The sequence below is a fragment of the Streptomyces sp. NPDC043812 genome, assembly GCF_056436245.1.
Window position 1 is genome coordinate 1 of record NZ_JBWKCY010000035.1, and the last position, 57457, is coordinate 57457.

A 57457-nucleotide genomic window follows, 5' to 3' on the forward strand; every position below is an offset into this window, starting at 1 on the left:
CGCTCGTTTGCGCAGCTCAGAAGGGTAGGAGGAGGGGCGTGCCATGACTCAATCCTTTCACGGAATAGAGTCTCTACCGAACCCGGAACGGTTCAAGGAACGGATGGCCCGACCGACTGCCCTCAGTTCCCACTGCAGCCACTGTGTCGCGTGAATCATTGAATCCCTGCCGGTCGACGCCTGCGTTGCCTGCCGCTGCCGTGGAGTCGTCGTTCCCTTTGTTCGGCGGGAAATGCAGGCGTTCGACACAAAATGCCGACGTTTGCACGGGCGTGTTCCTCCTGTGCGTCATCCCAAACGTGGGACGGCGCCGCTCCGCGACCACCGTGGCCGCGGAGCTGGATCTTCAGGAGGGAACTCGGCCCTCGGCGTGCCGGGGCTGGTTGGCCTCGCGGCAGGAGGGGTTGGTACAGGGGGCGTCAGCGTAGAGCGGGACGTAAACGCCCATCTTCTGAACCGCTGGACCGTCGCCGGCAGCGGCTGCTTGCAGGACGGGCAGAGGCTCCCGGGCCGGGACGCTGCAGGGGTATGGGGCACGGTCTGCTAGCGGTGCTGTGACCGCCTAGTACTGCACCCGGCAACTGGGAAGGCGACCTCGTGATGGGAACACGCCCTTCGGCGGTCGCCACCCTCGTTGAGCGCACCAGCCGCTACACCGCCATTGTCGCGTGCTCTACCCGGAGAACGTGCGCGGTGCCACCCCCCGCTCGACGGACCTGGAGAATTTGGTCGTGGATGCGGGGATCCCCCTCATGTACATGCCTGGGCAGCAGAGGGTACGTGCCCTGCTGGATGTGGCCGGATCCTAGGCAAAGTTGTCCCGGTCGACGCTGCCAGCTCAAGATCATCGTGTAGAGAATCGACCTCATCCGTGCCACATCTGGGTAATGGCTGCCCGAACCGAATGAGGAGAACCATGGCTCTGGAAATGCGCGAGCGCTGTGAACGATGCGAAAGCACGATACTGCCGCCGGACTCGTCCGCCCGCATCTGCTCGTACGAGTGCACATTCTGCGTGCCCTGCAGCAGTGTCATGCAGGACACATGTCCCAACTGCGGCGGCGAACTCGTGGCGCGCCCCCGCCGCGCGCCAACCCCTGCCACACCTTAGCCCGGATCCACCGATCGGTGATGTTGTTGTGGGCTGCGGTTCGGTGGGGTTGGCCGACGTTGTGTTGTGCGGGACGAGGGCGTGCGGGACCTGCCGGTCTGCCGGCCTCTCCGGGTTCCTGGGTCGTAGGGACAGGGGCAGTGGAGTCAGCCGTGTCGTGGCAGTGCGGTGATGGCCGTGAGGGCGCGCGTGAACGCGTCGGCCCAGGGCCAGTGGGTGGGAAGTCGCAGCCGTAGCCGTCGGGCTGTGTGGACGAGGCGGCCCGGGACGGTGAACAGGGTGCGCTGGAGGGTGGCGGCGGTGGCCCGAGTCAGGTCGTGGCCGGCGAGGATGCCGACCGCGCGGCCGAGGTTGTGAGCCATGGCTGCCAGTGCGAGCCAGGCCGCGTTCGCGGTGAAACGCCCTGACGGAAGGTGGGCCAGCCCGGCGGATTTCAACTCGGCGATGGTCTGCTCGACCACAGCGTGTCGGCGGTGATCGGCCTCGATCTCGAGGAGATCGCCGGTGCGGTCCGTGACGAATGCATGGTGGTCGTAGGTGGTGAACAGGGCCAGCTGGGAGCCGGGGGTGGGACGGACCCGGCGCACGATCAGCCGCACGATGGCCGGTGTCTTGGTGTGCGCGAAGCAGGTGTAGGTGGTCTCGGCGACGTCCGCGCCGGAGACTTCCGGGGTGGACAGCCAGTACGGGATCGGCGTCCATGCGTCGTCGGGGATGGCGGCGATGGCGGCCTTGATCTTGGGGTCCTGGCGGACGGTGATCGAGAAGCGCACGTCCAGTTTGCGGGCGGTCAGCAGCACGGTCTGGGAGTAGAACGCGGAGTCCGCCCGGACGGTCAGCTGCCCGGATGCTCCCGCGTGGCGGGTGCGGCTGACGGTTTCGGTCAGGAAGGACTTGGCGCCGCGGGCCGCACCAGCACTCCCGCCGCGGAGGCGGGAGAAGAGGACCTGCCCGCTCTGGGCCAAGGTGGCCAGTTGCGGGTGGTAGCCGCGGGTCTTGGTATAGCCGAACGCTGCACCCTGCTTGGCCCGTCCGTAGACCGGAACGATGGTGGAGTCCAGGTCGATGGTCAAAGGGCCGGCCAGGTCAGCGGGCCCGCCGCCTGCGGCCCACAGGCGCTTGAGGAACTCGCGGGAGACCGCATCGAGCTGGCGGATGTTGTGCCAGCGGAACGACCTCAGCCAGGTGCCCACGGTGGAGGGGGCGCGGGTGGCGTTGAAGATTTCACCGGTCGCACCTGCCCGCAGCAGGGCGGTGTCGTCGATCGAGTCGCCCCCGCCCAGCACCGACCCGATGACCGTCAGCGCCTTCGCTCCGCCGTGTGCTCCGTGGGACTGCAAGTGCACGCGGCTCTCGACCAGTTCTGCCAGGCCGGTCCGCTGGGCGAGAAGAGCCGGGGCCAGCAACCCGGCGCACGGCACGAGGTTCGGCTCGTCGAAACTCACCGGAACCCGGCCCAGTTCATGAGAAGCTCGCACTCGTCAGATGCCCTCTCGACGCGGAACGATTCGGTCTCAGCAACCGGAATCATCCCAAGTCAGAGGGCATCTGTCCGTTCAAATCCACGATCCGCCAGCACCAAGAAGCGGTGGATCCGGGCTTAGAGACTGTCTTCAGTTGCGATCAGCAGGCTCGCAGGAGGCTGCCGATCCAGTTGAGTTGTCGATCCAGTCGTCGGCGCCACCCAGCAGCTCGGTCAGGACGAGTCCATCGTCATCGGCCTCTGCGGACCAGCGGTCGTAGGTCGCCTCCCACAGCGGGGCCAGTTGGGCAGCCCAACGCAGTCGGTAATGGTGGGTGAAGGTTGCCTCGCCGGGATGCTCGATGGTGAGTCGTTGGCCGAGCAGGGCTCGGCTGTGCCGCACCACGGCATCGGGCTGCAAGGCGATCCGCTGGTCGCCGATGGTGAGTACCCGGCGGCGGTCGCTGTCCTGCCAAAGCTCCGCAGGCAGGCTGCCGAGCTGTCCGGACCAGAGGAGCGTTCCCTGCGGTCCGGCCGGTTCGATTCCCACCGGAACCACTCCGTTCACCTGGAGAGACTGGGCATGAGGCGGTGCCCCGTTGAGGCCAGCCACGTGAACACGGTGCACCTTCCCGGCCTCGACCACAAATTCAATTGTCGAGCGGCATGAGCCGCTCCAAGCATCGAAGCACGTTCTCGTATTCCTCATGGCCGGTAGCGACCACAGCAGCCCGGATGTAAGGGAACGCGTCGCCCGACAGCCCTTCGCCGTACTCCTAGCGGTCCAACCTGTACGGTGCCCAGCAGAGTTGCTCGGCCAATCCACCTTCGTCGAACATGGGGCCCTTCATCAGGCGGGCTGTCAGGGCAGCGGCGAGCCCATCGCCTTCGGGGTCGGCAGTTGTTGGCGGTCTGCACTCTTTGGTGAGCTGGCAGAAGCGTCCTCGTTCGTGTTGGAAGCATGGCGGAACGGTGTGACATGCCGGGGCTCCGTCCTCCCGGCGGCTGGGCTCAAGGCCGAACATTTCCTCGGAATGGCCACAGCCCTCATCGGCTACCGCGACAGGCCGCCAGCCAGGACTCCATTCCATCGGACCACTTATCGTGTGGCACGTACCGGGATGTGTGGGTGCGCGTTCACAGCCTGCCGGACTCAAAGCGGTATGCCCTGCTGGACGGACTGTTCGCGGGTACGGACGTATACGTGATCCGTGCGGTGTGGACGACCGAGCCTGACGTCCCTGCACACTCGGGCAATTGCCAGACCTCGCCGGTAGTGGACCACCCGACCCGGAGTCCCGCACCTACTGCCACCTGGTTGCCGTCCGCAGGCCATGGCGGCGCGGGTGCATCGATGACCTGCTGCGTGCTGTCGCGGACGACGAGGTCGCAGACGTCCTCACCACCTACGTCCGAAGGGAGCGTATCCACCGTCCCTACGACGGTGGTGCCGACGTCTTCCTACCGACTCCCGCAGAACGGGTCCTGCGTGCCTTGCTGCTGACGTCCGGTCAGGCGACCAGTCGACGGAAGCAGATGCACACCGCGGCTATTCCGGCAAAGGCGAGGAAGTGCCCTGACTGGCGTTCGTAGCGTCGATGCAGGCGTGAGGGAGCTGGAGCTGGGTCCGACCTCGCGTGAGGGTGCCGGGCACTCGCGGACAGGCGTTGCACGCGGGCCCGGCGTGGCGGACGGCGGTATGTGTCATTGAGTCTCGTGTGTCATGGAGTCCTTTCGGGCGGTGCGGTTCACAGATAGGGCTTGGTGATCATTTCGATGGCGTGGCCGGCGGGGTCTGTGAAGTAGACGCCGCGGCCGCCGTGCTCGGTGTTGGTCTCGCCGGGGCGCGTCAACTGGGGATCGGCCCAGTGCTCGATGCCACCTGTCTGGAGCCGGGTGTAGGCCCGGTCGAAAAGGTCGTCGTCGACCAGGAACGCGTAGTGGTGCATCTGGATCTGGTCGACGCCGGGCAGCTCGGCGAATTGCAGAAGGACCCCTTCGTCGAGCTGAATGTTGGTGAACGGGCCCCACGACGGCGCCTCGGGGAGTTCGAACAGCTCGCGGAAGAAGCGGGCCGACTCATCGCGGTTCTTGGCGGGGATGATCGTGTGGTTGAACGTTACGGGCAAGGCCGTCTCCTGGGGTTAGGGCAACGGTTGGGGGGTGATGCGGGCGAGGGCACCGGTTTCCAGCGCCGTCCACAGTGCGCCGTCCGGGCCGAGGGTGATGCCGTGCGGCTCCGAGCCGGATGTGGGCAGGTCGTGCACCTCGATCACGCCGTCGGCGGTGATGGAGCCCACGCGGTTGCCGCCCCACTCCGTGAACCACAGGGCGCCGTTGGTGCCCGGGGTGATGGCGTGCGGTCGGCCGGCGCGGTCGGGCAGCGGGAACTCTCTGATCTCGCCTTCGGTGGTGATGCGGCCGATGTGGCCGGCAGTGATCGCGACGTACCAGATGGCGTCGTCGGGGCCGAGTGTGATGCCGACCGGTGCGGCTGCCGCGGTGGGCAGCGGGTGGACGGTGATCGTGCCGTCGGTGCCGATTCGGCCGATCGCGTTGGCCTGGTTCATGGTGAACCACATCCCGCCGTCCGGGCCTGCGGTGATCGCGGAGGGAAACGCGCCGACAGTCGGGAGCGGGAATTCGGTGACCTCACCGTTGGTCGTGATGCGGCCGATGTGGTCGGTGGTGGTCTCGGTGAACCACAGCGCCCCGTCGGGTCCGGCCGCGATGCCGAACGGCCCGCATTCCGGGGTGGGCAACGGGAACTCCGCAACGGCGCCGTCGGTGGTGATCCGGCCGATGCGGTGTGCCTGGTATTCGGTGAACCACAAGGCGCCGTCCGGCCCGGTGGTGATGATCGTCGGCCCGCAGTCCGGGTAGAGCTGGTGGTTCTCCGGTTCGTTGCCGGGCACGAGCCGCCCGATCTGGCCACTGTGGACCAGCGTGTACCACAGCGCGCCGTCCGGGCCGGTGGTGATCGCGTACGGGCCGCTGCCGGCCACGGGGAGTTCCTCGATCGGCACGTGTGTCATGTGGTCCCCAGCCCGTGGTGGGTGGCGATGCGGGCGATGTCGGCCGGGGTGCCGGTCATGATGGTGCGAACGTGTTCGGTGACCAGCTCGGCCGGCCAGTCCCACCAGGCGGCATGCAGGAGCAGGTCGATATCGGCGGCCTCGAACCGTTGCCGGATCGGGCGGGCTGGGTTGCCGCCGACGATCGTGTACGGCGGTACGTCCGCAGTGATGACCGCGCCTGCGGCGATGATGGCGCCGTCGCCGATGCGTACGCCGGGCAGGACGGCGGACTGGTGGCCGAACCAGACGTCATTGCCTACCACGGTGTCGCCCCGGCTGGGCATCCCGGTGACGACGTCGAGTGTGCGCTCGGCCCAGGTGCCACCGAACATCGTGAAGGGGAAGGTCGAGACGCCCATGGTGGGATGCTCGGCACCGGCCATCAGGAAGCGCGTACCCGTGGCGATCGCGCAGAACTTGCCGATGACCAGGCGCTCGGGGCCGTAGGCGTACAGGACGTTGCGGTGCTCGAATTCGGTCGCCCCTTCGGGATCGTCGTAGTACGTGAACTCGCCCACCTGGATGCGTGAATCGGTGACCAGGGGCTTCAACAGCACCTCGTTCGTGTTCAGGCAGCGGGTGGATGACGGAGGCGTCGGGTGTCATAAGTGTGGCTCCTTTCGGTGCGGGCCCTCAGGCCGACTGCGGCGTCGCCCACTCGACGAACTGGATGACGACGCCGTTGGGGTCGGTCACCTGGAACAGCCGCTCTCCCCAGGGCTCTTCACGCAACGGCATCGTGAGGGGGACGCCCTCCGACCGGAGCCGGTCGTGCTCGGCGTTGAGATCATCGACCGTGAAGGCGACGATCAGGCCGGCCGCGGTCTGGTCACGGAACCCTTCGGGCAGCACCTCAGCGCAGCGCCTCAGCAAGACGACGGCCACCGCCGCGTCGTCCCGCTCCAGCGAGGCGAATCCGTCGGCCGCCATCACCTCCTTGTAGCCGAGATGCGTGGTGAAGAAGGCGCACGAAGCCGTGACGTCCTCGACGGTGAGCGAGAGGGTGGACGTGGTGATCTTTGCCGGTGAAGTCATGGACGCAACGATTTTCGTTGCCCACGGTGTGATCAATGGCGAATACCGGAACGAGCGATAACCCCGCGCTTATGGACCGCCGGGCGCTCCCCTGGGCACGTCCTCGTCGAGCACGTCCTGGGCCGTCTGGACGAAGGCGCGGGTGAGGGCTGTCTCGCCTGCCGTTCGCCAGACCAGGGCCCATTCTCCGAGGGCGGCGTCCTCAATGGGCAGGAAGACGAGCTCCGGCCATCGGTAGTAGTGCGCGGCCTCGGCCTGGACCGGTGTGACGAACTCTCCGGCCGCGACGGCTGCCAGCCCTTCCTGCCAGGTGGCCACCTGCGGACCACGCCTGATCAGGCGCCCACCCGGGGTATGGGTGGGGACGAGGGCCTCGTACCAGTACTCCGGCACCGGACCTGACGGCATGAGCACCGTGCAGTCACCCAGCTCCTCCATACACACCGACGTTCGCCGGGCGAGCGGATGGGACGCGCCCACCAAGAGCACAAGTGGTCGGGCGCGCAGCACCGGCCCCACCGTCAGGTCGGGCTCGTGTACGGGGAGCCAGATGAGGGCGAGATCGACGTCACCGGACCTCAGTTGCCTGAAGGGATCGCCTATCTGTATCTCCCGGAAGCGCAGTTCGCATCCGGGGTGGCGCGCCCTGAACCGACCGGTGACATCGGTGATGTCATGGGCGAGCGCCCCCATCGTGCCGAGCGTGAGAGTGCCCTGGCTGCCGCGGGCCGCCGTGGCCGCAGATTCGAGGCCGTCGCGGATGCGTGTGTAGCCCACTTCGAGGTCGTCGCGCAGACGGGCACCGATCGGTGTGAGGACCACCCGTCTGCTGGTGCGCTCGAACAGGGTGGCGCCGATACGGCGTTCCTGCTTGGCGATGGCCTGGCTCACCCGTGCCTGTGAGATGTGCAACCGCTCGGCGGTGCGGCCGAAGTGCAGCTCCTCGGCCAGAGCCAGAAATATCTCGATGTCCCGCAGCTCCACCCTGCCGCCCCCGGTTCGCCACAGTTGACGCGACATCATAAATGCATCGGCGTCCCCGTGGGGATGACGCTCGCACCATCCATCGACGGTTGACCCTGACCTCGCGGCCCAGAACCGGACCTCGCCATCGCACTGAACAGCTCTGGCTACCCGAGCGCTGCTGCCTTGGTGCTCGGCTCAGGGCTGCCGCACCTTCGCGGAAGCGGGGCCGGCGGAGGTCTGCCTCAACCCCCTTCCAGGTTGTCCGGGCGATCATGGGAGGTCGGGCGTTCGAGGGGGCTCAGCAGATAACCGCGTCACCCTTCTGCGGCGGCACGACTCCTGCCCTGGCGTGCTGGTGTGCCACGATGGCCGCCAAGAGGCGGGATGCACTACGTGGGGCTGGGGGCGCTCATCGCGTTTGCTCTGTTGTAGCGATAAGTGGTGCGGCTGAGCTTCTCACTGAGCTCTTTCAGGGTTGCCGCTCCAGGGTGAGGACGGCGGCGGAGATTGACGACATTCGACTCGGGCTGCACCGGGCCCTGCAAAAGATCCGCCACGACTTGAGTCGTGCGACGCCGCACTCAACCGGTGCCCGTGCCGCGGACAACACGCGGTTGACAGTTTGCTGGGTGGGGGTGAGCTCACGGCCCGGTGGGGGTCTGAGGGGTGTCGCCACCCACAGTCCGGCTCCCAGGTAGGCGCGGTCGGCGAGGATCGGAACGCCCTGGCGTTCGCAGATCCGGATGATCCGGTGGGTGCGGGCTGCGGTCAGGTCGTGCGCACGGCCGGGCAGTGCGGGCGAAATCCACAGCAGCCGCCCGGCCGGATCGGTCACCACCTGCACGTTCACCCCGTGTCGTCTGTGCTTGTGGGAGTAGTCGGCCCGGCTGTCGCCGCCCCGGTCGCACTCCGCCGGGGTACCGTCGAGCAGAACGTAGTCGGGATCGGCTTCGCGTAGGGCGCGCAGCAGGCCGGGCGCGCGGTCAGCGAGCAGGCCGATGACGGCTGCGGTGTAGGCGTGTGCGGTGCCGATGGAGATGCCGAAGCCGGCCGCGAGCTGGGCGAGGGTCTCGTGCCGACGCAGGTACACCAGGGCGACCAGGGCACGCTGGTGCGGCGGGAGCTTGCAGCGGCGGTCACCCTCGCGCGTGACGATGAGCATGGTGACCCACTCGACCAGGGCATGGGGCAGGTCGAGTGCGGCAGGATAGAAGACCAACGAGGCCCCTGCGCCAGCGAGTTGAGACTTCGAACACCTCCTTCAACGGCACGGGATCCTCGTGCGTTGCGGACACCGACCCCCTCACCGGTCACCCGACGAAATGCGCGGGTACTGGGTGACGAAAGGGCGGCGCGCGGACCCTAAGGGGCTTGAGCGGCGTGGACAGCTTCGAGCCGGCCGTCCGTACGGCGCAGTCGGAGGTGCGGTCGGCTGCCCGAGATGGTCGGCTGGGCCTGACTCTGCAAGCTTGCGCGCAAGGGAGCCCAGCGTGGCAATTATCGCGATCTTCGACCAACCCGGCATGACCCAGGCCCAGTACGAACAGGTCTCCAACAAGGTGAACCGCGACCGCGGTCTGGTCAAGAAGCCCGCGGACTGGCCCGTACCCGGCCTCATCTCGCACACCTCCGCCCCCACTCCCGATGGCTGGTACGTCGCCGACGTCTGGGAATCCGAGGAGGCGTTCCGCCGGTTCAGTGAAGTCGTCCTGCCGCTGTTGCGGGAGGCCGGTGCTCCGGAGGTGGAACCGAAGATCTACCCGGTCTTCAACCTGGTGACCCCGTAGCCGTCAGTCTTCTGGTTGACGACGAGCTGAGGCATGACCCAGAGCCCCCGGCTGAGGGGGTGCCACGGCGCCCCCCTCAGCCCCGTCCTCAGGGAATGCTGTGACTCGACAAGGGGCTCGCCACTGGAGCGATCCACAGAACCACAGGTCAACGCGATTTCGTCGGTAGCCCTCACCCGACCAGACGCCACGCTCAGAGAGGTCACAGACAGCTGGCATGTAGACAATCTGTGATCAGCGGGCGGGCACCACCCGGTCAATAAGAAGAAGGCGATAGACGTGTCAGGGCTTCCCCTGGGGCCCAATCAGGTAGGTGTGAGCCGACCAACCCGGTGTGGCTGCGGCTGCCTGGCTGGCTGGCTTCCGGTTACGTTCGCGGGGGCTAAGGGAGGCTGTGATGACTGATCACCCGAATATCACTGTGTTTCAACGGGCCATGGCCGCCTTCACGGCTGGCGACCTGGAGGCGCTGGCGGAGGTATTCCACCCCGAGGTGGTGTGGCATAACCCCGGCCAGGGCCCACTGGCGGGTGACTTCCGTGGTCGTGAGGCCGCGTTCGCTCTGTTCCAACAGGAATTTCAGATGTCCGGGGGCACGTACCGTCCGCAACTCCACGATGTGCTCGCTAACGACAAGCACACGGTCGCCCTGCTCCACGCCACGGCCTCGCGTGAAGGCAAGGAGCTCGACATGGACTACGCGATCGTCTTCCACATCCGAGACGGCAGGATCACTGAGGGCTGGGACCTGTGGTCCGATCAGGAGGCCTATGACGAGTTCTGGTCGTAGCGAGGTAAGCCGACACTCAACTTCTGTGACGAGTGACGCTCCGTTATGACTCGATATCGAAAGAGAGCGATGGCGGGTGGCAGCGGGGCAAGTACGGATCTGCGAACGTCAGGGCATCCCGGCTTGCCGACCGCGCCTACCCCGGGGGCAGGGCCGTGGGTGACGACACCCCTCAGACGCCCATCCGGCCGCGGGTTGCCGCCGCCAGCAAACGGTCAACCGCGCACTCTCGGTGGCACGGGTACCGGTGGAGCGGGGCGTGGCCCGTTGAAGCCCTGACACATCTTCCGCAGTGCCCGGTGCAGCCTGAATCGAATGTCGTCAATCGCCGCGATCGTCCTCACCCTGGAGCGGCAACGCTGAAGGAGCTCACTGGATGGATCCATCCCTGGGAGCGAGCCCGGGTCCTGCGTCCTGTGCCTTGTGAGCTCGGTCAGGTGCTGACGGGGAGCGGTCTCTGCTGTTTTCAGTGTCTTCCCCTTCACCCCGTCAGGGGACGTGCTCCTTTCACTCGTGAATCCTCCTCCCCTAAAGGTGAGGGAGGCGTCACGTGCGATACCGCACAGGGTGCCGTGCCGTCCAACTACCGGCAACCAGCCTTTCGTCATGCGCCGCAGTGACGCGCCGGATCTACGACGATTGATTTCCAGCGTTCGGCGGCTGCTCGTTGCATCCGAGTCACGTACTCGAGCTGATCAGGCGTCGTCTCTGGGAACGCCCGCACTCTGCGGCGCATGGAGGACTTTCTGGTCAGCAACCATCGTGCTGTGCAAGAGGAGTTGTACGAGTTCGCGGTACCGCATCTGCAGTCCGGACGGCTCGCTCTGGACGAGACGGTGGTGGACGGATTCGAGAGCATTGGGGGCGCCCTCCTGGGAATGCTGCGCGGTGAGAACACCGGAAAGATCATCGTGCGAGACCGCACGCAAGCCCGTCCGTAACCCGCGTAGCCGACCTCACGCACGTTGGCCCCTGACAGGATTGGAATGCGCCTAGCCCGACGATCTGTCCGCTCAACAGCTCCGCCGCGAGTGGTGGGCAACTGTGTCTGCGCTCCCTGTAGGCACCCGCAACACGGGTCAGGTCGTCGCCTGAGACGTCCACGGATGATGAGGGAGTCAGGTGGGCTGGGAAGGTGGTCCAGCCCTCGGACAACTGCACCGTCCGCTTGATGGTGCTCCGCGGCGGTGGCGCGGCGGCAGCCCGACCGCGCGTGCTCAACGCCTTGCATCAGCTAGGTGCCGGCGTCGAAGGTATCGAGCGATTCGGCATGGTATCGCTCGACATCCCGCCGGAGGCGGAGCGCATCCGCGGCGACCCGCTCGGCCTCATCCTGTCCGTCTGGGTCACGCCTGCCCAGCCTGCATCCCAGCTGGCCCCCGAGCCCGAGCAGCAGGGCCGTGACCACCCTCATCACAGCGCCGGCCAGCAGCCCCTCCCGGCTCCATCGTGCAGGTTGGCCAGGGTCTTGCTCCCGCGCCTCGAGCGAGGGAGCGTCGAGCCCGTAGGCCCCGGTCAAAGTCGCGTAGGGCGCCGCGTCGTCACTACGAAGTTCCATGCCCATCCAACGCACCAGCCCGGGCATGGGCAATCGCCGGCACCTGGCGTGGGCGCAGAGAGCAACGGCGACTGGGCACCTGTCGGCGGCGGCATCGGACGGGTGCAACGCCATCACGATGTGCCGTACGTGCAGTGCACCAATGCGTCCGTCCTTGCCGAGCTCACGACCATCTTCCCGATCTACAGGTCCGTACCGGCGTTGCCCTCGTCGTTCGAAGCGTCTCGCCGTTTGGTCTCGCGCTTGGCGGGAGAACCCTTCTCGTGCCCCTCCAACAGCTCCAGGAGCGCTGCGTCTGCCTTTTTCTGGTCTTCCTTCGTCAGTTCGACAGGGACGTTGTTGTAGACGGTGTACCGGTCGGGATAGACGATGTTGGTGGTCCTCAAGGTGAACGTCAGAAGCGAGCGCCACCCCTTGCGGTGGCCAACCCTCACTTGGATTCGGACCTTGTAGTCACGGGCCTCCGGAACCAACCCAGAAAACGGTGCCTCGAACTCGATGAAGAGTTGTTGCGCTTCTCTGCCGGCCACAACGAATCCGGTCGGCAACTTCGTTTCCTCGTCCGGCCCGGGTTGGAGACGGGACGGTGAAGACTTCCACAGGAGTGGCAGACGAGAGGCCGGCTCATCGGGGAAGCTCAGCCTGAGGTCGTGCACGACTATCGGCTTGGCACCGGTGTTGTGAAAGACGAGCGGAAACCGCAGGCGAAACAGGGAGCCGCGGCAAATCGCTGCAAAGAAATGAGGCTCCCATGTCTCCAGGCGTCCCTGTCTGGCGTTGATCCACCAGAATGAGGCAACGGTGAAGACCAATGCGCTGACCGACACAATGCTCGCAGCAGAAAGCGATGAGGACGCATTCTGATCAGCAGCCGCCAGAAGCGTAAGCATAAGTTCAGTGTGCCAGCCTCAGGGTGGGCACGCTAAAACGTCGCCCATGGGGCGACGGCAGCTGGTCAGGGCGGTCTCGGCCTGCAACTGCACGTTTGCTGCCATCGCAGCTGGAGCCTGGTTCCGGGCAAAAGAACCTCAGCCTTCGGCGAGGAGGTGCCTCAGCAGCGCGTCCGAGTCGATGCGCTCGGACTCGGATCCTCTGGGCACGAGTGCCTCCGTCTCGTGCAAGAACCTCTTGATGTCCTGCGCCGTAGCTTCGAGCAACGCCGCACCGTCTGGCGGCTTGAGGACGATGTACACAGCACCGCGGTCGCGCTCGCCAGCCGGCCATACCTGAACGTCTCCCTCGCCGACCGGGCCTTTCAGGCCATCGATCAGCAGATCGCGTCCGATGATCCATTCCACCGCCTCGTCGCTTCCGTCCGCCGTGAACGCGACACGAACGGCATAAGGATCACTGGGCTCGTACCGCAGCCTCATGCACATGGACAGGGACATCTCCTGCGAGACGACAAGCTGTACAGGCAGACCCTGTATCACGGTTCTCATTGACTTCATGGATTCGCTCCTGGTGCCTCGAGCCATACGGGACGGCTGCGGCGGGACCGGTGGCGGACGGCACGAGAGGGCTCACAGGAGCTACATCTCGTGCCGTCGCCAGGTGTCCGACCGGTCGGCAGGAGCTGACGAAGCCACCGCTGACGGCCGGGGGCATCACAGGGATGCAGGCAACCTCGGTTGCCGGACGAGAGCCGCGTTCGTGTCAGCGGCCATTGCCCTGCCGGTCGTGGTTGGAGTGGCTCCCGCCGTCGCGGTCCCCACCATGACCGCCCCACGAGGAGCTGGTGCCCTGGTCCCGGCTGTGGCCGTCATCACGGTCCCAGCCGTGCTCACCGCCACGGCCCGAACGACGGTCGTCGCCCCGGTCCCAGCCGTGCTCACCGCCACGGCCCGAACGACGGTCGTCGCCCCGGTCCCAGCCGTGCTCACCGCCACGGCCCGAACGACGGTCGTCGCCCCGGTCCCAGCCGTGCTCACCGCCACGGCCCGAGCCACGGTCGTCGGCCTCGACACTGACAGACGTGCGCTGGGCATGCCCAAACGTCGACGTTGCAGCCGACGCGGCACCCCCGGCACCGACAACGGCTCCGCCTGCCACGGCCACGGAGGCGATGGCGACCCACACACGCTTCTTGAAGTTACTCACGGGTTTTCTCCTTCGGATGAGAGAGCAATCCGCCGACGCGACGGTGCTCCTGTCACTGGTGTTTTCGTGGGGCGCTGCGCGGATGCAACGGCGTTTGCCGTTCTCTGCGGCTCGGTTGGCTCTGTATCGCGTCACCGGGCGCGAGAGTCTGCTGTTCCAGCAAGGCCCAGGTTCCATACGCTGTACGGAACCACTCTTAGAGTTAACCATACGACGTATGGAAATGCTAGGGGGAAGTTCCGTCATACCAGGGGGCACGCCACGTTCGGCGGCGGGTGCGACGTCGTGGTCGGCGAAGCGCAGCAGGGTGAAGCCGTAGTGGAAGAGGGCGAACAGGGCGCGGCCGTCCCGCAGCAGCACCTCGGTGGCCGCGCGTCCGGCCGAGGTCCGGCCGAGTCTTCGGCGGGCGTGGCCCCGAGCCACCGTTCGCTGTGCACGGGGTCCGGTAGGCGCTTCCCCCACACGACCCTGTGTGGGGCTACGGGCAGTTGACAGGGCCACGGACCGCCGCTCCCGTTCGTAGGCACGCAGGAGGCCGGGAGTTCCCCAGCCCTGGAGCACTTCACGGCGAGCCGCGGCGCCGAGGTCGCACGGCGTCGCCGGCGCCGGCAGCCACCGGTGGGGCATCCATGGACGGCGTCGCCGGCGAGCCAGATCCGGCTGCGGCCGCAGGAGCCGGCGACGGCGAGTCTCGGTGCCCGTACGTCGGCGACCAGCCTCGCCCCGGCTCTGCTCGCACTGAAGCCTTGGCGCGGAGAACGGGCCCGAGGATCCGGGAGCGCCGCGCTGAGTGAGTGCTGACGATCGCGAAACCCGGCCGGTGCTCGCGTGACCGAACTTCCGGTGGCGCGGCCGCCGTGTGGTTGCGGCATCCCCGACAGGGCCGTACGGGCACCGAAGAGACGGCACCGGACGGCAACGAGAAATCCCTGACCTCGGTGCCGGCTTCGCCGCCCGCTGCGAAGCCGACACCGAGGCCGGGTGCTTCAGGCCATGACGGTGCCGGCCCAGGCGCCGCTGGTGGCCTCGCAGACCTTCATGGGGTTCCACGGCTCTCGGAACAGGACCGGCCGGCGGTCGCGGAACCGCATCTTGTTCATGTAGATCTGTGTGTAGGTGTTGCCGCCGGGGGTCAGGGCGTCGCCCTGGTCTCGTCGAAGACGGTGTCCGGGTCGCCCTCGACGACGCAGGAGCGTGCGTATGTCGCGCATCTTCAGCCCCGTGAACTGGGCAAGCAGCTGCCGCAGACAAGGGAACGGCGATGCCTTGCCCCCGAACGGTCCGGCATGCCGAGCGAGGGGCGTACGGGAACGCGAGCGCGACGTCGTCCACGAAGGGCTCGGAGACTGCCTCGGAGCCGGTGCCGGCCAGTGGCCGACGGCATCCGCGTCGGCGCGGTCGAGAAAGAGGCTGCAGAACACGGTGACTCCTCCCCGTCATAAATGACGGGGCTTCCCGTTACGCCGGGTTGGCGTTGCAGCGGACCAGCCCGGCCCGGTTCAAAATGTTGATCGCTCCGACAGTGTCGGCGTGGGCGAGGTGGCCGCAGGCGCCGCAGTGGAACTTGTCCTGTGTGGGCCGGTTCTCCTTCGCGGTGTGCCCGCATTCGGGGCAGGTGCGGGAGGTGTTGCGGGGGTCCACGGCGATGATCTTCCGTCCGGCGCTTGCAGCCTTGGCGGTGAGGATCGTGAGGAACACCCCCCATCCGGCATCAGCGATGCTGCGGTTGAGTCCGGCTTTGGCGGCGGCCCCATTGGGCAGGAACGCGCCCAGCATCTCGGGGTCGGGTTTCGGTGCGGGGGCCTTGCTCATGTTGCGGATCTTGAGGCTTTCGTGCGCGATGACGTCATACGTGCGGACCAGGGTGAGCGCGGTCTTGTGGGCGTGGTCGAGTCGTTGGCGGCGGACCTTGCCGTGCAGGGCGGCGACCTTGACGACAGCGGAACGGTGCGCTTTGGTCCGCTTGTCGCGGCGTACTCGCCCGAACTTCGCGAGGTTCTGCTGTGCGGCGGCCAGCCGGTCGGCAGCACGGCGGCCGTGACGCGGGGTGGGCACGAACTCGCCGTGGGAATCGGCGAGGAAGTTCGCTATGCCCAGGTCGATACCGACCACACTGCCGGTCGGCGGCAACGGTTCGGGCTGGTCTCGTTCGGCGGTCAGCACGACGAACCACTTCCGGCCCTCGCGCTTGACGCTGACGGTCTTGACCTTGCCGACCACCGGCCGGTGCTGGTGAGACCTTGACGTGCCCGACGCCCTGGAGCCGGACACGGGTCGCCGGGTTTTCGGGGGTCGGGTTCCAGCGGCAGCCGTCGCCGTTCTTCGGGAAGTCCACCGTGTCGAACCAGTTCACCCCGCGAAACCGGGGATAGCCCGACGCCTGCCCGACCTTGACCCTGCGGAAGAACGCCTGCATCGCCTTGTCCAGACGGCGCAGCGTCGCCTGCTGGGACGAGAACGACCACCGGCCCTGACGCTCAGGATCGAACGCCCGGATCCCCTTGAGCTGCCCGGACTGCTGCCCGTACGTGACCGAAGTCTTCGACACGTGCTGGTAGGCGTCACGGCGTTCCTGCAACGCCCCCGTTGCAGAGGGAGCAGTGATCGCGGATCATCTCACCCAGCGCGACCTCCTGGCGGCGGGTGGGCCGCATCAGAAACTTGTACGCACGCATCATGACAGCCCACCCCCTTCGTTGGAGTTCGCTTGATCGGCGATCAGGCGGCGGCAGTGCCGTCAGGCCCAGGCGACGGCGTCCTCGACGGGTACACGGGGCAGCCTCGGGAACCACGGGTCGGCACCGGGGTGACCGATGTTGACCACCAGATGCGAACGCCAGCTGGTACCGGCGAAGAACTCCTCGTCCACGCCGGCCCGGTCGAAGCCCGCCATGGGACCGGCCGCCAGCCCCGCTCCGCGCACCGCGAGCAGGAAGACCCCGGTCTGCAGTGCCGAGTTGTAGGCCGCGAGGCTCTCGCGCTTCTCCGTCTGGCCGACGAATGCCGCTCGCAGCATCTCGCCGCGGGCCGGGAAGACGGTCGGCATCTGCTCGTGGAAGTCGACGTCGTAAGCCAGGACCGCCACGGCCGGCGCACTGAGCGTCTTGGCCCTGTTTCCCTCGTCGAGATGCCGGACCAGTCGCTCCTTGCCCTCGTGGGTGCGCACGAAGAGCACACGCAGAGGCTGACCGTTGGCGGCGCTCGGCGACCAGCGGGCGAGTTCCCAGATCATGGCGAGTTCGTCGTCGGCAACGGCCACCTCGGCGAAGGTGTTCGCGGTGCGGGCCTCGGTGAACAGCACCTTTCGTCCGGCGTCGTCGAGGACATCGAGGGCCTGCGGTTCGCGCTCGGTCATGCTCATGGTTTCTCTCTTACTTCGCTTGTGCGGATGGTGTGGTGCCGGGGCGGGTTGACCGCCCCAGCACCACACGGTGGGGACGGGGTGTGCGGAGCCGGGCGGGGCACAAGGACCCGGTGCTGCCACGTGGGCCTGTGGTTCCCTGGCCGACATCATGTGTGGTGTGCTGGCCGCTTGTTCCGCTCCGCGCCCAGGCGGGCGAAGTAGGCGATCAGGGCGGGGTTGTCGACCGCCGCGGGGTTCAGGACCTCCTCGGCGGGGGCGCCCTGGAGCAGGCGCTTGACGGGGACCTCGAGCTTCTTGCCGGTCTTCGTGTGCGGGAGGGCCGGTACGGCGAGGATCTCGTCGGGGACGTGGCGGGGTGAGGCGCCGGCGCGGATCGCGTCGCGGATCCGGTCGCGCAGGGCGTCGTCGAGGGTGACGCCGGGCGCGGGGACGACGAACAGCGGCATCCAGTAGCCGCCGCCGGGTTCCTCCGCGCCGATGACGAGGGCCTCGGTGATTTCGGGGAGGTGTTCGACGATGTCGTGGATGTCGGCACTGCCCAGGCGTACGCCGTTGCGGTTGAGGGTGGCGTCGGAGCGGCCGTGGACGATCACCGAGCCGTGGGAGGTGAGGGTGATCCAGTCGCCGTGCCGCCACACGCCGGGATAGGCGCCGAAGTAGGCGTCGCGGTAGCGGCTGCCGTCGGGGTCGTTCCAGAAGTACAGCGGCATCGACGGCATGGGCCGGGTGACGACCAGTTCGCCTACCTGATCGAGGACGGGGGTGCCCGTGGCGTCGTAGGCGGCCAGCGCCACGCCCAGGCCGGGGGCGGACAGCTCCCCCGCCCAGACGGGGGTCGTGGAGGCGCTGCCGGCGAAGCCGGAGACGACGTCCGTGCCACCGCTGGTGGAGGCCAGCTGGACGCCGGCCCCCACATGGTCACGGACCCAGGGGTAGGCGGAGGCGGGCAGAGCGGAGCCGGTGCAGCCGACGACGCGGACGGCCGACAGGTCGTGCACGGCAGGTTCGATGCCCAGCTTGGCCATGGCCAGCAGGTACTGAGGACTGGTGCCGAAGACGGTGACCCTGTGACGGGCCGCCAGCTCCCACATGACGTCCGGACGCGCAAGCGGCGCCGGGCTGCCGTCATACGTACAGGTGGTCGCGCCGGTCAGCAGGGTGGAGACGACCAGGTTCCACATCATCCAGTGGGTGGTGGTGTACCACAGCAGGCGGTCCCCGGCGCCCAGATCACTCTGCAGGCCGAGCATCTTGAGGTGTTCGAGCAGGACCCCGCCGTGCCCGTGGACGATGCCCTTGGGCAGGCCGGTGGTGCCGGAGGAGAAGACGACCCACAAAGGGTGGTCGAACGGCACCGGGACGATGGTGAGGTACTCGGTGCGGGTGGCCGCGTCCTCCCAGGGAACCGTCAGCCCCGAGTCCCCCACCTCGGGCCAGGCAAGCCCCAGGTGGTCCACGAGCACCGTGGCCTTCAGCGTCGGCAGGGCGGCGGCCAGTTCGAGCGAGGCGGCACGGCGGTCGTGCGCGGTGCCGTTGAAGCGGTAGCCGTCCGCCGTGATGAGCACCGTCGGTTCGAGCTGGGCGAAGCGGTCGGCGGCGGCCTTGGGTACGTAGTCCTGGCCGCACACCGACCACACCGCCCCCAGGCTGACGGTGGCGAGGAAGGCGATGACGGCGTGGGGGGTGTTGGGCAGGTAACCCACCACCCGGTCGCCCTGTCCGACGCCCAGGTCGCGCAGGGTGGCTGCGACGGAGGCGACCCGGGCACGCAGCTGCTGGCCCGTGATCTCGTAACCGGCTCCGGTCTCGTCCAGCGCGGTGATCGCGGGAGCGTCCGGCTGCAGGTTGCGCAGCGCGTGGTGGGCGTAGTTGAGGGTGGCGCCGGGGAACCAGCGGGCGCCGGGCATGGTCTCCTCGGCCAGCACCCGCTCGTACGGTGTCGCCGCCTCGATGCCGAAGTACTCCCAGACAGCGCCCCAGAACCCTTCCAGGTCGGTGACGGACCAGCGGTACAGGGCTTGGTAGTCGGTGGGGTCGCAAACGCCGTCGGCGCCCTGGTGCAGGGCCGCCCATCGGGCGAAGTCCGCGATGCGGCTGCGGGTGGCCGTCTCCGGGCCGGGGGTGAAGAAGGGCTGCGGATACGGCGTGGGGTGCGGGGTGCTCATGGTGTGGTGCTCCTCGGCAGAGGGACGTGCCGGACATCGGCGGGACGGCGGGCCGTGTGCAGCAGGGGGGCCCAGGCGGCGGTGTCCGTGAAGTCGCCGGTGCCGGCGGGGACGGTGTCCATCACGACGCGGTCGGGGCGCAGCAGGACGGCGTCGGCCCGGCCGCGTGCCAGCCAGGCGGCCAGGGTGCCGTCGTCGCCCAGATCGTCGACGCGGACGGTGCGTGCGCCCAGTGCCGTGGCCACGGCCGTCATCTGCGCAGTGGGCGGCACAGCGGTCAGGACGGCGAAGGAGTCCCCGAGGACGTCGTCGAGGCGCACTCGCCTGCCGTCGTGCAGCACCCAGGGCTGCGGGCAGAAGGTGCCGGCCAGCACGCGGCCGGTCAGCCTGGGGCGGCGCCGTACCAGCGGGCCGGCGGTCAGGGCGGGGCTGAGGTCACGGCTCACCGCCGCGGTCACGCCGGGAAGACGGCAGGCCGCGCCCACGACAGCCCGGCGGACCGCCGCGCCGCGGTCCTGTCCGCCGGTCATGGCCCAGCCGACGGCGACCGCGAGGCGGATCACGTGGCGGGCGTGTGGCTTGCGCTCACGTTCGTAGGTGTCCAGCAGCCCCTCGTCCGCGCCCTGTTGGAGGACGCGAGCAAGTTTCCAGGTGAGGTTGCGGGCGTCGCGCATGCCTGCGCAAAGACCCTGCCCGATGAAGGGCGGGGTGAGGTGGGCAGCATCGCCCAGCAGGAAGACGCGTCCCTGGCGCCACCGGTCGGCGAGGCGGGCGCGGAAGGTGTACTGCGCCTGCCGGATCACCTCGAAGTCGTCGCCCAGGGAGGGATCGGACGGCAGGTCCGCCCAGGGGGCGACCAGCTCGCGCAGGCGCTCCCATCCGTCCGGGCCGTCCAGGGGCTGATCGTCGGGCAGCCGGAACTCCCAGCGGTAGCGGTCGTCGCCGACGCGCATGAACGTGGCAGGCCGGGTGGGGCAGCAGATCTGCTCGGCGCCTTCCCAGGTGCGCACCCGGCGGCTGGTGCGCACGTCGATGACCCGCCAGCTCTCCTGAAAGTGCAGGTCCTCCCAGGCGGCGCCGATGGCGTCGCGGGTGATGCTGCCCGCGCCGTCGCAGCCGAGGACGGCATCGGCCCACAGGTGCTCCTCCTCGTCGCTGCCGTCGCGGCGGAAGGTGACCCGGACCGGACCAGCCGAATCGTCGGGTCCGTTGGTGTCCTGGGTGACGGACACGACCTCCACCCCGCCCCGCAGCTCGCACTCGGGGCGGTTCGCCAGGGCGTCGCGCAGCAGGCGTTCCAGCTCGGGCTGGTCGAACATGCTGGTCTGCGGGAAGCCGTGACGTCCGTGCGGGGACCGCGCGAACTCGGCGATCACGCGGTGCCGGGCGTCCAGCAGCCGCAGCCCGCGTGCCGGGCGGGCGAGGGCGGCGAACTCCTCGTGGACGCCCACACTCTGCAGGATCCGGCGGATCTCGTCGTCCACGACGACCGCGCGCGGCAAGGGGTAGACGTCCTGGTGGCGTTCCATGACGACGCTGTGCACTCCGCGCCGGGCGAGCAGGAGGGCGGCCGTGACCCCGACGGGTCCCGCACCGATGATCACCACCGGTGTCCGGGATGCGGCACTCATGGGGCACCCGTCACAGAGGTCCGCTGCTCGCCGAGGTCGATCCGCCCGTCCCCGGTGGCGATCGTGGCGGTGATGAGGTCACCGTCCCGCAGGTAAAGGGGGTTCTTGGCCTGGCTCTTGAAGAACGCCTTCCACCTCACCGCGGGCGGCAGCAGCGCACTGATCTTCGCGATCGGCTTGGGCGGGGCCTTCAGGGCCGTGCCGCCGGGAGTACCGGTCAGCAGCAGGTCGCCCGGGTCGAGGGTCTGGAAACGGGCCAGCACGGTCAGCGCCTCGGCCGGGCGGACGATCATGTCGGCGAGCGTGCGGTCCTGGCGCGGTACGCCGTTGACCGACAGCCGCAGCCGCAGGTTGAGCAGGTGGGCGAAGTCCTCCGGTTCCAGCAGGGCCAGGTACGGCCCCGTCGGCGTGAAGGTCGGATAGGACTTGCTCTCGTAGAACTGGGTCTTGGTCAGCTGGACGTCGCGGGCGCTGACGTCGTTGGTCAGGACAAGGCCGGCGACGTAGCGCGGCAGGTCCTGCTCCTCGACGACGGTGCCCACGGGCAGGGCCGCGCCCATGACGAGGCCGAGTTCCACCTCGTAATCGAGGAACTTCACGTGCGCGGGGCGGACGATCTTCTCGTGCGGTCCGCTGACCGAGCCGGACGCCTTGCGGAAGAAGGTGGCCGGGATGTCGCCGGAGAAGCCCGAATCCTTGGCGTGACTGCGGTAGTTGACCATCTGGGCGACCACCCGGCAGGGGGTGGTGACCGGAGGCAGCGCCACCAGGTCGGCGACGGGCGTGCCGCTCCCGGCGGAGGCGGCGGCCTCGCGGACCGCGTCCCGGTCGGCGAGCAGCTCGGCGGTGGTGACCGCCTTGGTCTCGACGCGGACGGCGCGCTCGTCCCGGACGACCCACCAGCCGTCGGTGGTGCGCAGAACGTTGGTACTCATGAGCTCATCGCTTTCATCAGGCCCAGCAGGCGTGCGGGGTCGAGTTCGTTGTCGCCGCGCAGGGCCGTCATGACCTCGCGCAGCTTGGCGGGGGACGGGCTGGTGCCCAGGAAGTCGCGGGTGACCGGCGGGCCCCACTGGGCCAGGCCGCTCGCCGACATCGGCGCCCAGCCGGGCTCCAGGTCGCAGGAGAAGAGGTCGCCGTCGGCGAAGTGCTCCAGCATGAAGTGGTCGGGGTCGCGCCAGTAGTCGAACAGCTGGCTGCCCTGGATGTGCCGGCCGATCCCCCAACTGCGCTTGTAGCCGCGCTCGGCCAGGTACTCCCCGCCGGCGCCGATCGCGTCGAGGTCGGTGACCTGGTAGGCGGAGTGGGCGTAGCCGGTTCCGGGTCCCAGGTGCAGGGCCAGCGTGTGGTGATCCACAGCCGAGCTGCCCTGGTCGCACCGGATGAACGCCATCGTCGGCCCGCGCCCGCGCTGCCCGTCCAGGAACAGGAAGTCGGACACGATCATCCCGAGGGTGTCCAGGTACCAGTCCAGGGTGCGGGCGAACACGGGTGTCTCCAGCACCACATGGCCCAGCCGCTGGATACGGGACGGCTCACGGGGCGGGCGCTGGGTGGCGTTCGTTCGACGGTGATCGGTACCGAAGTTGAGGACCAGCGGGCGCTGCTCTGGCAGCGCGGGCAGCTGCTCGGCGCAGTGCACGACCCGCACCGGCAGGCCCGAGGGATCGAGCAGCGCGACCGACTGCCCACCGCCCGGCACGCCGATGTCCCGGACGGTACTGCCGGTGGTGCGGGCCAGCCGGTCCAGGTCGGCCCGTTCGGCCGCGCGGAACGCCGGGCCGATGAAGCGGGACGCAGGCCCCATGCGGATCACCATGCACGGCGAGCCGGCGAACGTGCCCCGCAGCCACAGCTCGTGCTCGGTGCGGGCGGCGACCGCGAAACCGAAGTCACGCGCGAAGACCTCGGCCCTGTCCAGGTCCGGCTTCTCGAACTCCAGCCAGGCCAGATCAGCCACCTTGATCACGGGATTCCGGGAACGTCCGGGGTGCTCTCCACGCAGGGCGCCCTGCTCACTGTGGAGGTCTTGGTGGGGCGTTTGGGGAGCGGCCCTGTTAACGGGGGTGTGGGACATGGTGTCCTCCAAGCAACACTGCTGTAATGAGGGAATCATCAACTTTGGCGTTACTCATCGTCAATAGGGTGGAGTCAAATAATTGATGATCTCATCACTTATGGCAGACTCATCGCGACGGTTGTTACACTCCCCGTATGCCGACGTCAGCCCCGCCAAAGAACCGCTTCGAGCGGCGCCGCGCCGAGACCCGCCAGGCACTCGTCCGCGCGGCCCGGCAGATCCTCGCGGAGACCGGGGACACCAGCGCCAGCATCCAGACGATCGCCGACCGCGCCGACGTCGGTTTCGGCTCCTTCTACAACCACTTCGAGTCGAAGACGGACCTGTTCGACGCCGCGGTGACGGACGCGCTGGAGGAGTTCGGCCAGGTCATCGACGAGCGCGCAGAGGGGATCGAGGACCCGGCCGAGCTTGTCGCGGCCGGCTTCCGGCTCACCGCCCGGATGGTCGACTCACACCCGGAACTCATGCGGATCCTGCGTGATCGCGGCCTGGCCCAGATTCACTCCGAACGCGGACTCGCCCCGAGAGCCCTGCGCGACCTGGAGCGCGGCATCACCTCGGGACGCTTCGCCTGCACCGACCCGACCACGGCGTTGTCCGCCATGGGCGGGACCCTGCTGGCCCTCGTGGCACTGAGGCTGTCCCGCCCCGACCTCGACGGCGACGAGGCCGCCTCGGACCTGGCCGAGATGGTCCTGCGCATGCTCGGCATCCCCTCGGACGAGGCCCACGAGGTCACCCGGCGTCCCCTGCCCGGCCTCACCTGACCCCCGGGTAGACCGTGGGGCGCCGGCGCCGGGAACACACCGACGCCCACTCCCCCTGCCCGGGGCGACTTCCGGAGGACCCCTCGGCAGTCGTCACGGGGCGAGGACGAGGCGGACCGGGCCGCCGTTCTTACTCCCCGGCCGGCGGACGACCTCGACCACGTCGGCGAGCGGGATACGGCCGGTGACGCAGGTGCCGGGTCGAGGCGGCCGCGCCGAGGCCGGCCGCACCAGCCCGGTGACGGACCCCGGGGTGACGCCGCAGGGGCCGCGGACCTGCTTGCCCATGCAGTTGAGGGTCAGGCCCGGCGCGGGCGGCCGGCCGCAACAAGCCCGCGCCCTGACACGACCGGCACGTCGCTGCCGGCCTCGCGTGCACGCAGGGCGGACACCAGGAGGCACAGCCGCACCCACCCCGCTGCCGTCGGGCGACCGCCGCCGGACGGGAACGAACAACGGGAAGGGGATGACGGGAACCGGAGACGACTCGGCGGCCATGCCGTCCTCGACCACGACCACCCGTGAGACCGGGCTGCTCCCGGACGCCGCGAAGCCTCGGCCGGATGCGGCCGGCCGAGGCTACGTGGTCCGCCGGGACGGCGTAACGTCGTCAGTGTGGACCTCACCGCGGACAGTCTTCTGTCCCGTGCCGCGCATGAACTCAGCCCGCGAGCGGACGAGCTGATCCACGACGTAGAGCAATGCCTGCGGCGCGAGGTCCCCGAACTGTGGGACGAACCGGACATCGCACGGATGACGGAGCAGAACGTCGCCGAGCACGTCACCGCCTTGCTCTTCGGCATCGAGCACGGCATCGAGCCGAAGCAGATCGAACCACCGACCGCCGACGCGGAGCGCGCACGCCGGCTGGCTCAGCGCAGCAAGCCGGTCACAGCGATGCTGCGCGCCTTCCGCCTCGCGCAGAGCCGCATCCTCGACCGGCTGCTCGAAGAGCTGCCCCGGCTCACCAGCGACGCCGAGCTGATCAGCGCGGCGACGCGCAGGCTGCTCGCGCTGGCGACCGAGTACGTGGACCGCACGTCGGAGACGGGTGTCCTGGCCTTCCAGGAGGAGCGGGACCACCGGGTGCAGCGGCGGCTGTCGGTGCTGAACGAGGCGAGCACACGAGTCGGAACGACCCTGGACATTGCCCGCAGCGCCCAGGAGCTGGCAGACCTGGCCACCGAGCACTTCGCCGACGCCGTCGCCGTAGACCTCCTCGACTCGGCTCCCGCAGACGGCGCCATGGCGGAGGGCACGCTCGTGGTCCGCCGGGTCGCCCGGCGGTCGGTGACGGAGGATCACCCCGAGACGACCCGCCCGGAAGAGATCCACCGGGAACTGTCGATCCCGCCGCAGCAGCTCCACGGCTACCCGGACGGATCCCCACCGGCTCGCGCCCTGGTCACCGGCCTGCCCTCACAGCACCCCCTCGGCCCGTCCGGATCAACGCTGCTGGTACCGCTGTGCGCCCACGGCACCACCCTGGGCGTCGCTCAGTTCTTCCGCCACCGCAGGCCCGGCCCGTACGAGGACGAGGATCTGCTGCTCATCCAGGAGATCGCGGCAAGGGCGGCGACAGCCATCGACAACGCCCGCCACTACACGCACGCACGCGTCACCGCCCTCACCCTCCAGCGGAGTCTGCTCCCTCAAAGTACGCCCGCGCAGTCCGCCGTGGAGGTCGCCTCCCGCTACCTGCCTGCTGCCGCCCAGCTCGGTGTCGGCGGCGACTGGTACGACGTCATCCCGCTGTCCGGCGCCCGGGTCGCACTCGTGGTGGGCGACGTGGTCGGCCACGGCATCCACGCCGCCGCCACCATGGGCCGGCTACGGACCGCCGTGCGCACCCTCGCCGACATCGACCTTCCACCCGACGAACTTCTCACCCACCTCGACGACGTCGTCATCCGGCTGGCCTCCGAAGCCTCCGCCGAAGCGGACACCGAATCCGCCGGGGACATCGGCGCGACCTGCCTGTACGCCGTATACGACCCCGTCGCCAGCCGCTGCACCCTCGCCCGCGCGGGGCATGTGCTGCCCGCTGTGGTGAACCGGGACGGAACCGTCGACTTCCTCGATCTGCCCGCCGGCCCACCGCTCGGCCTGGGCGGCCTGCCGTTCGAGACGGCGGAGGTCGACCTGCCCGAAGGCAGCCTCATCGCCCTCTACACCGACGGCCTGATCGAGGCCCTCGACCACGACATCGAGGCGGGCCTCACCCGGCTGTCCCACGCCCTCGCGCAGACCTGCGTCTCCCTGGAAGCAACCTGCGACACCATCCTCCAGGCACTGCTGCCCGCCGACCGGCCGCACGACGACGTGGCACTCCTCCTCGCCCGCACTCACACCCTCGGGGACCGTCAGGTCGCCACCTGGGACGTGGACGCCGACCCTGCCGCGGTCGCCGGCGCCAGAGCGAACGTCACCCAGCAGCTGACCACCTGGGGACTGGAGGAACTCGAATTCACCACCGAACTGGTCGTCAGCGAACTGGTCACCAACGCCATCCGCTACGGCCGGCCCCCCATCCGGCTGCGACTCATCCACGACCGCACCCTCCTGTGCGAGGTCGCGGACGCCGGCAGCACGACTCCGCACCTGCGCCGGGCCCGTGTCTTCGACGAGGGCGGGCGAGGCCTGTTCCTCGTCGCCCAATTCGCCGAACACTGGGGAACACGCCATGCCCGACACGGCAAGACGGTCTGGGCGGAGTGCACCCTGGACGCACCGGAGCTCTTCGCGGGAGCGGCCGCGCTGGACTTGGAGGGGATTCCCGAGATCGCATGAAAGCATCCCAGCCGATGTCCAGCCGCTGCCGTGACAGGCGGTGCGCTCCGGGAACATCCACTGCCACAGACAGCACGGCCGGCAAACGGTGACGCGTGACTGCACACAGCGCTTGTGCCCGCTGCCTTCGGCGTGTTCGCGCGGAGCTCGACCTTGAGCCGGACAGTTCCTGAGGCTCGGCTGCGCCGCGCGACACATCGCGCCGAGCAGGACGCGACGGAAACGGCGGGGTCTGCGGAGGTTCCCGCTGACACGTCCGCAGTCACGCGGGGCTGGTGCCAGGCCGGCGAGCCGGCCGGTGCTGTCGAAAGCGTCCAAGGACCAGGCCGCCAAGCAGGAAGGCGCAGTCGGGGCCGCAGGCCGGTCACCCACGATGTCGGCCTCCACCGCGATCGCACCACCAGCGAGCGAGAGCGGACTGTCAACACAATGAAGGACTGTCCGGCATCGCCACCCGCCACGGCAGAACGCCCGAAGCCGCCTTGCCGGGCTCCCTTTCCGCGCAGTGACCCTCTGGATCCGCAGCCTCTTCGAGCCGGGCAGAAGACACACCCCGACTCCCGTCGTGACCGTGCTTCCCGGTACTCCGGAATGACCGAGCCGAGTTGCTCCGCCAGTCTGCGCAGGCCACTCACGGAGGCCGCGTCCGGGTCTGACGCCGTGGGCGCCGGTGTCGGGGACCACCGGCGCCCACTCACCCCTGCCCGGGGTGGCTTCAGGACGGCTCCTCAGCAGTCGTCAGGGGACGAGCACGCCGGGATGCTGCGACGTGCGGCCGAGGATCGGAATGCCGCGCGGTGACCGTGCGGGGCGGAGGCGGCCTCGGGCTCCGTGGCCATGGGCTTGCTCCTTTGCGCGGAGAGAGGGAGGGGTAAAGGGCGCCGTTCGGTGCGGGAGCCGCCGCAGCGGCATTTCCGCGTTTCCGTACTGCGTACGGAACTGCTCGATGGTACCGTACGTCGTATGGAAAAGCAAAGGAAGGCCCCCCGCGGGACCAGGAAGAGGGATGTCCCGCTCACCAAGGACGGCATCTACGCCATGGCGCTGCAGCTCATCGACGCCGACGGGGTCGAGGCGCTCACCATGCGCAAACTCGCGACCGCGCTGGATGCGAATCCGATGTCGCTGTACCACCACGTCCCGAACAAGGACGCCCTGCTGCACGGCGTGGCCGCGCGCGTCGGCTCGCAGTTCCGCGAGGGGGAGCGGGAGGACATTCCCTGGCAGGGCCGCATGCGCCAACTGGCTCTGGACTTCCGCGCCTTGGCACACCGTCACCCCAAGCTGATGGAGTACTCCTTCGCGCGTGCCGACTACGTCCAGCCGGACGACCCCTTCTGGCGGGGACTCACCGACACACTGGCCGCCGCCGAACTGCCGGCCTCCGCAATCCCGCGCGTCGCTGCCTCCCTGTGCGCGGTCTTCACGGGGCTGTTGCTCAGCGAACTGACCGGAGCACTCCAGCGGTGGACCACCCTGCCTCCGGCACCATCGGGCCCCGACGGGGAACCGGCGTCCCCACCCGCGAAGGACGTGGTCGACACGATGTTCAACTATGCGCTGGACGCCACGATCGCCGGCCTGGAGAGCCAGATCGCACGAGCCCGCAAGGAGCCGTGACGGAGCGAGCGGCTGCCGTGGGCTCCGCTGATGCACGCTTGTCCGCCGCCTCGGTTGCCGCGCGCTGAGGCGGCGCAGCGGCGGACGTACGCGGGCGGCGTTCCCGCCCCTGGCGGTCACCCGGCCCGGGCGCGACCGTGCCGCGGGCGCAGGGCATGCCGCCGCTTGTCCGGTGCCCGATGCCCCCGGGCCGGCCCGATGCCCCGGCGACCGGGAAGGACCACAGTCCGGGAAGGTGCTCACCTGCGCCCACCGTCCCGGCCCGTACGCCGAGGAGATCAGCCGCACCGGGGAGCAACCGGGCAGTTGTCCGCTGTCGGCATGTTCATGCACGCCGCGCAGGTGCCGGAACGCCGTGCATGCCCCTGGGACTCATGCACAACGTCCCGCACGCGGAGCGCAGCCACCTGTGGTGTGACGCCGGCGGCGACGAGGAGCGCGGTCGCCGCCGCCTCACCCGTGGGATCCGCCCAGGTGGACGCGGCGTTCTCCTCGGCGAGGGCCCCCATCAGCGCTTCCAGCGCCCGGGCCAGGACAGGCGCCGGAACATGGTCCGCGAACACGCCTTCCTCCTGACCGCGACGCACGGTCGCGACGGCCTCTTCGCGCGCCGGTGCCAGGGTGGCTCGGATCGCCGCCTCTCCCGGATCGCGGCGCCCCAGGGAGATGAGCATGCGGTACCGGTCACCCACCGCCCATGCCGCCAGGGCCATCCGCGCCATCGCCTCCAGCGGGCCGGCACCTGGAACACGGGCCGCGGCGAACGCCTGGTGAAGCACTCGGCCCGCTTCCTGCGTCAACGCGGCGATCAGCGCCGGCCGGCTGGAGAAGTGTCCGTAGAGGGTGCGCCGCGCGACGCCGGCCGCCTGAGCGAGGGTGTCGAGACTCGCGTCGGGGTTGTCCCCCAGCGTCTGCCGAGCGGTCGCGAGAATACGTGTGCGGTTCGAGCGGGCATCACTGCGCCGCGGAGGGCGGCCCGGAACGTCGGTCGTCTGCATGACTCCCCTCTCCACTTCAGGATCATGTGTGCGCCGCTACGGAGGACGACGGGTCCGGTACCCGGCTACGAGCCGGTGGCAGCGGTTCCACGGCCCGCGGCGGAAGGAGTCGGCTCGGCGCCGTACCCGCGGCCGACCTCACCTGACCCGCAGTCAGCACGTGCCGGGCATGCAGATGCCGGAAGCCGTGGGCGCCGGTGCTCCCTCAAACACCGGCGCCCACTCACCCCTGCCCGAGGTGGCTTTGATATCCCGCTGAACAGGTGTCAGGGGACGAGGATGAGACGGATCGGGTCGCCGATCTTGTTCTCCAGCCGGTGGACGGCGTCGGCCGCGTCGGCGAGCGGGACATGGCCGGTGATGGAGGGGGCAAGGTCGAGGCGGCCGGCTGCGGTCAGCTGCACGAGCTCGGTGACGGACTCGGGGAAGCCGCCGTAGTGGCCGCGCACCTGCTTCTGCATGTAGTTGAACGTCAGGCCTTCGGTGATGGTGAGGGGCCGGGGCGTGATGCCGACCAGGATCAGGGAGCCGCCCAGGCCGAGCACGGAGGCGGCCTGCTCGCGGACAGCGGGAACGCCGGCGCAGTCGAACGCGAAATCGAGGCCTCGTCCGGCAGTGGCCGTGCGTACCTGCTCGGCGAAGTCGGGGGCGGCCGGGTCGAGTGCGACGTCCGCGCCGAAGGCCAGGGCGCGTTCCCGGGCGCTGGGCAGCGGGTCGACGGCGATGATCGGTGCGGCGCCGACCAGGCGGGCGAGACGTACGTTGTGGGCACCGACTCCGCCGACGCCCCAGACGCCGACGGACTGGGCGGGGCGTACGCCTGCGGTGGCGACGACGGCGGCGTAGGGGGTGGAGACCGCGTCGGGGATGATTGCGGCCTGGTCGAAGGGGAGGCTGTCCGGGATGGGGATGAGGGTGTCCTCACGGGCGACGGTGTACTGGGCCCAGCCGCCGTCGTAGTCGATGCCGGCGGTGAGCATCTGAGTGCAGGGGCGGCGGCGCACGCAGCCGGCGCACCGGCCGCAGGTCTTGCCGGCCTCCAGGGTGACGCGGGTGCCGACGGTCAGGCCGCGCTTGAGGTCAGGGCCGGGGGTGTGGATCACACCGGAGACCTCGTGGCCGACGGTGACCACGTCGGAGGTGGCGAACAGCGGGACGAGGGAGCCGTCGATCAGGTGGACGTCCGAGAGACAGACGCCGGCGGCCTTCACCTCGATGAGGACCTCACCCGGTCCGGGCACGGGGACGGGGACCTCTTCCACGACGAACTTCTTGCTGTCCAGGTGGAAGCGTCCGGCGAGCATGGTGTCCATGGTTGATCTGCTTTCTGCGAGCGGCACTCCCGGCGGTTCGGGCCGATGGGTGCCGTGTGGTGTCCGGTGGGCTTGTGGTGGCCGGGAGGCGTGCGGGTGACAGGACGGCCGCACGCCTCCCGGCGTCCGGGGGGTCAGGCGAAGACGTCCTGCTGGTAGCGCTCGTCGGCCTCGAGGCGGGCGAGCCACTGCTGAGCGGCCTCGTCGTCGCCGCCGGTGTGCTCGCGGTAGATCGCGGCGAGGGCCTCGCGCACGGCGGGCGCCATCCGGCGGCCGTCACCGCAGACGTAGATGTACGCGCCGTCTTCGACGGCCTGCCACACCGTGTCGGCGGCATTGGCGATGGCGTTCTGCACGAACCGGGCCGGGTGGCCGGTCACCGCGGAGTACGCGGTGTGGACCTGAGCGATCCCGGCCTGCTCCCAGTCCTGCATCTCCTGGCGGTAGAAGTAGTCGTGCTCCGGGTGGCGGCAGCCGACGAAGACCTGCGACAGGCCGGCCTGCGTGCCGTTCGCGTGCTGCCAGGCGCGCTCCTCCAGGAAGCCGCGCAGCGGCGCGATGCCGGTGCCGGGGCCGATGAGGATCAGCGGCGTGGCCGGGTCGGCCGGCGGGGCGAAGGTCGGGGACGGCACACGCACGTAGCCGTAGAAGACGTCTCCCGGCTCCAGGCCTGCGATGTAGGAGGAGCAGGTACCGCGGTACTGGCCGTCACCGGACAGGGCCGGGCCCTCCAGCAGGCCGACGGTCAGGCGCACGTGGCGCGGGTTGGCCAGCGGCGCCGAGGAGATGGAGTAGAAGCGCGGGCGGATCGGCCCCATCATCTCCAGGAAGACGGCCAGCGGCAGCTCGACCGCGGGGAAGCGCTCCAGCAGGCCCAGCACCGAGACGCGCTTGCCGAGGATCTCCTCCTGGTAGCGCTCCTCGGCATCCTCGGTGTCCGCCGTGTACGCCTCCAGCTGCGGCCGGGTCCACGGGCACTGGGTGTGCCCGGCCAGGATGCGCACCTGGCTGCGGGTGGCCACATCCTGCAGCTCCAGGAACTCGGTGAGCAGCAGACCCGCGGTGACCGGCGTGCCGACCGGCAGGTGGGTGCGGCCGCCGGCGGGCTGGTCCAGGCGGAGGACCTGGTCACGCTCCACGCCGAGGCGGGCGAGGGCGCGGTCGACCAGGGCCGGCTCGTTCTTGGCGAAGACGGCCAGGTGGTTACCGGTGTCGTAGGTGACGCCCTCGGGCAGTTCGATGGTGATGGACTTCGCGGACGGGCGCGGCGGCTCGAGGCTGAAGTCCCACAACCCGGTCGCATCAGCCACGAGTTCCTCGTTGGCGACCACCGTGAGGGGGTAGGCCTGCTCGGAGACGATCGCCGGGCGGACATCGGCCTCGGTGAGCAGCTGGACCTGGTAGCGCGGGCCGCTCGCCTCGGAGGTGTCGGCGGCGTACTCCTCGGCCAGGGTGGCCCACAGGGTGTCCATCCAGCGGGAGGCCATGCCGTCGAAGTCACCGGCGGCATCCGCGACACCGCGCTCGATGAAGGGGGTGGCGCCGGCGGCCAGCAGGCCTGCCTCGATCCGCTTGGGGAAGCCCTGGTAGGTGGCCACCCACTGGGTGTTGCCGGCGCCCAGCAGCGCGAACCGCACGTCCTTCAGCGAGCCCTCCGGAAGCCCGGCGGCGATCAGCTCGTCGAAACGCTGCGCGTTGTCCGGCGCCTTGCCGTTGTAGCTGGAGGCCACCACCACGAGCAGACCCTCGGTGGGCAGATTGTCACCCAGCTCGTCCAGGCTCGTCAGCGTGGTGCCGAAGCCGGAGCGCTCACCGCGGTCGGCGATGGTGCGCGCCAGGTCCTCACAGGAGCCCAGGCTGGAGCCGTAGGCGACAGTCAGGTTCACCCCGACACCGCTGACCGCAGCCTGCTCCCGCGTGTCGTCGGTATGCAGGTCCACTGCGCCGAACACGGTGCGCTGGTGCTCCTGACGGCGACGGACGACCAGTTCGAAGTTGCCGGGCTTGCGGGTCAGCGCCTCCTTGGCGTCCATCTTGTAGTCGGTGGTGTCGGAGAACTTGAACTTCTGCAGCACCAGCGCGAGGGCCAGACGGGCCTCGGTGAGCGCGAACTGCCGGCCGATGCAGGCACGTACGCCGTTACCGAACGGCTTGTAGGCGTGCGGGTGCTGCTTGGCCCGGTTCTCCGGCAGCCACCGGTCGATGTCGAACTCGTTGGGCCGGTCCCACGCCTTGGGGTGGGTGTGCAGCGGGCCCTCGAGGATGTTGACCCGCGTTCCCTTCTTCAGCTCGTACCGGCCGCCGATGACGGTGTCCTGCGACGGGGCCTTGCCGAATGCCGGGATGGGAGCCCACAGGCGCAGGGTCTCCTCCAGGATCCGCGGGATGACGTCCAGCTTCATGATCGTGTCGTAGTCCGGCACTGTGTCGCCGGGCAGCAGCCGGTCCACCTCGGCGTAGGCCTGGGCCAGGACGTGCGGGTTGCGCATCAGCGAGTAGGTGGCGAACGCCAGAAGGCCGCTGGTGGTCTCGTGACCGGCGATCAGGAACGTCAGCACCTGGTCACGGACGTTGTCGTCGTCCAGCACCTTGCCGGTCTCCGGGTCGGTGGCCTCGAGCATCAGGCCCAGCAGGTCGTCCTCGCCGGTGCCCTTCCCCTCGCGGCGCTCCTTGATCACGCTCTCGACCAGGTCCTGCATCTGCTGGATGTTCGCGCGGTACTTCTTGTCGTCGGCCTTGCGGAGCTTGGTCATCATCGGCAGCTCCTGCGAGCGCCGCAGCGACTCGATCAGGGACTCCAGCAGCGCGTTGAGGAAGGGGTGCAGCTCCTCCTTGTCGAAGGACTGGAACCGGTAACCGAACCCGGACAGGGCGATGGTGTCCAGCGTCAGCCGGGTGTAGTCGTCGGTGATGTTGACCGACTGACCCTCCCTGGCCTCCCACTTGCCCGCCAGGTTCTGGGCGATCTCCAGCATCTGCCCGTAGTAGCCCTTCATGGCCCGCTGGCTGAACGCCGGCATGAGGACACGGTGCGCCATGCCCCATTCCTCTTCATGCTGGTGAGCCGTGAACAGGCCCGCCCCCCCGAAGTCCCGGACATGAGCCAGCGGCGTCTTCTCGATCTGCTTGAAGAACCGCGTCTCGTCACAGACCTCGGCCACCAGGTCCGGGTCATAGACGAAGACCTGCTCGATACCGGCGATGTCCATGCCGTAGATGCCCTCGGGGAACTGCTTGGCCAGCTCACCGAAGTACTCCACCGGGTTGGTGCTGGGGATCTGCGGCGTGTGACCCAGCAGCGGGATCCCGCGCGGGGACCGAATGGGGCGAAGGCTGTTCGACGTGGTCATGGCTTGCTCCTTTGTCGGAGAGGGATGGGCAAGGGCGCCGGTCGATGCCGTGATGCATCACAGAAACATACGCCGTACGGAAAAAAACCATACGCCGTACGGAACGTCGAACGCAACCCCCGCCGCGGACGCGTTCGCCTTGTCACCGTGTGGTCGAGTTCATGTCCGTACGCCGCACGAAAACCGATACCGTACGACGTATGAAAAAGGTGAAGCGTCCCCCGCGGGGAACAAGGAGGAGAGACGTACCTCTGACCGAGGCCGGGATCTATGCCGCCGCCCTGCGACTCATCGACGCGGACGGGGTCGAGGCGCTCACCATGCGCAAACTCGCGACCGCGCTCGATGCGAACCCGATGTCGCCGTACCACCACGTGCCGAACAAGGACGCCCTGCTGCGCGGCGTGGCAAGGATGGTCGGCGCCCAGTTCCGTACCGTGATGCTGGAGGACGCCCCCTGGCAGGAGCGCATCCGCCTGCTCGCCATAGATTTCCGGACGCTGGCGCACCGCCACCCCAACCTCATGGCCTACTCGTTCAGCCAGCCGGACTTCATCCAGCCCGAAGACCCGTTCTGGGCAGCACTCATCGCGACACTGGAAGCCCCAGGGGTACCGCCCGAAGAGATCCCGCAGGTCGCCGCTCTCATGTGCGCCGTCGTCATCGGAGTCCTCATCGCCGAGCTCACCGGCGCGCTCCACCAGTGGTCGAACCTCAAGCCCACTGCCACCGCTCCCGGCGAAGACCGGTCCCCGGACACAGGCCCCGAGGAGGACCGCATGTTCCGTCTGGTGCTCGACACGATCATCACGGGCCTGGAGAGCCGGCTCGCCGCCGCTGGTGACGGCGAGGGTGTCCGCCGAGGCGTTGCGCCCGAGGCGAGCCCGGGCTGCAACGCAGAGGCACGCGCACCGGCAGGGAAAACCCAGCGGGAAACAACCCCCGCACCGGCCGGGCGGCCGATCTCTGCCCCCAGACAGCAATCAGTGCCCACCTCACGGTGGCCGGGGCCGGCCGACTGCCCGCCGTAGGCCAACCGGATGTTCCTGCTGATGCCTCAGTTCGCGCATGTGCCATGGTCTGGCGAGTCGCTCAGGGACCGAGCCCTCCGGAGTCGGCCGACGGCTGCCTTGAGGCGTCATCACCGCGCCGTACCTCTGCGAGCATGCGGCGCAGGTCGGCCGGCGTACGGATGTCGTCATCGCCGTGCCCGGGCTCATAGGTGGCCATGGCGTCGTCCTGGACGGCCGACGGCGCAAAGGCGAGCAGCACCAGTGGGACGCCGGTGGATGCCGGCGGAAGGCAGCCCCACGCAACAGCGCACGGGACCGGCGTCGCGAGCCGAAAGCCGCTCGACGAACCGCACACCCCGGCCCCGCCCAGCCGAGCAGCACGTGCTGACGGGTGACCTTTGCGGCGGCTGGTGGAGCAGGGCCGGCTGCACCGCCCCCGGTCGGACGATCCGCGCCGCCGCCGCAGGCGTTCGGATGATGCAGTAACCGGCAGGCCTGCGAGGTGGTTGAGGTGTCTGAGTGAAGGAACTCCCAGCCCGTCGAGGGCCCGGACGGGCTTGTCCGCCAGCGCCACCTGCCCCTGCCGCGTGCCACCCTGGACATGATCGCCGGCCTGATGACGTGGACCATGCCCGCCAGCCCGCCCGACGCTGCCGCCCGGGCGTCGAGGATTCCTTGACGCGGACGCCCCTGTGAAGGCGTCATGACGCGTGGCCGATTCCCGTGGGCATGAGATCGGAGGCCTGCTCGAGTTCACCCGCCAAGCCGCCCTCCGCGTTTCAGCAAGGAGGCAGTGCACGCGACCAGCGCCCCACAGCACGTCCGCGCGGCCACGGTCTGGCAAGTGGCCGACCTCGTCGGCACATTCGGGGCTTCGGCAGGGCCGAGCCGTTCGGCCGGCCATCGGCGACCACACAGCCGTCGACATTCCACCGCGCTGACGAGGCCGGCCGACATGACGACTCGAGCCGCGTTCCGCCACGGACTCAAAGTCGGCGGAATCGTCATCATGCCGCCCGAGACCAGGCGAGACCGTCGGCGGCGACCGACTCCTGCAGCCCATCGCCGTCCACACCGGTGGAACCTGTGCGTCAGGTGAGGCAACAACGGGCCACGTCACTGACTGCGCACGCAGATCGGCCTTCGACTGTGTGGCTCACTTCGAGCGGCTCGGTCCCTGTCACCGCAAGGGTGAGTCGGCGGTGGGAGTCAGCACGGTTTCGGCGACGTCGACGATCTGGCCGATGTCGAAGCCCTCCATGTCGGCGCGGAATTCGGGGCTGGCCAGGTATGCCTTGAGCCGCTCCTGCACGTCGTCGGCGTCCCTGTAGGAAACGAGAGCGTACAGCCGGGGCGCCTCACTCCCCGGAGCCGCGGGCACCGTCCAGACGCCGTGTGTGGTGATCCGGTGCTTGGCCAGACCGGGAATGTGCTTGGACCAGATGTTCTCGTAGTCGCCGAGCGCCTCAGGGCTGCACAGTGTGTAGACACGAAGCTGGTACTGAGACATGAACATTCGTTCCTTTTCTTCTGAACATGATTGTCAATGGGGAGGGCGGGACGCAGGGGAGGCTGTCCGGATCCTCCGCCCGGCGACAGCGGACGAAGGAGCGTGCAACGGATCGAGGCTGCAAGCCGATTGGGAAGCTTCCCTCAGCTTTCCGCGAGCAGGTTCGCCGGTTCGATGACCAAGTCGATGCGCCCGGACCCGGTGCCCTGTGGAACCGGAGCCACCGCGTTCTCCGGGAACGTTCTGACGACCTGAACGGGAACCTCGAGCAAGGCGGTGCCCGCGGAAGACCCGAAGACGATGGACATCGCATGGTCACCGCGGCCCACGGCCGACCAGACCCGGATGTCCCCCTCGCCTGCCGAACCGCTCAGGCTCTCAGCCGGAATCCCACACCCCAGGACCCAGGCAAACCGGATCGTCACGTGGGTGAAAGGTGACACGGAAGGCATAAGGGATCAGCGGGCTCGCACCGCAGGGCGCATGCACATGGACAGCGAGTAGTCGCGCGAGAGACGAGCCGCACCGGCCCCCTGCACCACGGTCCTCGAAGGCTCCGTCGACTTTCACTCCACGGCGCCCCTCAGGCGACCCTCGCGGTCACTGGAGGGCCGAATCGGTGACGCGGTCGTCGTGGTACCAGCCACGGATTTCGTCCCAGGAGTACCCCAGCTCCAGCAGATAGCCGACACCGTGATCCCAGCGGTAGTCGTCGGCATTGACGCTGACGGCCGGGCGCTGGACGTACGCGGAGGCAGAAGGCGCAGCCGAAGCGGTGCCCCCGGCACCGAGAACGGCGGCACCCGCGACCACCACCGAGGAAGCGACAGCGATGCGCTTCGTGAACTTCTTCATGATCTTTCCTTCCCTGTGGGTGCGATCTGCACCGACGGCTGCTTACGCAGGCGACGTGAGGCGCCTGGCGTTGTCAGGCAATCCCTTCCATACGATGCACGGAAGGACCTTCCCCAGAAATACCATACGGCGTATGGAAATGTCGACGCGACGAACGCGGCCCGCACGGCAGGCGGAGACCGGAAGAACACCGAGTCAGGACTGTCCGGACGACCCCGACCGAAGACCCGCACCAGACGTCCTCGCCGCGATCAGCCACAGCATCCGAGGTGCCGGGTGACCATCGAACGCGCCATCCGCACGGTCCTGCGCAGCGGCCTTCTCGTTCTGGTACGACGGGGCCCTCACACGAGCCGGACGCCTGAACGAAGCCCGGCCGGCCTTCGAGGAGATGGCCACCTACGCCAGCCATCTCGACCTGTACGCCGAGGAGATCAGCCACACCGCTGCGCACCCACGGCCATGCGGCCCGTCGCCCGCCGTACAGCCCGGGCCAGGTCGACGCCGACAAGAACCAAGAGATCACCCAGGACCTGACGGGTCGCTTCGAGGCGGACCGACAGACAGGCATCGTCGACGACCTCGCCCACCCGCGGCCCCGTCACGGCGATCCACCGCCTGCCCAGGGTGCCGTGCGAGGACGAGCCGCTGCGCGACCACGCCACCTGACCCTCGCAGCAGTGGGGGCTTGACGATTGAACGCCCATAACTGACTATTTCATCAAATCAACCCAAAAGCGGCGTACCCAGACAGTTGTCGTGCTGGTGAGCCGCTGAAGCGGTCCCCCTGGGCGATCCGCACCCCGGCCACCACGGCTACAGAACGAGGCGGCATGCCACAGGCAGGGACGCTCTCTCACACCTCCGCACCGAGGAGATGAACGCGATGACCAACACCGACCACACGTCACTCGCCGAGCCGGTGAGCCCCCGAGAAATATCCGATGCGGCAGCAGCGATGCTCGATGCGGAGGGGACCGTGGTGGGGTGGACGCACGCCGCGGAGCAGCTTGTCGGGTACACGGCCGTGGAAGTCGTGGGCCGCTCCGCCGCGCACGTGCTGCCGTCCTGCGACGACGCCCTGCGGTCCTCGGCGTACGCCGAGGAGTTGCGTGCCCAGGGTGGCTGGTCCGGCACCGTGGCGGTCCGCCACCGCGACGGCCACACGCTCACCATGGCCCTGCGGGTCTCGTTGCTGTGGGGCCCGGACGCCGGCACCCGGTGGCTGGTGTCCGTGACCGGCACAGGCCCTGTGTCCTCGGGGGCGGCCGACGGACCGGTGCGGGAGTCCCTCCCTGCCCGCGCACCGATCGGCCTCGCCGTTCATGACTCGCAACTGCGCTGTACCTGGGTGAACGACGCCATGGAGCACCACGACGGCACTCCTCGTGAACGACGGTTCGGCCGCCGCCTGCAGGACTCACTGCCCGCCGTCGAGGCCGAAGCGCTCGAGGTGGTGATGCGGCAGGTGCTGGAGAGCGGCACCGCCATGGTGCACGAGTTCCGGGCGTGGCCGCCGGCGGACAGGCGCCGTGAGCATGCGTTCTCGGCCTCGTTCTTCTGCATCCAGGGCGCGGACGGCACGCCACTCGGAGTGTGCTCCATGACCGTGGATGTCACCGGAAACCAGCGGGCGCGCGAGCGCCTTGCCATTCTCAGCGAGGCCGGTACCCGCATCGGCAGCAGCCTCGATGTCATGCAGACCGGGCAGGAACTGGCCACGCTCGCCGTGCCCCTGCTGGCCGACCACGCCATCGTCGACCTGGCGGAATCGGTTCCGTCCGGTGTCGAGCCCACGGCGCGGATCGACACGACGAGCGACCGCCCGCCGCTGCTGCGCCGTGCCGGCGTCGCCTCCGTCGACCTGGGTCTTCGGGAGTTGCCGTGGGTGCGCGACGAGGTGATCCGCCCCTTCGCGACCTCGCTGTTCGCCACCGCCCTGCGCACGGGCAGGTCGTACCTGGAGCCGGTGCTGGACACCCGTTCCGGCCCCTGGGGCGCCCACGACCCGGTGCGGACGCAGCAGGTACGGGACAGCGGCATCCACTCCTTGATGGTCGTACCCATCCGTGCGCGGCACTGCGTGCTGGGACTGGCAGTGTTCGCCCGCTCCGTGGAACAGACGCCGTTCCAGGAGGACGACCTGCTCCTCGCCGAGGGGCTCGTCACCCGGGCCGCGCTCTGCCTCGACAACTCGCTCCGGTACGCGCGTGAACGCGTCGCCGCCCTCACGCTCCAACGCGACCTGCTCCCCCACCGTGTGCGAGGCGGTGCCGCCGTCGAGGTCGCCTCGCGCTACGTGCCGGCCGACATGGACCACGGCGTGGGGGGCGACTGGTTCGACGTGATCGAACTGTCCGGTGCCCGGGTGGCTCTCGTCGTCGGCGATGTGGTCGGGCACGGCATCAACGCCGCGGCGACCATGGGCAGGCTGCGCACCGCGGTACGCACGCTCGCGGACCTCGACCTACCCCCCGACGAACTGCTGGCGCACCTCGACGACACGGTCCGGCGGTTGAACGACGAAGACGACATGCTCGACCAGGCCCCCGCGGTGGTGGGCGCCACCTGTCTGTACGCCGTCTACGACCCGGTCACCCGACGGTGCACGATGGCACGGGCCGGGCATCCGCTGCCCCTGATCGTCGACGCGCAGGGCAAGGTCACCATCCCCGACGTGCCCGCCGGCGTCCCACTCGGCCTCGGCCTCGGTCTCGGCCTGGTTCCCTTCGAGTCCGTGGAGCTGGAACTGCCCGAGGGAAGTCTGCTCGCGTTCTACTCCGACGGCCTGGTCGAGTCCCGCGACGAGGACATCGATGTCGGCCTGGACCGCGTGGGCGCCGTCCTGGCACAGCCGGGTGCATCCCTGGAGGACCTGTGCTCGCGGGTGATGGAGGGCTTGCCGACTCGGGCACCGGCCGATGACGTCACCTTGCTCCTTGCGCGGACCCGCGCACTCCAACCCGCCCAATTCGCCTCCTGGGACCTGCCGAACGAACTCGCCGCTGTCTCGACAGCCCGTCAGCTGGCTGCCCGTCAGCTCAGCGAATGGGGGCTGGAGCCGCTCGTGACGCCCGTGGAGCTGATCGTCAGTGAACTGGTCACCAACGCCATCCGTCACTGCGACGGCCCGAGCCGCCTACGGCTCATCCAGCACCGGGTTCTGACCTGTGAAGTCTCCGACACCGACGCCGGCCACCCACGCCGCCGCCATCCCCGTGCCCTCGACGAGCACGGCCGCGGCCTCCACCTCGTCGCTCAGCTGTCGCGCAGGTGGGGCTCCCGCTCCGGGGCGGACGGCAAGGTCGTCTGGGCCGAGCAAGACCTGCCCTCCACAGCCGGCGCCGCGTGACGCACCGCCGAGCCGGGCGGCCGACGTCCGCCACCGGACGCCGATCTCTCATAGCCGCAGGCTCTCGTACAGGAAGCCAGAGACATGAACGCAGTCAATGCTGACAACACCGACTCGGCAGGCGCCCACCAAGGAGCGACGAGCGTCTGCGGCACCGGTCCCGGCGGCAGGCAATACACCTTTGACGGCCTGGCGGCTGCCGTGCTGGACGATCGAGGCTCGATGGTGGGGTGGACCGGGACGGCAGAGGACCTGACGGGGTTGCGCGCAGAAGAGGTCTGCGGCCGTCCCGTGCAGGAACTGGTGGCCGACCTCCCGGACGACCTGCGCAGCGCCACAGAGATGCCGGAATCCGGCCGGGTACGGCTGTGGCACCAGAACGGCAACACCATCGATGTCACTTTCCGGACCACCAAGGTGGAGGGCTCGGCGGAGGTCCTCGTCCTGGCGGCACCCACCCACCACGTCGCCGACCACGAGCAGGGCGCAGCGCTGCTGCGCACACTGTCCGCACAGAACCGGATCACGATCGCTCTGCACGACACGGATCTCACCACCGTGCAGACGAACGCCACGCCGGGCACTCCCGACGGCCGTCCCGTGGCGCCCGGCACCCGGCTGAGCGACGTGCTCTGTGCCGAGGACGCCGAGAACCTCGAGGCAGTACTGCGCCAGGTGCTCGAGACGGGTGTCCCGGTGGTCCGCAAAAACCTGCAAGTGAGCTGGCGGCACGATCCGGCGCGGCAGCACACACTGTCTCTGTCCGCCTTCCGCCTGGAGGACGCGCGAGGACGCCCCACGGGGGTCGCAGCCCTGTACATCGACAGCGCCGACCATCTGCGTGCCCGCCGTCATCTGGAACTCGCCCGCGAAGTGGCCGAGCAGGTGGGAGGATCCCTGGATGTCGTGCGCACCGCGCAGGACCTCGCGGACGTTCTCGTGCCCGCGTTCGGGGATCTCGCCGGAGTCGACCTTGCGCACTCCGTCTTCGACGGGGAAGAACCCTCGAAGCAGCTGGGCGGTGGAGACATGGGCAACGCGGCCCTTGCGCCCGCCACCGCAGCGTGGCCGGCCGGCATCAAGCGCGGCGACCCCGTCCCGCCCCTTCCCGACCACCCCCTCCTGCGCAGCGTCCGACACGGCGAGACAGTCGTCTTCGGCCTTGACGACTTCATCGCCATGGTCGGCGACCCGCAGCTGGTCGAGTATCTCGTCCCGAAAGACGCCCATTCGGTGATGGTGGCACCGTTGCATGCCCGCGGGCTCACGCTCGGCGCCATATCGGCCTGGCGCTGCGGCCGATCCGACCCCTTCACCGAGGACGAGGCGGATCTGATGAGGCAGATCGCCTCACGGGGTGCGCTCGCCATCGACAACGCCCGCCGCTACACGCGCGAGCACAGGGCGGCCGTGGCTCTGCAGCGGCTACTCCTCCCCCCGTCCACGACCGACACCCCGGCAGCCGAGACCGCCGGCGTGTACCTGCCCGCAGGCGGCGGAGCGGGCACCAGCGGCGACTGGTACGACGCCATTGCCCTGCCCTCTCTCCGGCTGGCTCTTGTCGTCGGAGACGTCGTCGGCCACGGCATACCCGCAAGCGCCACCATGGGCCGCCTGCGCACCGCCATCCACACGCTCGCCGACCTGGAACTGGAGCCGGACGAGCTGCTCACCCGGATCGCAGACCTGGTCCAGCGCCTCGCGGCCGAAGCACCGCCCGGCGACCACGACGACGTCGGCGCCACCTGCCTGTACGCGGTCTACGACCCGGTCACCAGGCGCTGCGCCATAGCCAGTGCCGGCCACCCGCCACCTGTCCTGGTCCGGCCCGACGGGACCACCGAAGTCGTCCCGATCTCCCCCGGACCACCACTCGCCATCGGCGGCCTGCCGTACGAGACCACCACGATCGACATCGAGCCGGGCAGCGTCCTCGCCCTGTGCACCGACGGCCTCATCGAACACCGCGACCACGACATCGACCAAGGCCTGCGGCGCCTGACGGATGCCCTCGCCGCGTCCTGCCGTCCGGATCGCCCTCTGGACGAAACCGGCCGGGCTCTCCTCGCCGACCTGACAGACCAAGCGCCACGCGACGACGCCACCCTGCTCCTGGCCCGCACCCGCGCCGTCCCGGCCAAGAACACCGCTCACTGGGACATCCCGGCCGACCCTGCCGCCGTCTCCGAGGCCCGAGAATGGATAACCCGCCAACTCACCACGTGGGGGCTGCAGGACCTCCTCTTCACCACCGAACTCATCGCCAGCGAACTGGTCACCAACGCCATCCGCTACGGCCGTGCACCGGCAGAGCTGCGGCTCATCCGCCACGATGTCCTGGTGTGCGAGGTCACCGACTCCAGCAGCACCCAGCCCCGTCTACGGCGCGCCCACACCACCGACGAGGGAGGACGCGGCCTGTTCCTCGTCGCCCAACTCTCCGAACGCTGGGGCTGCCGCCACGGCCAGAACCGCAAAACGATCTGGTCCGAACAGCACATCGAATGCCCCCGCTGACCGGCCCATTCGCTGCAGCCCAGTCGACAACGCAGTGGGCGCGTCGGTACACCATGAGCACTTCGCCGGACTGGCCGGCCCGGCTCCGCCCGTGCGATCACTCCTGGCAGGCCGGCCCCAGCCCGTTCCTCACCGTGCTGCGCAGCGAACAGCCTCCGCAGGCCTACTGAAGGCCAGCCACACTGCCCACTACCGATGCGTATCGGGCTCGCTGCGCCGCGACGACCGGAAAGCGCCGCGGCGCCAGGAGCCGCCGTCCGGTCAGCCGGAACGCAGTCGCCCACTAGGGCGCGTATCGAGTCGTGATCATCGGGTGGTCCTGGTGAGGTCTTTGATCCAGATCATCGAGGCGTGCAGGTGGAGACTGGCGAGGTAGCTGTCGGGAGTCTTGTCGTATCGGGTGTCTCACCGTCCCAGTTCCGGCCTCCTGGTACGTCACGCTCTGGGGTGGGTGAGGCACGTGGAGCCGACGTGAGCCGACCGGTGCACTGATGTCCGGGCGGGGACTCATGGGACATGGCCCGGCACCCGGCTCAGGTTCCGGGGAGGATACGGCGCGTTTCGTAGGCCCACATCGCGATCTCGACCCGGTTGCGGGCGCCGAGTTTGGCCATCAGGCTGGCCAGATGCGTCTTCACCGTGCTGAGGCTGATGTGCAGTGCATCGGCGATCTCGGTGTTGGTCAGCCCGCGAGCGACGGCGAGGAGCACCTGCTCCTCGCGGGCGGTGACGTGGGAGACCGGCTGGGCCACGGGCCGGCCGGCGGGCAGGTCCGCGAATGCCTGGAGCAGACGGACGGTGACGCTGGGCGCGATGAGCGCCTCACCGTCGGACGCCGACCGTACGGCCTGCGCCAGAAGGTCCGGTCCCGTGTCCTTGAGGAGGAATCCGCGGGCGCCGGCACGCAGTGAGCCGTAGACGTACTCGTCGAGGTCGAACGTGGTGATGACGACCACGGCCAGCGGGTCGGCGACGCCCGGGCCGGCGACCAGCCGGGTGGCCTCGAGCCCGTCGAGTACGGGCATGCGGATGTCGAACAGGCAGACGTCGGGGCGTAGTTCGCGGGCCAGACGTACCGCTTCCCGCCCGTCGGCGGCCTCGCCGACCACCTCGATGCCGGGCTGGGCGTTCAGCATGATCCGCAACCCGGTGCGGATGATCGTCTGGTCGTCAGCGACGAGGACGCGAATGGACACCGCTCTCGCTCCTCGCTCTCGGCAGTTCGGCTTCGACATGCCAGCCCCGGTCGGTACCCGGGCCGGCTCGTAGTGTGCCGCCGAGCAGGGTCGCGCGCTCGCGCAGTCCGGTAAGTCCGTATCCGTCGCGACCCCGGCCGCTGCGCCGGCCGTTGTCGCGCACGCTCACCCGTACCGTGTGCGGTTCCGCGGCGACCCGAACGACGAGCTCGGTCGCGTCGGCCGCATGGCGCAGCGCGTTGGTCACCGACTCCTGCACGATCCGGTAGACGGCCGCGTCCACGGCCGGGGGCAGCGCGTCCAGTTCGCCGTCGAGCCCCAGGTCGACCCTGAGGCGACCACCCGGGGTGCGCACCAGGCGCTCCAGATCCGCGACTCCGGCAGGGGGCGCCAGCTCGGCGCCGACTCCGCGGTCGCGCAGCGCGGCGACCATGGCGCGCATTTCCTCCAGCGTGCGCGCCCCTTCCTCCTCGACCCCCTCCAGCGCCTCGACGGCGGCGGACGGGTCGGTGCCCGCGAGCACCCGGCCCGCTTGGGCGATGATCACCATGGCCGACACGTGGTGGGCCACCGTGTCGTGCAGTTCCCGGGCGAGCTGCTCGCGCTCGCGGGAGCGCACCTGCTCCAACTGCCGCTCGCGAGCGGTCACTCGGAACCGCACGGCAGCCCCGACCACGCCGGGCAGCAGCAGGAAGACGAAGCCCACGACCTTTTCGACGACCGGGGTCTCGTCCGTGACGACACACAGCGCGCCGGCCGCGAGGATCACCGCGCCGCCCAGCACGATCTCGCGTCCCGATCCCCACCGGGGCAGCGCGTACACCAGCACGAGCACGACCGCGGCGGTGTACAGGCCGACGGGCTCGCGCAGTGCGGCGACGAGCGAGGCCACCGGAAGCAGGATCACCGAGCCGAACGCCAGCGTCACCATCGCCAGCGGGCGGGTCCGGCGCCACAGGGGCAGCAGGCACAGCCATACGGCGAACACCACCGCCACCGGCCGCCACACGACGTTCTCGCGCAGGGTGGCCTCCAACGTCACACCGGCAATGCCCGCGGCGAGCAGCGCCCAGTCCCGCCGCACCCGGGCGGGCGCGTCGGGCGGCCGGGGTTCGGTCCACAGGGTTCGCAGGTCGTCTCGGAGCACGGTTCTCAGCCTAAGGACCGCGGCGTGCCGCGCATCGGCCGAAAGGACGGGTCGTCACTCCGCCCCGGGGCCGACGGATCCGCGGCCCGCGGGCCGATGCCGCGGAGCGCCGTGGCGACGAGCCTCGGCATCGGCGGCCGTACAAGGACGGCCGACGAGGTGGTTGGAGGACCCGATGCTCTCGAAAGCCCTGTTGCGCCTGGGCGCAAGCGCCGCCCGCCATCCCTGGCGGGTGATCGCGGCATGGCTGATCGCCGCCACGCTCGCCGTCCTCGCCGCCGTCGCCTTCGGCGGGCGGACCGCGGACTCGATGACCGCTCCGGGACTGGACTCCCGACGGGCCGCGGAACTGATCGAGCGGGCAGGCACCGGCCAGGAGGGGATGACCGCCCAACTGGTCGTCACCCCCCTCGACGACGGTGCGACGTTCTTCGACGACGACGGCGCGCGCACCGCTCTCACGCGGCTGCGGGCCGAGGTGAAGCGGCTGCCGCACGTGCTCGGCACGAGCGACCCGGCGGGGGCGCTCGACGCGGGCGGGGACACCGCCGTGCGCGGCGGCCTCGTTTCGGCCGACGGGCGGATCGCGGTCGTCCGGGTGCAGTACCCCGACCAGAGCCGGCTGTCGGCCGAAGACCTCGACGCCCTCGTCGATCTCGGCGACCGGCTGCGCGCCGAGCTGCCGCTGCGCATCGAGATGGGCGGGAACCTCTTCTACGTCTTCTCCGACCCCGACGGCGGTGCGAGCGAGCTGATCGGCCTCCTCGCCGCGGCCGCGATCCTGTTCCTGGCGTTCGGTTCGCTCGTCGCCGCCGCGCTGCCGATCGGCATGGCGGTCTTCGGGCTGACCGTCGGGGTCGCCACGATGACGGTACTGGCGGGGGTGACAGAGGTCCCCACCTTCGCACCTGTCCTGGGCAGCATGGTCGGGCTCGGAGTGGGCATCGACTACGCGCTGTTCGTGCTCGCCAGGCACCGGGAGTACCTCGCGTGCGGGCTCGATCCGCAGGCGGCGGCCGGACGAGCGGTGGCAACGGCGGGGCGGCCGGTGGTCTTCGCCGGCGGCACCGTCGTCGTGTCGATCCTCGGCCTGGCGGTCGCGAACGTGCCGTTCATGACGGTGGGCGGGGTTGCCGTCTCGATCGTCGTCCTGACGATGGTGCTCGCGTCGGTGACGCTGCTGCCGGCCTTCCTCGGCGCGGCGGGCCCGCGCCTGGCCCGGGCCGGCCGGATCGGCCGGGCTCTGCGGACCAGGAAGCTGGGCCGACTCGCACGGCGGCGGGACCCGGCGGCAGGCGCCGCCCACGCCGCCGGGTGGCGTCGCTGGATCGGGCACGTCAGCCAGCACCCGGTGCCGTACGCGGTCGGCGCGGCGGGGCTGCTGCTGACCGCGACGCTGCCCGTGCTCGGCCTGCGCGTCGGCCTGCCCGACGACGGCTCACTGCCCCACAGCCGGACCGAGCGCCGGGCCTACGACCTCGTCGCCGAGGGGTTCGGCCCGGGCACCAACGGTCCCCTCGTCATCGCCGCGGACCCCACCGGTGATCCGGGAGTGCTGGACCGACTCGTCGCAATGGTCGCGGCGGATCCGGGCATCGCATCCGTCGCGCCGACGCACATCGATCGGGCCACCGGCATCGCGACCCTCGTGGTGTTCCCGACCACCAGCCCTCAGGACCAGGCCACGGCCGACACCATCGCCCGGCTGCGCACCGACGTGCTGCCCACGGCGATCGGGCACGGCCCGGCCAGGGCCCACGTCGGCGGTGCCGCCGCGAGCCTGTCCGATGTGGGCCAACGCACCAGCCAACGCCTGCCGGTGTTCGTCGCCGCCGTGCTGGCGATGTCGTTCCTGCTGCTGATGCTGGTCTTCCGCTCGATACTCGTACCGCTCAAGGCGGTACTGCTGAATCTGCTGAGCATCGGCGCGGCCTACGGCATCATGGTCGCGGTCTTCCAGTGGGGCTGGGGAGGCGCACTCATCGGGCTGGAAGCGACGGTTCCGATCGTGTCGTTCATCCCGATGTTCCTCTTCGCCATCCTGTTCGGCCTGTCGATGGACTACGAGGTGTTCCTCCTCTCCCGCGTACGCGAGGAGTACCTGCGCACCGGCGACAACGGCACGGCGATCGTTGAGGGCGTCTCGCGCACCGCCCGGATCATCACCTCGGCCGCCCTCATCATGGTGGCGGTCTTCCTGTCCTTCGCCGTCGCCGAGGATCCCTCCACCAAAATGTTCGGGCTCGGCTTGGCCACCGCGATCTTCATCGACGCCACGGTCGTACGCATGGTGCTGGTACCGGCGACCATGACACTCCTCGGCCGGACCAACTGGTGGCTGCCGAAGTGGCTAGACTGGATGCTTCCCCGCGGCCCGGTCGGCACCGACGACACCGACGCGGAATCCACGGGTGAGGCCCCGCGTCCACGGCTGGTTGACCGTTGACTCAACTCCTGCCCGCCCTTGGCGTCCGGCACCTCAGCGCGTCACCTAGGGGCATATCGAGTCGTGATCATCGGGTGGTCCTGGTGAGGTCCTTGATCCAGATCATCGAGGCGCGCAGGTGGAGACCGGCGAGGCAGCTGTCGGGAGTCTTGTCGTATCGGGTGGCGATGCCTCGCCATGCTTTGAGCTTGTTGATCAGGCGTTCGACGGTGTTCCGCTCCTTGTAGAGATCGGCGTCGTGGCTGACGGGTCGGCCACCTCAGGAGCCCTTCTTCTTCCGGTTGGCGGCCTGGTCCTTCTTCGCCGGGATGACCGCCTTGATACGGCGTTTGCGCAGGTGGGCGCGGTTTCCGCGGGACGAGTACGCCTTGTCCCCGGCGACCGCGTCCGGCCGAATGCGGGGTCGGCCGACGGGCCCGCGTACCCGTACCTTCTTCAGGACGGGGATGAACTGCGGGCTGTCCGCTGCCTGGCCTGTGGTCAGGATGAACGCCAGCGGGCGGCACTTGCGGTCGGCGGCGAGGTGGACCTTGCTGGTCTGCCCGCCTCTGGAACGTCCGAGGAGGGCGGCCTTCAGCCGGAGTTTCCGCCGACGCCGGATGCGTCGTCGTTCTTCCAGCGCGGGATCACTTTCGGTCTCTTGCCCGTTTTGCTCTTCGAGGCCGCCCCCTTTGACCTGGCCTTCTCCTCGTCGGCCGCGGCTTTCTCCAGGGCGGTGACGACGTCCTCGTCGAGGTGCATCCCGGCCGCGTCGTGGTGGGCTCGGGCGGTGGTGGAGTCGATGCTGACCAGGGACAGGTCCACCTCGCCCCGCTTCGCGGCTTCCGTGATCAGGCCCTCCAACAGGGCCTCGAAGACGTCGGCGTCACACCACTGCCGGAAGCGGTTGTGGACGGTCGACCAGGCGCCGAACTCCGTCGACATCTCCCGCCACTGCCCGCCCGTCTTGAACCGCCAGATCACGCCCTCGAACTGCTGCCGCAGTCGCTCGGGGTACGGGCCGTACTCGCCGATCGGCAGGTACGGCTCGATGAACTCCCAATCCGGATCGGTCAGTTGCACTCGCGTCACGTAAGACCGTCTATCGGACCGGACCGTGCCACGAAGGCACATCCCGCAAATTGATCACGACTCGATACGCGCCCTAGTACTCCAGCAGGATTTTGATGTCTGACCTGCGGGTTTCGCTGGGCGGCTGGAGTGTAGCGGTCTGCGGTGTGGTCAGGGGCGGTCTTCGTCGGGCCGTCCATCGATCGTGCGACAGCGCCGCAAGTAGTGGCAGCGGCGGGCGACTGCTTGGCGCTGGCGGCGCCAAGTCGACCAGCTCAGCGCGTGGTGTCGTCCTCGGTTGCCACGGAGGTGTGGGGGCCGGGGCCGACAAGTTGCCAGGAGTCGCCGAACCTCCGCCACTGTGAACTCGATTGCCCCTGCTGCCTCATCGGTGCCACCCCCTTTTCCCGGAGCTCGCGCGCCGTGGAGGCCAGGAAGGCGTGGGCGAGCATGGCGAGGGTGATGTGCCGATACCAGCCCACGTAACGACGGACTTCGTACTGGTCCAGGCCGCACTCGTTCTTCGCGGCCTGGAAGCACTCCTCGATCGCCCAGCGCGTCCCGGCGATCCGCACCAGCTCCTGAACGCTGGTCTCCAACGGGGCGTAGGCGAGGTAGTAGGCGATCTCGTCGGGCTTGCGGATGCTGCGACGGGCCAGTGCCCACCGCATCCGGTGGGGGACCTCGCCCTGGTAGTCGAACTCGGCGACAGCCGGCAGCCGCACCGTCGCCCAGTGGTAAAGGCGCGGTCCTTTCGCGCCGTCACCGCACGAGACTTTCTCCCATGCCTCGTCCGGAGCCTGCGCGAACAGGCCGTCGATGCGGGGGCAGCCCACGGTGAACTGGGACTTTGGCACGGCCAGCACGTAGCCGACGCCGGACTGTTCCAACAGCCGGCGAAAGCGGCTCTCCTGTCCATAGGCGGAGTCCGCAGTGACCCAGGAGATGGGCAGCGGCGAGGCGAGAACGATGCGTCGGGCCAGTTCACCCTTGGTGGCGAACTCCCGCTCGTCGGGAACGCCGGCTGCCCGGCAGCGTTCGCGGTCCTCGGTCCAGCTCTTGGGCAAGTAGAGCTCGCGGTCGACCAGAGCACGGCCCAAGGTGGTGGCGTAGGCGGCGAAGACACCGATCTGGCAGTTCTCGGTGCGGCCTGCGGTTCCAGAATATTGGCGCTGGACCCCGGCGGACGTGGTGCCCTTCTTGATGAACCCGGTGTCGTCGATGATGAGGACGCCATCACTCTCGCCGAGCTTGTCCGCGACGTATTCTTGCAGGTCATCGCGGATGTCATCGGGGTTCCACTTCGCTCCGGCGAGTAGGTGCTGCAGACCATCGGGCGTTGCGTGGCCTGCCTGCTCGGCCAGTTGCCAGCTGTTCTTCCGGGCCACCGGGGCGAGGAGGCCGCGTACGTAGTCGCGCATGCGACGGCGTAGCTCCACCCGGCCGAAACGATGGCCAATGGTCACGAAGAGGTCGTCCAGGTCCAGGTTCCATTGCTCGCCAACACGCGCGCTGATCACCTGGGGAAGCTGCCCCGCCGCTGCCACTACTTGCGGCGCTGTCGCACGATCGATGGACGGCCCGACGAAGACCGCCCCTGACCACACCGCAGCCCGCTACACTCCAGCCGCCCAGCGAAACCCGCAGGTCAGACATCAAAATCCTGCTGGAGTACTAGGACGGACCGGCCCGTCAGCTGATGCGACGTACGGCTGTGCCGCATCACCCATCGGCAGCGTTGAAGAATGCAGCACACCACCCGGCTCGCGCCCCAGCCGCCAACCGACACTCGCCCAAAGGGTCGACCAAACCTTCCACGCTGAAACCGGGTTCACCGTTCAGCTTCCGAGACCGACTACTTCGGGTCCCGTGCCCAGCCATCCATGCTCAACTTCCGGGTCCGCGACCTGGATGCGATGCTCGCGCAATTGCGCGCCAAGGGAGCGGACGTGGCCAAAGAAACGCAGGACATGGAGGGTGTCGGTCGACAATTCGGCTGGGTCACCGATCCTGAGGGCAATCGGGTCGAGCTGTGGCAGCCCGCCTGACCCCATCTTCACCCAGGCGGTGACGTGCTGGTGGACCACGAGGTTGTCGAGATGTGAACGCCGCGCGGTACTCAGTTTCGCCGTCCAGCGGATGAGCAGGCGGCCTTCGTCTGATCCTGTGCCCCGTCGCAGAGGCAGAGGAACGGCGCGAAGGCCATGGTCGTGAGCGCGGAACAGTGGCGGCAGGCTGCCACAGGAGACGGATCGCCGTAGCGGCGGGAGTGTGGTGATCGGCTTCCCACGGCGTGCCGAGGTCCGATGGCGGGCGGCGGCCCGCCATGCTCCTTCCCTCAGCAGTTGTGCACTCGAAGGTTCACGAAGGGGAGATGGTGAAGCGCTTCAAGAAGGCCGTGACGATTGGAGCTGCCGGCGCGGCAGCGCTGCTTCTCGGTGCTGGAAGCGCCCGGGCTGATGATGGAGGCGGGTTGCTGTCGCTGCTCGGCACCCCTTCGCTGACCCTCGCCTGCTTTCCGTCGGGTCACGTCGGACAAGGAACTCCTTCACCGGCACACAGAATGTCAGTTGCAGCCAGAGCGCCTCTCAGACTGCACCGACACCGCCCGGTCAGGCGGTACCGAGCTGCACCCGCGACGGCGCACCCGAGATGGTCGATCCGGGAGGCGTCGGCACGGCGACCGCTTCGTGCCTGCCCGGCGACGTGATGACCGGCGGCGGGTATGCGCTCGGCAACGTCAATTTTCAAGTGACCACCGAGGGGAGCACCACACCGAATCAGTGGTCGGTGAATGCGGTCAGCACTGGCGCTTTCACGAGGACTTTCTTCGCGGGCGTGGTCTGTCTGGACTATTAAGCGCTGCATCCGCGCAGTCCTCCCAGGTGGCTCTGTTCACCTCTAGGAACAGCGTTTGTTGTGCGACAAGTTGGCCAGTGAGCTGCTGGACGATGCCGCACGACATCACTTCTCGTTCGCTGAACACGTGGTCAGATGAACGTGGTAGTGCCGAAACCCAATCACGCGTGCGCCAACTAAAGCTATGAGCCCATGAGACTGGTCCACGGGATCCATGAGTCGCCGCCAGGTGAGCTCGGTGATCTTGCGGGGGCAGTTCTTGGTTGTAGAACCGCAGGTAGCCCGCCCCCCAAAGCTCATCCCACCGCGCACGGTGGTCAGCGCGGTGGGCAAAACTGCACGAACGCATGGAGGCGATCATGAACGACCACGGATCCAGCCCGGCCCTCCCGCCTGTGGTGGACAGAAAGACCTGGCAGGAGGCGCGGGACGCACTGTTGGCACGGGAGAAGGCGCACACCCGCGAAGGGGACGCGATCGCGGCCTTGCGGCGGCGGCTGCCGATGGTGGAGGTCGACGCCACCATCGAGGTGATCGGTCCTGAGGGGCCGGTCACGATCCTCGACGTCTTCGAGGGCCGCAGGCAGCTGATCGCGTACTTCCACGCCTGGTGGCCCAGTCGGCCCGCCGCGGAGCAATGCGAGGGCTGCACGTTCTTCAACTCCCAGGTCCGCGAGCTGTCCTACATCCATTCCCGCGACGTCACGTACGCCACGCTCTGCAAGGGCCCGTACGAGGCCAGCGTCCGCTACCGGAACTTCCTGGGCTTGGACATGCCGTGGTACTCGGTCGAGAAGACGGCGGCGCAGCTGCTGGAGGGTCGTGACTGGCAGCGTCACCACCTCGTGTGCTACGTCCACGATGGCGATCGGGTGTTCGAGACGTACTACACCGGCGGCCGCGGCGTCGAGATCATGGCCCCCACCCACGGGCTGCTGGACATGACCGTCTACGGACGCCAGGAGACGTGGGAGGACTCCCCCGACGGCTGGCCCCAGCCCTGGGGTGACGCCAAGAACCCCGAGGTCTGGCGTACGAACGGACGTCCCATCGCCCAATGGTCCCGCATCGAAGCCGGCCACTCCGACGAGCTGACGTAACCATCAGCCAGCATCCTGATGCTGCCCGGGCAACTACCGCGGTGCTGTCAAAACTCGGGTTCTGACTCAAGTTCTGTGGCCCGTGACTGTGGGTGCCGGTTAGATGTCGAAGAGGGCTTCCTCTTGTGGCGGGATCGGAGGGTCAAGGACGTTGCGAAGGCGGGTGATGTCCTGGCGCCACTTCGAGCCGTTCGCAGCTTCGGCCCACAGCTCGGCGAGTTCAGACAGCTCGGACACCACTTGGTCCAGAGCGTCGACGGCGAGCCTTCGAAGGTCTGCGGACAACTCCGGTAGCGGCTCTGATGGGCCGTAGTTCGAACACGCCGGCTCGCCGTCAGGGTGCCGGGCGACGACCAGGGCGGCCGCGGCCACTGCTCGCTCGCCGTCGGAGATATCCAGGAAGTCCGCCGGCCCGGCGGCACGTTTGAGCACGCTCCGGATCATGGCTTCGCGTTCTTCCACTGCTGCCTCGTCCAGGTCACCGCCGAAGTCGGCGGCGGTGTCGTTGTCGAAGGGGCCGATGTCCCAGGTGCCCATGTCTCTCCTTGCGTGGCTGCCTGGGGATCGTCGCACTGGCCACCGACAGAGAGGTCAGGAGGCAAGCAGCACCCCCTTGCGCAGGAGCTTGAAGCCAGCGCGTCCGTACAGCTGCCGCTTGATCATCTTGATGCGGTTGACGTGAACTTCCACAACGCCTGTACATCCACTCGGGAAGCAGTTCTCCCTGGAGCTGGGTGAACATTTGCCCGAAGGAACGGACGTGCCCGGCGAGGGCGTCCAGCTCGGGGCAGTGGGCCAGAACGGACTTGAGCTTCAGTCGCTCCTTCTCTGCAAGGGCGTCCGGGTGGCTCAGGATCCACCCGGCAACCGTCCTGGGCGATGGCGGCCGACCTTCCGGCACTGCGTCCCGAAAGGGACGAAGGTATGCGCGGACGTCCCCGTATCCACCGGCGTATCCGTGGCTCTGGATCTCCGTCCAGAGGGGTCAGGCGTTCGTACAGCCCTCGGCCCACCGTTCGTGCAAAACGGCTTGAAGTCGTCGAGCTTCGTCCTGCGGTTCTGCCACTGTCCTTGAAAGAGGTCTTCCGGGCTTGCCGCGTCAGCCAGGCGCTGAACGGTTCGGTACGTCATCCGCAGTTCGCGGGCGACAGCCCGACGGCTGTGTCCTTCGCCGAGCATTCCGTGGACCATTGCGTGCTTCTTGCGGGTTCGGTCGGCGGACCGGTGTCCAGTCGGCCACGGTGACGCGCCTTCGGGAGCCGGTGGCGCGGTGACGCTCTCAGAGCTGGGCACCGCGAATGGTGCTCGCAGGCAGGTTCGATGGCGCGATACGCATCGCTCGGCGGCCTCACCGAGGTTGCGCCAGAGATGGAAACGGTCTGCGACCTGCACCGCTGTGGGAGCCCCGGTGCTGGCCCCTTCGGCGAAGAAGGGGGCGCGGTCGCGGCAGACCACCTCAACCCCGGGACACTCAGCAAGCCAGGCAGCGACGGTGGCAGCCTCACGGTCGGGCAGTAGATCCACGGGCCTGCGGGTTTCGATGTCGACCAGCACAGTCCCGTAGATACGGCCCTTGCGCATCGCGTACTCGTCAATGCCCACCACCCGAGGTGACGACGGTTGAGGGTCAAGCATCGCTTCATCCAGCCGAAGTACCGTGCTGCGGCTGACAGAGATGCCGAAGACGTCCGCAAGACGGGCTCCGGCACGGCCGGCCAAAGCGAGACCCACCTCGGCCAGGGCCTCACGCAGCCGCTCAGTCCGCTGAGCATGACGGCGAGTCAGTCCAGGGATTGGTTCAACGAAGGTCTGCCGTCCGCAGGACGTGTCCGCGCAGTGAACCGGCGGACCTGTAGGGCAGCACCACACGCCTTCCCGCGCTCGGTAGGTCAGCAGGGAATCGCAGGTAGGACCCATGAATGCGGTTCGACCACCTTCCGCACCCCGGACACTCAGCACCGCCCGACTTGCTCGTGACGCCGATCCAGATCGCCTCGCCGTCGTCCTCCGCCGACACCACCGCCAGTTCAGAGCCCGAAAGGAAACAGGAGCTCTTCCAACCGGAGCAGCACTTCGTTCACGGCCCCGGACTCTCGGGCACGGCACAGCAGCCATGGGGCATTTCAGGACGATCGAGGAGAGGCGCACCGAAGATCAACAGCTACGTAGCGTCGATGCACCACAGAAGTTGAGCCAGAACCCCTTCTCATGGACAGAGCCAACCGCGCGCGAGTCGGCCCCGGCCGCACTGTGTCACGGGGGACGGCGCCTGTCCCGCGCGCCTTGCTCGGCAACGACGGTAGGGAGGACTATCCCCAGGGATTCGGCCCCTGCTTGAAGATGGTGAGCCCGCTCGCCTGGTCGGTGGGCCATAGGTCGATCTGATAGAGAAAGTGGTCACCGGGGTTGTCGTTGGTGTCGCCGGCCGGTGGCTCGGAGGGGATGTATCGGAGGGGATGTAGGAGACCCGGACGCGCAGCAGCCCAGACTTCCTCGGTCCAGCCGGGCGGCGGCAGGCCGGGGTCCGTCGCGTGTTCGGCCAACCAGGCGTCATAGGGTTCGAGGTCTTGGACGTAGAACTGCTCGTGATCGGCATCGATCAGGAACTTCAACGAAGGTTCAGCCACCGCCGCAGGCTATCGGAGCCGCGCGGCGCCTGAGCTGGGCCTTCGACGCCCAGAGCGCAGACACGCGCCGCTCATGGTTCGCGCCGGTCATGCCTCACATCGGTCGAGGAACGCGAGGACCTTGTTGGTGGGTTGGTATCGGCGTACCCGGTCCTTCGGCACAACGAAGCACCCATGACAGACAGGTCCAAAATGCTTACCCACATCACTCCAGAAGCTGTGATCGAGGCATTCGGTCTCACCTCCATCACATACTTCCCACAGGCAGCACCTGGGCACCTACATGGACCGACGGCCAACTTCCTGGCAAGTGCCGGACTCCCGGAGAGCAAGTTCTTCGGCCCCCGGATGGACCTCGAGGACGACAGTGCCCCAAGACTGCACTTCGGCCCGAGCATGAAGACGTCCTTCGAACGCGCCGGATCCGAACTGCCGCCGGAAGCAGAGACATGGGAGAATCTCGGCGACTTCGTCTACGCCACAGTCGCACTCAACCCGCGGGACGGGCAGATCTACGCCTTCCCCGAGGGCGGGAGCGACTACCAGCCGATGCACGCGGACATCTCGAGCCTCGTGCACGCGCTCATTGTCCTGAACAAGGGGCGGATGGACTACCTGACGCTGGGACCGGACGACGACGAGCAGCGTGCACACATCGTGGACCGCATGACCCAGGAGATCACCACCGTCGACCCCACACCCTTCACAGACGAAGAGGGCGAGTGGGAAACGCTCTTCGACCAGATCGGACTCGCCATGTGGCGATGAAGCAGCTGCCACCTCGAGACGCGAGGCCTTCAGCAGCTACGAGGCCGGACACGACACCATCGTGCCAGGAGGGGGTGGTCTTTGGCGGGGTGGATGCCCCGCTTGCCAGCGCTTGCGGGGCGAGCGGCCCGGGCGGCGCCGGCCCAGGCCGCGGCGGCCTCACGCGTCGGGGTTCTTGCCCTCAGCCGTCTTCTTGATCCGGTCGATCTGGCGCTTCGCGAGCGCCTCCACGTCGCCCGGCTTCCTCTGGTCATATCCCTTGAGATAGACAACAACCCCGCCCACGCGCATCACCACTTCGACGGCGTACTCACCGCTGGTGTCCTCGGAGAAGGCGTCCGTCTCGTCGGCGCCCGCCGAAATCTTCAGCGGCGCCGGTGGGCTCCCGTCTTCAGCCTGCTTGCGCTTGTTGGCCGCGAGGCCCTTGAACGCCACGCCCGCGTTCTCGGCGGTGTCGAAGGAGTAGACGTCGATCCACACGGGCGCCCCCTCACCCGTCGATTCCGCATACTCCTTGGTCTGTACGGACCGGTGTCCGTGGGCCGTGAGCCCGGCACAGCTCGTCTGGGTGTCCTCTCCGCACTCCTCCGCCGCTTCCGCACCCACCTCCACCTTGACCTTGGAGTCCCAGCCCGCCCCTATCCAGCCTTCAGGGAGGCTTGTGCCGGTCGGTATCGCCACACGCACCTGCTCCGCGGACAGCGTGAGCGGGCCCTCGCTCTCGTGCCCCTCCAGAGAGTCACCGTTCGCGCGACCGGCCGGCTCGCCTCCGCACGCGGTCAACACCGCCACCAGCACCGCCAACGTCATCCCCCGTGTCGCCCTCTTCAACGTCAACTCCTAAATGTACGCAGATCACTTGGCGTGATCACTCAACAACATTGCCGAACGGAATGCCACCGCGATACTTCGCCCCCACAGCCGTCAGCTCGCGCAGCCCGTAGCGTGCGGGTGCCGTGTCGCAACGTCTGGGGAAACCGGGCGCGAGGGTGCCCCGACGCCCACTGGAACGCGAGAAGCCGAATCTATGGCGACGACCGCAACTGGTTG

General features: G+C 68.8%; 45 protein-coding genes and 8 pseudogenes. 18 read left to right on the plus strand and 35 right to left on the minus strand.

The window, feature by feature from the left end:
- Positions 1-916: 916 nt before the first annotated feature.
- Complete coding sequence (locus AC067Z_RS34330) at positions 917-1111, plus strand: DUF1272 domain-containing protein (protein WP_478793557.1); 195 nt, start codon at positions 917-919, stop codon at positions 1109-1111.
- A gap of 146 nt (positions 1112-1257) precedes the next feature.
- Here AC067Z_RS34330 and AC067Z_RS34335 read toward each other — a convergent pair whose 3' ends face one another.
- Both AC067Z_RS34335 and AC067Z_RS34340 read right to left on the minus strand, forming a co-directional pair.
- Positions 1258-2556 carry an IS1380 family transposase gene (locus AC067Z_RS34335; RefSeq protein WP_478793558.1) on the minus strand — a complete coding sequence of 433 codons (1299 nt, stop codon included), beginning with the start codon at positions 2554-2556 and terminating at the stop codon, positions 1258-1260.
- A 168-nt stretch (positions 2557-2724) separates the two neighbouring features.
- On the minus strand, positions 2725-3123 hold the full coding sequence (locus tag AC067Z_RS34340) for a hypothetical protein (protein WP_478793559.1): 399 nt from the start codon (positions 3121-3123) through the stop codon (positions 2725-2727).
- Positions 3124-3830: 707 nt separating this feature from the next.
- Here AC067Z_RS34340 and AC067Z_RS34345 point away from each other — a divergent pair.
- Entirely contained in the window at positions 3831-4166 is a 336-nt protein-coding gene (locus AC067Z_RS34345) for a DUF3885 domain-containing protein (protein ID WP_478793560.1), read from the plus strand.
- Between the two features lie 155 nt (positions 4167-4321).
- On the opposite strand, the gene AC067Z_RS34350 is transcribed toward AC067Z_RS34345, so the two are convergent.
- The 6 genes and pseudogenes from AC067Z_RS34350 to AC067Z_RS34375 all read right to left on the minus strand — a co-directional run bounded on the left by AC067Z_RS34350 (position 4322) and on the right by AC067Z_RS34375 (position 8870).
- Positions 4322-4702: a VOC family protein gene (locus tag AC067Z_RS34350; protein WP_478793561.1), complete on the minus strand. Its 381-nt coding sequence runs from the start codon at positions 4700-4702 to the stop codon at positions 4322-4324.
- A gap of 15 nt (positions 4703-4717) precedes the next feature.
- Complete coding sequence (locus AC067Z_RS34355; protein WP_478793562.1) at positions 4718-5608, minus strand: Vgb family protein; 891 nt, start codon at positions 5606-5608, stop codon at positions 4718-4720.
- Positions 5605-6256, minus strand: a pseudogene (locus AC067Z_RS34360) (CatB-related O-acetyltransferase). The gene AC067Z_RS34355 and the pseudogene AC067Z_RS34360 overlap by 4 nt, the downstream one beginning before the upstream one ends.
- Before the next feature lie 27 nt (positions 6257-6283).
- Positions 6284-6685 (minus strand): VOC family protein, encoded by a 402-nt coding sequence (locus tag AC067Z_RS34365; RefSeq protein ID WP_478793563.1) that lies wholly within the window; start codon positions 6683-6685, stop codon positions 6284-6286.
- Between the two features lie 69 nt (positions 6686-6754).
- Positions 6755-7669: a LysR family transcriptional regulator gene (locus AC067Z_RS34370; protein WP_478793603.1), complete on the minus strand. Its 915-nt coding sequence runs from the start codon at positions 7667-7669 to the stop codon at positions 6755-6757.
- A 451-nt stretch (positions 7670-8120) separates the two neighbouring features.
- Positions 8121-8870, minus strand: coding sequence for a transposase (locus tag AC067Z_RS34375; protein WP_478793564.1), 750 nt, complete (start codon positions 8868-8870; stop codon positions 8121-8123).
- A 271-nt stretch (positions 8871-9141) separates the two neighbouring features.
- On the opposite strand from AC067Z_RS34375, the gene AC067Z_RS34380 reads away from it, so the two are divergent.
- The 5 genes and pseudogenes from AC067Z_RS34380 to AC067Z_RS34400 all read left to right on the plus strand — a co-directional run.
- On the plus strand, positions 9142-9438 hold the full coding sequence (locus AC067Z_RS34380; protein WP_307177488.1) for a hypothetical protein: 297 nt from the start codon (positions 9142-9144) through the stop codon (positions 9436-9438).
- Positions 9439-9835: 397 nt separating this feature from the next.
- Complete coding sequence (locus AC067Z_RS34385) at positions 9836-10228, plus strand: nuclear transport factor 2 family protein (protein ID WP_478793565.1); 393 nt, start codon at positions 9836-9838, stop codon at positions 10226-10228.
- A gap of 91 nt (positions 10229-10319) precedes the next feature.
- Positions 10320-10591 (plus strand): annotated as a pseudogene (locus tag AC067Z_RS34390) (transposase family protein); the annotation flags it as partial.
- Between the two features lie 368 nt (positions 10592-10959).
- Positions 10960-11169: pseudogene (locus AC067Z_RS34395) on the plus strand (NADP-dependent oxidoreductase); the annotation flags it as partial.
- Between the two features lie 194 nt (positions 11170-11363).
- Positions 11364-11468 (plus strand): annotated as a pseudogene (locus AC067Z_RS34400) (DUF4265 domain-containing protein); the annotation flags it as partial.
- Here the strand turns inward: AC067Z_RS34400 and AC067Z_RS34405 are convergent.
- The 11 genes and pseudogenes from AC067Z_RS34405 to AC067Z_RS34455 all read right to left on the minus strand — a co-directional run bounded on the left by AC067Z_RS34405 (position 11463) and on the right by AC067Z_RS34455 (position 23123).
- Positions 11463-11792 carry a hypothetical protein gene (locus AC067Z_RS34405; protein WP_478793605.1) on the minus strand — a complete coding sequence of 110 codons (330 nt, stop codon included), beginning with the start codon at positions 11790-11792 and terminating at the stop codon, positions 11463-11465. The pseudogene AC067Z_RS34400 and the gene AC067Z_RS34405 overlap by 6 nt on opposite strands.
- Positions 11793-11968: 176 nt before the next feature.
- Entirely contained in the window at positions 11969-12676 is a 708-nt protein-coding gene (locus tag AC067Z_RS34410) for a hypothetical protein (RefSeq protein WP_478793606.1), read from the minus strand.
- A 138-nt stretch (positions 12677-12814) separates the two neighbouring features.
- Positions 12815-13237, minus strand: a complete 423-nt coding sequence (locus tag AC067Z_RS34415; protein WP_478793566.1) for an SsgA family sporulation/cell division regulator — start codon at positions 13235-13237, stop codon at positions 12815-12817.
- Positions 13238-13442: 205 nt separating this feature from the next.
- Positions 13443-13886 carry a hypothetical protein gene (locus AC067Z_RS34420; RefSeq protein WP_478793567.1) on the minus strand — a complete coding sequence of 148 codons (444 nt, stop codon included), beginning with the start codon at positions 13884-13886 and terminating at the stop codon, positions 13443-13445.
- 986 nt (positions 13887-14872) lie between these two features.
- Positions 14873-15097, minus strand: a complete 225-nt coding sequence (locus AC067Z_RS34425) for a hypothetical protein (protein ID WP_478793568.1) — start codon at positions 15095-15097, stop codon at positions 14873-14875.
- Positions 15098-15344: 247 nt separating this feature from the next.
- Positions 15345-16564 (minus strand): annotated as a pseudogene (locus AC067Z_RS34430) (RNA-guided endonuclease InsQ/TnpB family protein).
- 59 nt (positions 16565-16623) lie between these two features.
- Positions 16624-17247 (minus strand): malonic semialdehyde reductase, encoded by a 624-nt coding sequence (locus AC067Z_RS34435; RefSeq protein ID WP_478793569.1) that lies wholly within the window; start codon positions 17245-17247, stop codon positions 16624-16626.
- Positions 17248-17396: 149 nt separating this feature from the next.
- On the minus strand, positions 17397-19415 hold the full coding sequence (locus AC067Z_RS34440; protein WP_478793570.1) for an acetoacetate--CoA ligase: 2019 nt from the start codon (positions 19413-19415) through the stop codon (positions 17397-17399).
- The gene (mhpA, locus tag AC067Z_RS34445) at positions 19412-21046 is read right to left on the minus strand and encodes a bifunctional 3-(3-hydroxy-phenyl)propionate/3-hydroxycinnamic acid hydroxylase MhpA (protein ID WP_478793571.1); all 1635 of its coding nucleotides are present in this window, start codon (positions 21044-21046) and stop codon (positions 19412-19414) included. The genes AC067Z_RS34440 and mhpA overlap by 4 nt, the downstream gene beginning before the upstream one ends.
- Positions 21043-21981: a fumarylacetoacetate hydrolase family protein gene (locus tag AC067Z_RS34450; RefSeq protein WP_478793572.1), complete on the minus strand. Its 939-nt coding sequence runs from the start codon at positions 21979-21981 to the stop codon at positions 21043-21045. The genes mhpA and AC067Z_RS34450 overlap by 4 nt, the downstream gene beginning before the upstream one ends.
- Complete coding sequence (locus AC067Z_RS34455; RefSeq protein WP_478793573.1) at positions 21978-23123, minus strand: VOC family protein; 1146 nt, start codon at positions 23121-23123, stop codon at positions 21978-21980. Before AC067Z_RS34455 ends, AC067Z_RS34450 begins: the two co-directional genes overlap by 4 nt.
- Positions 23124-23260: 137 nt before the next feature.
- Between AC067Z_RS34455 and AC067Z_RS34460 the strand changes: the two genes are divergently transcribed.
- Entirely contained in the window at positions 23261-23896 is a 636-nt protein-coding gene (locus AC067Z_RS34460) for a TetR/AcrR family transcriptional regulator (protein ID WP_478793574.1), read from the plus strand.
- A 93-nt stretch (positions 23897-23989) separates the two neighbouring features.
- Here AC067Z_RS34460 and AC067Z_RS34465 read toward each other — a convergent pair whose 3' ends face one another.
- A complete protein-coding gene (locus tag AC067Z_RS34465) occupies positions 23990-24184 on the minus strand; it encodes a hypothetical protein (protein ID WP_478793575.1) in 195 nt (64 codons plus the stop codon).
- 327 nt (positions 24185-24511) lie between these two features.
- Between AC067Z_RS34465 and AC067Z_RS34470 the strand changes: the two genes are divergently transcribed.
- Positions 24512-26686 (plus strand): ATP-binding SpoIIE family protein phosphatase, encoded by a 2175-nt coding sequence (locus AC067Z_RS34470; RefSeq protein WP_478793576.1) that lies wholly within the window; start codon positions 24512-24514, stop codon positions 26684-26686.
- Between the two features lie 963 nt (positions 26687-27649).
- Positions 27650-28306, plus strand: a complete 657-nt coding sequence (locus AC067Z_RS34475) for a TetR/AcrR family transcriptional regulator (protein ID WP_478793577.1) — start codon at positions 27650-27652, stop codon at positions 28304-28306.
- A gap of 278 nt (positions 28307-28584) precedes the next feature.
- Here the strand turns inward: AC067Z_RS34475 and AC067Z_RS34480 are convergent, their stop codons facing one another.
- The 3 genes from AC067Z_RS34480 to AC067Z_RS34490 form a co-directional block, all read right to left on the minus strand.
- Positions 28585-29304: a TetR/AcrR family transcriptional regulator gene (locus AC067Z_RS34480; protein ID WP_478793578.1), complete on the minus strand. Its 720-nt coding sequence runs from the start codon at positions 29302-29304 to the stop codon at positions 28585-28587.
- 266 nt (positions 29305-29570) lie between these two features.
- Positions 29571-30617 (minus strand): zinc-binding dehydrogenase, encoded by a 1047-nt coding sequence (locus tag AC067Z_RS34485; RefSeq protein ID WP_478793579.1) that lies wholly within the window; start codon positions 30615-30617, stop codon positions 29571-29573.
- A 134-nt stretch (positions 30618-30751) separates the two neighbouring features.
- Entirely contained in the window at positions 30752-33967 is a 3216-nt protein-coding gene (locus AC067Z_RS34490; protein WP_478793580.1) for a bifunctional cytochrome P450/NADPH--P450 reductase, read from the minus strand.
- 200 nt (positions 33968-34167) lie between these two features.
- On the opposite strand from AC067Z_RS34490, the gene AC067Z_RS34495 reads away from it, so the two are divergent.
- On the plus strand, positions 34168-34998 hold the full coding sequence (locus AC067Z_RS34495) for a TetR/AcrR family transcriptional regulator (protein WP_478793581.1): 831 nt from the start codon (positions 34168-34170) through the stop codon (positions 34996-34998).
- 61 nt (positions 34999-35059) lie between these two features.
- Here the strand turns inward: AC067Z_RS34495 and AC067Z_RS34500 are convergent, their stop codons facing one another.
- The 4 genes from AC067Z_RS34500 to AC067Z_RS34515 all read right to left on the minus strand — a co-directional run bounded on the left by AC067Z_RS34500 (position 35060) and on the right by AC067Z_RS34515 (position 37345).
- Positions 35060-35239: a hypothetical protein gene (locus AC067Z_RS34500; RefSeq protein ID WP_478793582.1), complete on the minus strand. Its 180-nt coding sequence runs from the start codon at positions 35237-35239 to the stop codon at positions 35060-35062.
- Between the two features lie 921 nt (positions 35240-36160).
- Entirely contained in the window at positions 36161-36490 is a 330-nt protein-coding gene (locus tag AC067Z_RS34505) for an NIPSNAP family protein (RefSeq protein ID WP_478793583.1), read from the minus strand.
- 143 nt (positions 36491-36633) lie between these two features.
- The gene (locus AC067Z_RS34510) at positions 36634-36915 is read right to left on the minus strand and encodes an SsgA family sporulation/cell division regulator (protein WP_478793584.1); all 282 of its coding nucleotides are present in this window, start codon (positions 36913-36915) and stop codon (positions 36634-36636) included.
- A gap of 175 nt (positions 36916-37090) precedes the next feature.
- Complete coding sequence (locus AC067Z_RS34515; protein ID WP_478793585.1) at positions 37091-37345, minus strand: hypothetical protein; 255 nt, start codon at positions 37343-37345, stop codon at positions 37091-37093.
- Positions 37346-38231: 886 nt separating this feature from the next.
- On the opposite strand from AC067Z_RS34515, the gene AC067Z_RS34520 reads away from it, so the two are divergent.
- Both AC067Z_RS34520 and AC067Z_RS34525 read left to right on the plus strand, forming a co-directional pair.
- Positions 38232-40697: a SpoIIE family protein phosphatase gene (locus tag AC067Z_RS34520; RefSeq protein WP_478793586.1), complete on the plus strand. Its 2466-nt coding sequence runs from the start codon at positions 38232-38234 to the stop codon at positions 40695-40697.
- A gap of 84 nt (positions 40698-40781) precedes the next feature.
- Positions 40782-43214 carry an ATP-binding SpoIIE family protein phosphatase gene (locus AC067Z_RS34525; protein ID WP_478793587.1) on the plus strand — a complete coding sequence of 811 codons (2433 nt, stop codon included), beginning with the start codon at positions 40782-40784 and terminating at the stop codon, positions 43212-43214.
- A 533-nt stretch (positions 43215-43747) separates the two neighbouring features.
- Here the strand turns inward: AC067Z_RS34525 and AC067Z_RS34530 are convergent.
- Together AC067Z_RS34530 and AC067Z_RS34535 are read right to left on the minus strand one after the other, a co-directional pair.
- Positions 43748-44410: a response regulator gene (locus AC067Z_RS34530; RefSeq protein WP_478793588.1), complete on the minus strand. Its 663-nt coding sequence runs from the start codon at positions 44408-44410 to the stop codon at positions 43748-43750.
- The gene (locus AC067Z_RS34535; protein ID WP_478793589.1) at positions 44385-45557 is read right to left on the minus strand and encodes a sensor histidine kinase; all 1173 of its coding nucleotides are present in this window, start codon (positions 45555-45557) and stop codon (positions 44385-44387) included. The genes AC067Z_RS34530 and AC067Z_RS34535 overlap by 26 nt, the downstream gene beginning before the upstream one ends.
- Positions 45558-45732: 175 nt before the next feature.
- Here AC067Z_RS34535 and AC067Z_RS34540 point away from each other — a divergent pair, with 175 nt between their 5' ends.
- Entirely contained in the window at positions 45733-48003 is a 2271-nt protein-coding gene (locus AC067Z_RS34540; protein ID WP_478793590.1) for an MMPL family transporter, read from the plus strand.
- A 67-nt stretch (positions 48004-48070) separates the two neighbouring features.
- Here AC067Z_RS34540 and AC067Z_RS34545 read toward each other — a convergent pair.
- Both AC067Z_RS34545 and AC067Z_RS34550 read right to left on the minus strand, forming a co-directional pair.
- Positions 48071-49074: pseudogene (locus AC067Z_RS34545) on the minus strand (IS5 family transposase).
- Between the two features lie 254 nt (positions 49075-49328).
- Positions 49329-50573 carry an IS701 family transposase gene (locus AC067Z_RS34550; protein WP_478793591.1) on the minus strand — a complete coding sequence of 415 codons (1245 nt, stop codon included), beginning with the start codon at positions 50571-50573 and terminating at the stop codon, positions 49329-49331.
- A gap of 324 nt (positions 50574-50897) precedes the next feature.
- Here AC067Z_RS34550 and AC067Z_RS34555 point away from each other — a divergent pair.
- The 3 genes and pseudogenes from AC067Z_RS34555 to AC067Z_RS34565 form a co-directional block, all read left to right on the plus strand.
- Positions 50898-51101, plus strand: a pseudogene (locus AC067Z_RS34555) (VOC family protein); the annotation flags it as partial.
- 604 nt (positions 51102-51705) lie between these two features.
- On the plus strand, positions 51706-51912 hold the full coding sequence (locus AC067Z_RS34560) for a hypothetical protein (protein ID WP_478793592.1): 207 nt from the start codon (positions 51706-51708) through the stop codon (positions 51910-51912).
- Positions 51913-52271: 359 nt separating this feature from the next.
- Positions 52272-53012, plus strand: a complete 741-nt coding sequence (locus AC067Z_RS34565) for a DUF899 family protein (RefSeq protein ID WP_478793593.1) — start codon at positions 52272-52274, stop codon at positions 53010-53012.
- Between the two features lie 99 nt (positions 53013-53111).
- Here AC067Z_RS34565 and AC067Z_RS34570 read toward each other — a convergent pair whose 3' ends face one another.
- The 3 genes and pseudogenes from AC067Z_RS34570 to AC067Z_RS34580 form a co-directional block, all read right to left on the minus strand.
- Positions 53112-53549, minus strand: a complete 438-nt coding sequence (locus AC067Z_RS34570) for a DUF4259 domain-containing protein (RefSeq protein WP_478793594.1) — start codon at positions 53547-53549, stop codon at positions 53112-53114.
- Positions 53550-53603: 54 nt separating this feature from the next.
- Positions 53604-55127 (minus strand): annotated as a pseudogene (locus tag AC067Z_RS34575) (ISL3 family transposase).
- Positions 55128-55321: 194 nt separating this feature from the next.
- Positions 55322-55639 (minus strand): hypothetical protein, encoded by a 318-nt coding sequence (locus tag AC067Z_RS34580; protein ID WP_478793595.1) that lies wholly within the window; start codon positions 55637-55639, stop codon positions 55322-55324.
- 192 nt (positions 55640-55831) lie between these two features.
- Between AC067Z_RS34580 and AC067Z_RS34585 the strand changes: the two genes are divergently transcribed.
- Positions 55832-56407 carry an SUKH-4 family immunity protein gene (locus tag AC067Z_RS34585; RefSeq protein ID WP_478793596.1) on the plus strand — a complete coding sequence of 192 codons (576 nt, stop codon included), beginning with the start codon at positions 55832-55834 and terminating at the stop codon, positions 56405-56407.
- A 159-nt stretch (positions 56408-56566) separates the two neighbouring features.
- Here the strand turns inward: AC067Z_RS34585 and AC067Z_RS34590 are convergent, their stop codons facing one another.
- The gene (locus tag AC067Z_RS34590) at positions 56567-57244 is read right to left on the minus strand and encodes a hypothetical protein (RefSeq protein ID WP_478793597.1); all 678 of its coding nucleotides are present in this window, start codon (positions 57242-57244) and stop codon (positions 56567-56569) included.
- Between the last annotated feature and the right edge of the window lie 213 nt (positions 57245-57457).

What these genes read in the sequence shown, in the direction of transcription:
- AC067Z_RS34330 (WP_478793557.1), top strand. Translation starts at nt 917, where the DNA reads ATGGCTCTGGAAATGCGCGAGCGCTGTGAACGATGCGAAAGCACGATA.
- AC067Z_RS34355 (WP_478793562.1), bottom strand. Translation starts at nt 5,608, where the DNA reads ATGACACACGTGCCGATCGAGGAACTCCCCGTGGCCGGCAGCGGCCCG.
- AC067Z_RS34365 (WP_478793563.1), bottom strand. Translation starts at nt 6,685, where the DNA reads ATGACTTCACCGGCAAAGATCACCACGTCCACCCTCTCGCTCACCGTC.
- AC067Z_RS34385 (WP_478793565.1), top strand. Translation starts at nt 9,836, where the DNA reads ATGACTGATCACCCGAATATCACTGTGTTTCAACGGGCCATGGCCGCC.
- AC067Z_RS34405 (WP_478793605.1), bottom strand. Translation starts at nt 11,792, where the DNA reads ATGGGCATGGAACTTCGTAGTGACGACGCGGCGCCCTACGCGACTTTG.
- AC067Z_RS34410 (WP_478793606.1), bottom strand. Translation starts at nt 12,676, where the DNA reads ATGCTTACGCTTCTGGCGGCTGCTGATCAGAATGCGTCCTCATCGCTT.
- AC067Z_RS34415 (WP_478793566.1), bottom strand. Translation starts at nt 13,237, where the DNA reads ATGAAGTCAATGAGAACCGTGATACAGGGTCTGCCTGTACAGCTTGTC.
- AC067Z_RS34425 (WP_478793568.1), bottom strand. Translation starts at nt 15,097, where the DNA reads ATGCGCGACATACGCACGCTCCTGCGTCGTCGAGGGCGACCCGGACAC.
- AC067Z_RS34435 (WP_478793569.1), bottom strand. Translation starts at nt 17,247, where the DNA reads ATGAGCATGACCGAGCGCGAACCGCAGGCCCTCGATGTCCTCGACGAC.
- AC067Z_RS34440 (WP_478793570.1), bottom strand. Translation starts at nt 19,415, where the DNA reads ATGAGCACCCCGCACCCCACGCCGTATCCGCAGCCCTTCTTCACCCCC.
- mhpA (WP_478793571.1), bottom strand. Translation starts at nt 21,046, where the DNA reads ATGAGTGCCGCATCCCGGACACCGGTGGTGATCATCGGTGCGGGACCC.
- AC067Z_RS34450 (WP_478793572.1), bottom strand. Translation starts at nt 21,981, where the DNA reads ATGAGTACCAACGTTCTGCGCACCACCGACGGCTGGTGGGTCGTCCGG.
- AC067Z_RS34455 (WP_478793573.1), bottom strand. Translation starts at nt 23,123, where the DNA reads ATGTCCCACACCCCCGTTAACAGGGCCGCTCCCCAAACGCCCCACCAA.
- AC067Z_RS34460 (WP_478793574.1), top strand. Translation starts at nt 23,261, where the DNA reads ATGCCGACGTCAGCCCCGCCAAAGAACCGCTTCGAGCGGCGCCGCGCC.
- AC067Z_RS34465 (WP_478793575.1), bottom strand. Translation starts at nt 24,184, where the DNA reads ATGGGCAAGCAGGTCCGCGGCCCCTGCGGCGTCACCCCGGGGTCCGTC.
- AC067Z_RS34475 (WP_478793577.1), top strand. Translation starts at nt 27,650, where the DNA reads ATGGAAAAGCAAAGGAAGGCCCCCCGCGGGACCAGGAAGAGGGATGTC.
- AC067Z_RS34480 (WP_478793578.1), bottom strand. Translation starts at nt 29,304, where the DNA reads ATGCAGACGACCGACGTTCCGGGCCGCCCTCCGCGGCGCAGTGATGCC.
- AC067Z_RS34485 (WP_478793579.1), bottom strand. Translation starts at nt 30,617, where the DNA reads ATGGACACCATGCTCGCCGGACGCTTCCACCTGGACAGCAAGAAGTTC.
- AC067Z_RS34490 (WP_478793580.1), bottom strand. Translation starts at nt 33,967, where the DNA reads ATGACCACGTCGAACAGCCTTCGCCCCATTCGGTCCCCGCGCGGGATC.
- AC067Z_RS34495 (WP_478793581.1), top strand. Translation starts at nt 34,168, where the DNA reads ATGAAAAAGGTGAAGCGTCCCCCGCGGGGAACAAGGAGGAGAGACGTA.
- AC067Z_RS34505 (WP_478793583.1), bottom strand. Translation starts at nt 36,490, where the DNA reads ATGTCTCAGTACCAGCTTCGTGTCTACACACTGTGCAGCCCTGAGGCG.
- AC067Z_RS34515 (WP_478793585.1), bottom strand. Translation starts at nt 37,345, where the DNA reads ATGAAGAAGTTCACGAAGCGCATCGCTGTCGCTTCCTCGGTGGTGGTC.
- AC067Z_RS34520 (WP_478793586.1), top strand. Translation starts at nt 38,232, where the DNA reads ATGACCAACACCGACCACACGTCACTCGCCGAGCCGGTGAGCCCCCGA.
- AC067Z_RS34525 (WP_478793587.1), top strand. Translation starts at nt 40,782, where the DNA reads ATGAACGCAGTCAATGCTGACAACACCGACTCGGCAGGCGCCCACCAA.
- AC067Z_RS34540 (WP_478793590.1), top strand. Translation starts at nt 45,733, where the DNA reads ATGCTCTCGAAAGCCCTGTTGCGCCTGGGCGCAAGCGCCGCCCGCCAT.
- AC067Z_RS34560 (WP_478793592.1), top strand. Translation starts at nt 51,706, where the DNA reads ATGGTCGATCCGGGAGGCGTCGGCACGGCGACCGCTTCGTGCCTGCCC.
- AC067Z_RS34565 (WP_478793593.1), top strand. Translation starts at nt 52,272, where the DNA reads ATGAACGACCACGGATCCAGCCCGGCCCTCCCGCCTGTGGTGGACAGA.
- AC067Z_RS34570 (WP_478793594.1), bottom strand. Translation starts at nt 53,549, where the DNA reads ATGGGCACCTGGGACATCGGCCCCTTCGACAACGACACCGCCGCCGAC.
- AC067Z_RS34585 (WP_478793596.1), top strand. Translation starts at nt 55,832, where the DNA reads ATGCTTACCCACATCACTCCAGAAGCTGTGATCGAGGCATTCGGTCTC.